The organism is Streptomyces sp. NPDC031670, from assembly GCF_055580545.1.
Window position 1 is genome coordinate 412,943 of record NZ_JBVILC010000004.1, and the last position, 46,518, is coordinate 459,460.

The window sequence follows — 46,518 nt, forward strand, 5'->3', positions numbered from 1 at the left end:
CCCGGCGGCCCGGTCGTCAGTGTCGCGGTCGCCCGCATCCGGGCCACCGACACCGCCCACCGGATCGGCGCCCTCGTCGTCAACGAGGGCGGCCCCGCCGACCCGGTCGTCGACTATCTGCCGGACCGCCGGGCGGCTCTGGGACGGCTCGCCGCCCGGTACGACCTGGTGGGCGTCGACCCCCGCTTCACCGGCCGCAACGCGCCCCTCGACTGCCACTGGCCGACCAGCACCTACTTCCGCTCGGCGGGCGAGGACCGGGCGGGCTTCGACCGGATGACGGCCTTCGAGCGCGACCTCGCCGCCAAGTGCCGCCGCAACGCAGCCGCCCTGCTTCCCTACGCCTCCACCCGCAACGCCGCCCGCGACCTCGACGTGGTGCGCGCGGCGCTCGGCGAGCGGCGGATCTCCTATCTGGGGATCTCCTACGGCACCTATCTGGGCGAGGTCTACACGGCGATGTTCCCGGGCCGCACCGACCGGATCGTCCTCGACGGCGTGCACGAGCCGCGCCACCTCGCCCCCTGGGCCGAGTACGGAACGGAGCGGGTGAACGAGAACGCCCTGGAGAACTGGGCCCGGTGGGCCGCGCGGCGCGACGCCGCCTACGGCCTGGGCACCACACCCCGAGCGGTCCTCGCCACCGTGGACCGCATCCGGGTCACCGCCGCCCGCCACCCGTTCACGGTCGGTACCCACCGCATCGACACCCACCTCCTGCCGGTGCTCCTGTACGGAGTCCTCGGCGACGACCGGGAGGAGAGCGACGCGGGCATCGCCGTGATGGTCGGCACACTGAAGCAGGCCGCCGAGACGGGTCACGCCGAGCCCGACCCCGGTCTCGCGGAGCTGCTGCCGGGCCTGTTCACCGGCGAGTACTCCGCGTACGGCAGCACCCAGACGGCGTATCTGTGCGCCGACACCCCCGGCCCGCGCGACCCGGAGGTCTACCGGCGGGCCGTCGAGCGCAGCCGCGCCGCGCACCCGCTGTTCGGGCCGGTCCTCAACGACGTCACCCCGTGCCCGTTCTGGCCCGCGCCGCGCGAGCGGCCGACCGTGGTGGACAACGACATCCCGGCGCTCATGGCCAACGCCACCGGCGATCCGCGCGTCCCGTACACGGAAGCACGGGCCATGCACGCCAAGTGGCCGAGTTCCCGGCTGGTCACGGTGAAGGGCTCCTACCGGCACGCCGTGTACGGAATCGCCTACGGCAGTGCCTGCGTCAACAGCGCGGTCAACGCCTACCTGGCGGACGGACGGCTGCCGCGCGCCGACCTCGACTGCCCGGCGGCGCGCGGCGAGGGCCTGTCCGCCGGGCCGGGGCGTCAGGTGCCGTAGACCTCCAGCTCGTATATCCGGGCGGCCTGGTCCGCGCTCTGCGTCGGGGTGAGGACCGAGAGCCGCACATAGCGGGCGGAGGTGGTCACCGGGTTGGTGGTGGCGTCGGCGCTGTTGCCGCGCACCTGGGCCACCGTGGTCCAGGTCGCCGCGTCGGCCGAGACGCTCAGGTCGAAGTCCCTGGTGTCCAGGGCGGCACTCTCACCACCGGCCCCCGCGTGCCGTATGACGATGGAGTCCAGCGGGTGGGAGGAGCCCAGGTCGACCTGGAGGTTCTTGGTGCCGGCGGCCAGTGAGCACCACTTGTCGCCGGTGCCGCCGCCGACACTCCCGTTGACCGCCTTGTCGGGCGTCTCCGACGCGTTGCACGAGGCGGAGCCCGTCGCCGGCCGGCCGAGGGCGAGGTTGCCGCGTCCGCCCCCGTACACCTCCAGTTCGTAGATCCGGGCCGCGCTGCTGGACGTGTTGGCCGGGCTGGTGACCAGCAGCCGGACGTACCGGGCGGTGCGGGGGGATACGGGATGGTAGGTCCGGCTGGAGCGGGAGCCGGTGACGGTGGCCGCCGTGGTCCACGAGGAGCCGTCGGTGCTGGTCTGGATCTGGAAGCCGCCGGTGTTCCAGCCGGTGTTCTCGCCGCCGAGACCGGCGTGCTCGACGACGAACGACGACACGGTCCGGGCGGAGCCCAGATCGACCTGGAGCGAGGGACCGCTCGCGGACGAGCACCACTTGCTGTTGTTCCGCAGCGCGCCGTCCACCGCCTTGTCGGCCGACTCGGCGGCGGCGCAGACGGCCGATCCGGTCGCCGTCGCCCCCCGGGCGAGGTTGGCGCCGAGCTCGGGCGCGGCCGGGACCGGAGTGGCGCCGTCCTGGAAGGAGGGCGGCACATCCGATGCCCCGGTGCCCCAGGTGGCGCCGGGGGCCGCACCCATGGTGTACGTGAGGGTGGCGCCGGAGGCGAGGTCCGGATAGCGCAGATAGCTGTGGCTGGTGGGGGTGGCGTTGACGGCGAGGCCCTGCACATAGGCGCCGGAGCCGGAGGAGTCGATGGTGATGTTCCCGGCCGCGCGCTGGATGAGGACGGACGGGAACTGCGGTCCGTGCAGCGCGAGCGTGTCCGCGCCGGGCGTCGCCGGATACATCCCGAGAGCGGCCCAGACGTACCAGGCGGAGGTCGCGCCGAGGTCGTCGTTGCCGGGCAGACCGCCGGCGCCGGTGGTGAAGGACTCGGTCATCACCTTGCGCACCGCGTCCGAGGCGCCGGAGGGGTGGCGGGCGTAGTTGTAGGCCCACGGCACACCGTGCTCGGGCTCGTTGCCGATGTAGTAGTACGGCCTGCTCTGACCGGCGTTGACCTCGGTGAAGTGGTGGTCCAGACGCTGGACGGCGGTCTGCCGGCCGCCCATGAGGTTGATCAGGTCGGCGAAGTCGTACGGGACCATCCAGGTGTACTGGGAGGCGTTGCCCTCGGTGAAGGTGGACTGGCTCGCGGGGTCCAGCGGCCAGGTCCAGGAGCCGTCGCTCCGGTGCTGCTGGACGTAGGACGACTCGGAGCTGAAGGTGTTGCGCCACCACTGGGCGCGGCTCATGTGCGTGGTGTAGCCGGAGGTGTCGCCGAGCGCCTTGGCGAACTGGGCCACCGCGAAGTCGGAGGCGGAGTACTCCAGCGAGTCGGAGGGGTCGTCGAGGTAGTGCAGGCTGGTGTACGCCGACTGGCGGCCCCGGATGGCGCTGCCCTGGGCGGTGCCGCCGTTGGAGGCCTTCTTCATCAGGGCGAGCGCCGCGCTCGTGTCGAAGTCGCGCGCCCCGAACGCGTACAGGCTGCTCACGATGATCGGGCCCGGGTCGCCCGTCATCACGAAGTCCTCGTTGGTCTGCTGCGACCACTTGGGCAGCAGTCCGCCCTGCTGTCCGTCCAGCACCATCGACTTGGCGATGTCACTGGCCTCGGTGGGCGCGATCAGCCCTATCAGCGCGGCCCACGAGCGGTAGATGTCCCAGCCGGAGTAGTTCTGGTAGACCGGCCGGGCCGAGCGGTGCACGGCGTTGTCGAAGCCCCGGTAGTCGCCGTTGACGTCGCTGGAGATGTTGGGGCTCTGCAGCACGTGGTAGAGCGAAGTGTAGAACTTCTGGCGCTCGGCGGTGCTGCCGCCTCCGACCTGGACCCGGTTGAGCATCTGGTTCCAGGAGTCGTCGGCCGAGTCGCGCACCGCGCCGAAGTCCCAGCCGCCGTTCTCCGCGGCCAGGTTGGCCTGGGCGCCCGCGACACTGACGTACGACAGGCCCACCTTGAACTGGACGGTGGGGTTCGCCGTGGTGTCGAAGGTGACGTAGGCGCCGGTGTTGGTCCCGGACGCGTCGGTGGAGCCATCGGTGACGCCGGCGCCCGACCAGGTGCCGAAGCCGGTGGGGGTGCGGTCGAAGCGGATGTCGAAGTAGATCTGGTACGTCTTGGACGAGCCGCAGAACCCTCCGGCGGTCACGCTGCCGGTCAGCTCGCCGCCGTTGACGTGCACGGCTCCGGCGCGGCTGCCGGTGGCGCTGCGGCCGGTGGCGACCAGCAGCCGGGAGGTGGCGGAGGCGGGGTAGGTCAGCCTGCCCATGCCGGTGCGGGTGGTGGCGGACAGCTCGACGCCGGTGGCGTAGCGGTCCAGGCGCGTCTTGTAGTAGCCGGGCCGGGCGACCTCGTTCGCCTTGGTGTGGCCGGACGCGTACCCGGTCCAGTTGGAGCCCGGTGAGGTGGTGAGCGCGCCGGTGACGGGCAGCAGCGGCAGGTCCTCGTTGTTGGGGCAGCCGGCGCCGTCGAAGTGGGTGAGGCTGAAGTCCTCGACGGTGGCGTCCTTGTAGCGGTAGCCGGACGGCGAGGCGGTGGGGGTGTCGGGGCTGAACTGCACGCCGCCGAAGGGCACTACGGCGCCGGGGTAGGTGCTGCCCCCGGCGCCGCCCGGCACGGGGTTGGGGGCGTTGCTGTCGTCGGTGCCGATGAACGGATCGACGTACTGGGTCAGCGGCAGCACCGCCGCGTGGGCGGGCGCCGCCGTGGCGAGGCCGACGAGACCGGAGGCGGCCAGGGCGAGGGCGCTCAACGCCCCCGCGTACCGGGAGCGCGGACGGGATCTGGAGGGGTGCACGGATCGGAGCACGAGGGGGGACCACCTTCTCGCGGAGGCCCGCTCGCCGTCCGGCGGGCGGCCTCGGGACGGGGGATGCTCGGAGTGCGGGTGCGTGGTGGGCGTGTGAACGTTACCAATCAACTCAGGATTGTTGAGGTGTCCCTGACGACACGTCAAGGGCCCGGCACGTAACAAGCCGGGGAAACGGACGTCGGGGATGGGAACGTTACCAAGTCCGGGCCCCGTGAAGGCCCAGGCCGCACCAGTGGTCCCAAGGTCGGCTCATTGGGCCTGACATGCGGCTCCGTCTGCAATCATCGACGCATCGCCGTCCGCCGTCCGGGACGGATCCGCCGCTGAGGAGTCCCGTGAAGCGCCCGACGATGAAGGACGTGGCCCGCGCCGCCGGTGTCAGCCCCATGACCGTGTCGCGCGCGGTGTCGGGCGAGCCCGGAGTGTCCCCCGGGACGGCCGCCCGAGTCGAGCAGGCCGTACGGCAGTTGGGCTATCAGCGCAACGACAACGCCCGCAACCTACGCCGCAAGAACCCCGGCACCTCCACGATCGGGCTCGTCGTGGACGACCTGGCCAACCCCTTCTACGCGCTGATGGCCCGCTCGGTGGAGGACGAGGCGCACCGCCGCGGCTGTCTCGTCCTCGTCGGCAGCACCAATGACGAGCCGCGCCGCGAACGCGAGGTCATAGCGGCCTTCACCGCGCGCCAGGTGGACGGCCTCCTCCTGGTCCCCACCATCGGGGGGCACGGCTTCCTCAAGCAGCCGATGGCGGGCGGCACCCGGGTGGTCTGCGTGGACCGGCCCGCCAAGGGGCTGGCCGTCGACACCGTCACGGTCGACAACCGGGCGGGCGCGGAGCGGGCCGTACGCCATCTGCTCGCCCAGGGCCATACCCGGATCGCCTACCTCGGCGACCGGTTCGACATCTGGACCCAGCGCGAGCGCCACGCCGGCTACCTCGACGCGCTGGCCGCGCACGGCATACCCGAGGACCCCGCTCTCGTACGGCACGAACTGCGCAGCCGGCCGGACGCGGCGGCGGCCCTGGCCGCGCTGCGGGGTTTGGACCGGCCGCCCACCGCCCTGTTCACCACCAACGACGTCATCACCATGGGGGTGATGGGCGCGCTCGGGGACGCCGACCGCGTCGCCGTCGTCGGCTTCGACGACTTCCCCCTCGCCGACCGCCTCAGCCCGCCGCTCAGTGTCGTCAGCCAGGACCCGGTCGCGCTCGGCGCCACCGCCGCCCAGTTGCTGTTCTCCCGGATCGACGGCGACCGCTCGGCGCCCAGGTCGGTCGTCCTGCTCACCCGGCTGATCGTCCGCGGCGGCCCGGGACAGCAGGACTCCTGACGCCTTGGCGGACGACTGACGCCTCGACGGACGACGGCCGGGATCAGGGGGTGTCCCCCGCCCAGTCCCAGTGGTGCGGATCGCCCGGCCGCGGTCCGTACCACGCGCGGCCACCCGGTCCGTGCGCACCGATCTCCGTGGCGAGGGCCGCGCCTTCGCCCAGCCGGCGCTCGGTCCAGCCGGTCACGTCGAGCAGCAGTCCGTCGAGCGGGCCCGCCACCAGCTCGCGGTAGACACGCCCCGGCCGCGGCCCGGGGTCCGGATCGTCGTGGTCGGCCCCGTAGACCCGGCGCCGTATCAGCTCGTCCATACCCGCCAGCGTGCCATCCACCACTGACAACGCCGGGTCCGGGCACGGTGACCCGGGTGCGCCGCCCGGGGTGCGGCCCCGCGCCCGATCGCGAACCGTGGTGTCCCGATGGCATTCGGACCCGCAGCCCGGTCCCCGGGCACGGCGGTCGAACGGCTCGACCTGCCCGGCACCGCCGCGTCCGGCGCCGCGCCGCCGAACTCGCCGCTGCCGCGGCCCGGTGGATCTGCGGGGACCGGCGGGTCTGCTGGGCCCGGCGGGTCTGCGGGGTCCGGTGGGTCTGCTGGGCCCGGCGGGTCTGCGGGGTCCGGTGGGTCTGCTGGGCCCGGTGGGTCTGCCCGGGCGGCTGAGCCGCCGTACTCGTTCGAACTGGGCTGTTCCTTGCCGCAGTTGGCGGCCCTGTTCCTGTGCGCCGCCGTGCTCGTCGGGGTGGTGGCCCGGCTCGGGGAGCAGAAGACCAGCTCGACGATCGCCCAGGGGGCGGGGGACTTCGTCTCCCCCGCGGTCGTCATCATGCTGGCCCGCGGAGTCACCGTGATCATGAACAACTCGCGGATCATGGACACGGTCCTGCACTCCATCGAGGGCGTGGTGAAGGGCGCCTCGTCGGGCGTGTTCGCCGTCATCGTCTTCGGGGTGAACCTGCCGCTGGCCTTCCTGATCCCGTCCACGTCCGGCCACGCCACCCTCGCCATGCCGATCCTCGCCCCGCTGGCCGACTTCGCGGGCGTCTCGCGCGCGGTGGTCGTCACCGCCTGGCAGGCGGCGAGCGGCTGGATGAACCTGTGGGTGCCGACGACGGCGGTGACGATCGGCGGGGTCGCCCTCGCCAAGGTCGGCTACGACAAGTACCTGCGGTTCGTCTGGCCCCTGCTGCTCATTCTGGCCGTGCTGATCTGCGGATTCGTGGCGCTGGGCGCGGCCGTGACCTGAGCGGCGGGGCCGGGGCCTACATCCTGCGGTGGGCCGGGTGGTCGCCCATCAGGGCGTCCGTGACCAGGCGCACCCCGCGCGCGAGCCGGCCCAGCTGGTCCAGCTCCGTCGCGTACATGCGGATGGTGTTCTCGATGACCGCCTCCGCCACGCCCAGGGTGGGCAGTTCGGCGCGGCTGGTCTGGAGCGCGACCCGGACCGCGCGCATCTCGTGCTGGAGCTGGAGCTGCGCGTGCCGGGCCAGGATGACGTGGTGGCGTGTCAGCGGCGAGTAGCCGGCGTAGCGGGCCGGCAGCAGGTCGCGCAGCCAGCGGGTCGCGGTGCGTTCCCAGTCGCGCGTGCCGGGTTCCTTGACCTGACAGGGCCAGTCCGGGCTGAGCGCGATGGTGGGGGCCGTGTGGGGCATTCTCGTCGCTTCCGAAGTTGTCGAACTCTGATCGAGAGGTGGGGAGGGGCGGCCCCGGCCTAGGGGTTGGCCGAGGCCGCCCGTGGGCGTCCGCCCGGATCCGAAAGCCTGGATCGGACCTCCGGCTGACGCGAGGAGGGGGGCGTCACGTCGGCTGTCCGCTCTGGGAGGGCGTGGGGAAGCGCCTTCCTTGGCATCTGGGGGATCGGGGGGATCGCCTCCGCCTCAGTAAACATATATACCGTTGAGTAAACAAGGGTATGAAAAAATTCATGCGCCCGTAAGGTGTGAAGATCCCGAGGAGCCCGACGGGAGAATCGGGCGCCAATCGGGTCCTACAGGAAGAAACCGTGCTGGTCGGCGGCCTGCTCGTACTCTTCGAGCCGTGCCTGTGTCCGCTCCGGATCGGCGTCCGCCATCGCCTGGAGCAGAGCCGCGGCGAGCACGCCCGGCGCCGCGTACGAGTCGAACACCAGCCGCGAGCCGGTGCCCGCGGTGAAGGCCACGTCGGCCTCGTCGACCAGCGGGCCCAGGGTGGTGTCGGTGATCAGCGCGATGCGCAGCCCCGCGCTGCGGGCGGCCCGCAGCGCGGCCAGGGTCTCCTTGGCGTGCCGGGGCATGGCGAAGGCCAGCACCCAGGTGCCGCCCGCCGAGCGGGACTGCAGGAGCGCGTCGTAGGCGACGCTGCCGCCCCGCGTCACCAGCCGCACATCGGGGTGGATGCGCCGGGCCGCGTACGCGAAGTACTCAGCGAGGGACACGGAGATCCGCAGCCCGAGGACGGTGAGCGGGACCGAACCGGCCAGCTCGCGGCCGATCTCCAGGACCTGGTTGGTGTCGGCCAGCAGTCTGCGGACGTTCTCCAGGTTCTCGATCTCGGCGTCCACCGCCGCCTGGAGCTCGTTGTGACGGATCTCCTCACGGGTCTCCGGCGACCCCGCGACCGCGCTCAGCGCGATCGGCTGGAGCACGTCCCGCAGCGCCGGATAGCCGCTGTAGCCGAGGGAGACGGCGAAGCGGGTCACGGACGGCTGGCTCACCCCGGCCCGCTCGGCGAGCTCGGTGATGGAGAGGAACACGGCCTCGGTGAGGTGGTCGATCAGGTACTGGGCGATGCGCCGCTGCCCCGGCGAGAGGCGGTGGCCGTCGAAGAGGGCCCGGACCCGGTCCGCCGCGGGGCGCTCGTGGTCCGACGACTGCCCGCTCGGCGTGATCGCAGCCGCCTGGGCGCGCGCCTTCTGCCCCGATGACACCGGCGGGCCTCCTTCTCGTGCCGTGTGTGCTCAAAACATAGCTCACCGCCGCAATGGGCAGGCGCCCGTTCCACCCGTTGGTCACCTGCGCATATACGAGACACCGAGCGTCCCGTCGCACCGGCCGGGGCGGCGCGGGTCTCGTCGCCACCGGTGCGGCCGGCGGACGGATCCTCAAGTACGAGGCCGTCCCCGGCTCGTGAACCTCCATCGGCCGGACGCGCCTCACGCGCGCGCCCGCGAACGACTCCGTCCGCCGCGTCCGCGCCGAGGGGCGGCCGTCTCCCGGTGCACGGACCCGGCTCCGGGCGGGCCCCTCGGCCACCGCGGCGGGCGCGACGGCGGCGCGATCGCGGCCAGGAACGGACCCGCCGTGCCCGACCGCCCTCGCGCACCGCCTAAAATCGTGCCGCCGGCGGGACGCGCCGGCGGCCAGGAGGGACAGCGCGCGGTGAACAGCGACAGTGACGTACCGATCTACGCCCAGCTCATACGGGAACGGGGTGACGTCCCTGGCGACGTGCGCCGGGAGGCCGAGCAGATCCAGCGGCACCTGGAGCAGGTGATCATGCCGTTCCGGCCGGGCCTGCCGACGCCGGGCTTCTTCCGCTGACCACCCGCCCCGCCGCGTCGGCGGAAACCGGTCAGGACCCCGCCTTCGGGCACAGCAGCCTCGGCCCGCCGTCGCCCTTCAGCTTCGCGCTGACGCATCCGGCGGGGACTCCGTGGGAGGCGGTGGCGCCGAAGTTGGCGGTCACCGTCAGCACACCGGCGCCGAAGACGGTGCGCTGTACGGCGCGGTCGGCGGTCAGCCAGCGGAAGGACGTCAGCCGCTCGGTGCCCGCCTTCTGGTGCAGTGGGGCGAAGTACCGTTGCAGCGCGGCCAGTTCGGGCCCGTCCTTCTTCAGGGCCGGGCCGTCGAGGACGTAGTTCAGCGGGATGTTGTAGAGCATCGCCAGCATCGCCCGGGTCGCCTTCTGACGCGGCAGCTTCCCGTAGGACAGCTCCCAGCGCTCGACGTTGACGAGCGAACCGTGCAGGGCGGTCTCGTACAGCGGGACGCGGTACTTGGGGTCGTACATCTCGCGGGCGAGGTCGGCGGGCAGGTCGACCGGCTTGAAGAACGTTTTGGGTGCCTTCTCCGGGGCGTACCCGCCCCACACCTCCTTGTCGCGCTGGAGCGCCCACAGGCCGTCGCCGACAGGGGTGGCAGACCCGTGGTCGAAGGCGAGGACCTGGTTGGCCCAGGCCCCGGCGGACTCGGAGCCGAGGACGAGCCCGCCGTCGCTGAGGCGCTTCATCCGGGCGAGGCGGTTGGCCCGGTCCCGCGCCTTGGTCATCGGGTGGCCGGGGCTGTGGTCCCGGAAGAGGTCCCCGGCCGCGTCGACGTCGAGGAAGTAGCTGTCGGCGCCGTTGGCCACCATGTGGCGGGTGCGGTCCGCGAGGAGGTGCCCGCCCGGCTCGGCCCGCTCGAACGCCTGCGAGCTCAGATAGCAGCCCCGGTTGCCGAACCCCGTCTCCGGCTTGCCCTTGGCGTCGGTCACGCAGTAGTCGGGGTAGACCCGGCCGGGCCACGCCGAGCTCGGTGAGTCGGCGGTGGCGGGGTCCTGCCCATTGGCGAAGGAGTCGTACGGGCCGACGAGGTAGCCGTTCTTCTCGGCGGTGCTCACGGCCCGGGCGCTCATCGGGTCGTTCCCCGCGTCGTAGCCCAGCCACATCCGGCTCACGCCCAGCTTGCGCAGCTCCTCGACGCCCTGCGGGGTGCGCGCGTCGCCCCACAGATAGGCGTGGAAGGCGCCGAGCAGCCTGCCGTCGGCGGGGTTGGTCCTGATCTTGTCGCGGAGACTGCCCAGTCGGCCGTGCTCGGAGAGCCAGTCGCGGTAGTCGACGGCCGGGGCCACCGGGTTCCCGTCGGTGAGGGCGAAGGTGACGGTGTACGAGCGGGTGTCGTCGCCGCGGTCGAAGGTGTGGGTGGCCGTGCCGCGCAGCCGGCCCCGTTCGGCGGCGAACCGCAGCGAGGTGCCGATGTCGGTGGGGACGAGGTAGCTGGCGCCGCGCCCGCCGTAGGTGTAGCCCCACATCGGCATGGTGAGGGCCCCGGAGCCCAGGTCGATCGGCTCCCCGGTGAGCCCGCGCTCGGGGGCGCTCCAGAACGTGTCGCCCACCGGGATGTTCAGGCCCTCGCCGCGCGGCAGCTGGAGGTCGGAGGCGGACGCGTCGGTGCCGGTGACCGGCCAGCGCACCTCCCCGTCGCGCCCGGCGGCCATGTCGACGCGCAGCCGCCCGCGCTCGGCGACGGCCGTGACCGTCAGGCCCTGCGCGGGGTACGTCCAGCGGGCTCCCCCGCGGACCTGTGTGACCGGGCCGGGCCGGCCGAGGCCGGTCGCGGCCGGGCCGGACAGCTCCAGGTCTCCCCCGGCCGCCGGGTGCGCCCGTACGGCCAGTGACGTGGTGTCGATGACGGCGGTGCCGCCCCGGACGGGGACGGTCACCTTGCCGTCGGCGGTACCGGCTGCGGAAACCTCGGCGCCGTTCGCCGTGGTGCATCCGGCGAGCGCGGCGAGGACGAGGGTGGATGCGAGGCCGTGGACCGCGGCACGGCGGGACGTGCGGCGGCGGGCCGGGAGGATTGATCTCATGGGTCGTGAATAGTCGTGCCCCATAAGAGGGTTCTAAGAGATCCGGCTGCCGCCCGGCGCGGGCCGAGCCGTACGAACCACCGGCCAGCTGCCCGCGGCGGGCTCGTGGGGCGCTAGGGAAGGGTGACTTCGGCGCGGAGCGGCAGGTGGTCGGAGGCCTGGCTGTCGAGGACCCGCGCCTGCCGGGCGGTGATGGTGGCGGAGGCGAGTACGTAGTCGATGCGCTTGCGCGGGTTGCGGACGTCGAAGGTGTACCCGGCGCCGTCTCCCGCCTTGGGCCATACATCGCCGAGGATCCTGGTCAGCGTACCGACCTCACCGGCCGCCGGAGGGGCGTTGAGGTCGCCCATCAGCACGGTGGGTCGGCTGGAGCCCTTGATGACGTTGCCCACGGCGTCGGCCTGGGCGAGCCGCTCGGTCTGCGAGGTGTGCTCCAGATGGGTGTTCAGGACGCGCACCGCCGTGCCGTTCACGTTGATGTCCGCCTCGAGCAGGCCGCGCTGCTCGCCCTGGCGCGGCCGGGGCAGCGGGGTGTTGTGCGACTCGACGACGGGGAACCGGGACAGGATCGCGGTCCCGTACTCCCGTCGCGGGGCCCCGGCCTGCGGCGGGTCGAGGCTGAGGTTGGCGCCGTAGACCACCTGCATCCCGAGGCGCTCCGCGAGCCAGCTCGCCTGGTCCACGAAGTCGCTGCGCGCGTCGTAGTGGCGGTCCACCTCCTGGAGGCCGACCACGTCGGCGCCGCTGTCCTTCACGGTGGCCGCGATCCGGTCGAGGTCGAGGGCGTCGTCGGAGTCCGCGCCGTGGTGGATGTTGTAGGTCAGCACGGTCAGGGTCTGAGGTGCCGCCGCCGCGGACGTCGGTGTGACGGCCAGCGGGATGAGCATCAGGACGAGAGCCAGCGCGGGCCTGGCGCACACACGGATCACGGAACACCTCTGTCTTCTTCGAGAATTCAGCGGACAGCGCCGGACGGGCCGAGCACGACCCGGGGCATGCCGACACACCCTGACGGTGTGGGTGCTGCTTCGGACCGGCAGGGCGACAGGGCATGGGCGTGGACGGGGGCGTGGACGGAGAACGGGACGGGGACGAGGGACGGGTTCGATACCTTGCCCTCTAACTCCCCACCAACCGAGCAAGGTTGACAAAAACCATCCGATTGGATGGAAATTCGCCCTCTTTCAAGATCCACCTTGACCGTGAACAGACAACACTATGATTCGTGCGCGCGTTTCCGGCCGCCCGCCCTGGACCCGGAGACCCGGGCCTGACCGCTGCGGTGAAGCTCACGACGCCCGGGCGTCCGCTCCCCCGAGGGAAGGGACGCCCGGGCTCTGCCGTCGGCAGGCCGGGCTCAGCGGCCTCAGAACGTCAGGTTCCAGCTGTCGATCCGGCCGGTGTCACCGCCCGCGTTGTCGTTGACGCGCAGCTTCCAGGTGCCGTTGGCCACCCGCGCTGAGGCGTCGACGGTGTACGTCTGGTGGATGTCGTCCGCGCTGCCGCCGGTGTGGTTGTGCAGGGTGTACACGGTGCCGTCGGGGGCGACGAGGTCGACCTTCAGGTCACCGATGTAGGTGTGCACGATGTTCACGCCCACCTTGAGCGCGGCCGGGGCGTTGCCGCTCACCCCGGTGACGGTGAGGGGGCTCTCCACGGTGGTGTTGTCGCCGACGGCGACATCGGCCGTGTTCTCGAAGTACTTCCCCGGCGGGACGGTGGCGCCGACCGCCTTGAGCGCGTCGACCTGGCCCTCGCCGAAGAACGCGTTCTTCGCGGTGGTGCCGGTGCACCGGCTGTCCGACGGGCAGGGGACGTCGTTGGCCTGGACGGCCAGCTTGTCGCGGAGCTGGGCCGGGGTGATGCCCGGGTTGGCGCCGGCCAGGAGCGCGGCCACCCCCACGACGTGCGGCGAGGCCATCGAAGTGCCGCTCTTCGTGCCGTACTTGCCGCCCGGCAGGGTGGAGTAGACGCCGCTGGAGCCGTCACCGCCCGGGGCCGCGACGTCGATCACGCCGTTGCCGAAGTTGGAGTAGGACGCCTTCACGTTGCCGCTGCCCATCGCCGAGACGGTGACGACGCCCGGCAGCTCGGTCGGGATGTCGAGGCAGGCGTTGGTGATACGGCGGGTGGTGGGCGTCGAGTCGTTGGGGCTCTCGGTGTCGGTCGTCTTGTTCGCCAGGTCGTACGTGGAGTTGCCCGCGGCGGCGACCTGGAGGGAGCCCTTGTTCTCGGCGTACTCCTGGGCGCGGCGCACCCCTTCGATGATGGCGGCCTGGTCGGCGTTGTCCGGGCAGTTGAACTGCCACGGGTCGGTGTAGTAGCTGTTGTTGGTGACCTTGAAGCCGTGGTCGCCCGCCCACACCAGACCGCAGACGGTGTTCTCGGCGTAGAAGAGCGTGGAGCCCGGCTCCGCGAGACGGACCGAGGCGATCTTCACCCCCGGGGCGACACCTACGACGCCCTTGCCGTTCCTGGCGGCGGCGACCGTACCGGCGACGTGCGTGCCGTGGCTGTCGACGTCACGCCAGGCGCCGGTCCGGGTGTCCGGCTTGCCGTAGGCGCAGGAGACCGAGTCGGCGGCGTCGAAGTTGGCGGCGAGGTCCTGGTGCTGGTCGTCCACACCGGTGTCGAGGATGCCCACCTTCACCGAGGACGATCCGGTGGAGACGGCCCAGGCCTGGTCGGCCTTGATCTGGCTCATGTCCCAGCGCACCGGCTCACCGGCCGGGGTGCTGGACTGCGCCGGGTTGGCGGGCAGCGCCGGGTCATAGGCGTCGGCCGGGACGTCCGCGGTGCGGGTGGCGCCGACCTGCTGGACCCCGCCGACGCCCCGCATCGCGGTGGCGAAGGTGCCGGAGGCGGAGTGGGCAACGATGACGCCGATCGCGTCGAAGGACGAGAAGACGGTGCCGCCGTTGGCGGTGACGGCCGAGCGCACCGCCGAGGTGTCACCGGGGGCGGTGATGACCAGATAGGCGCGGGTGCCCGCGGCCCAGGCCGCCGCGCTCCGGGCCGTGACCGGCGCGGTCGCGCGGGCCGGTGCGGCACCGGCGGAGGGTGGGACGGGTTGGGTGCTCGCGAGGGCGGGGGCCGCGAAGGCCAGCGCGGCGCCGAGGGCGGCGGCCCCGGCCAGAAGGCGTCGGGGGCGTCCGGATATGGGGGGTGTCAATGCGTCCTCCGATGACCCGACAGGCACGGATGGCACCTACCGGGTCCTACGAAACGAATGGTGGACGCAAGATGTCAGATCATCAGCCGGGGAGGGAAGTGTCTTTCCCGGTACGGGTGTTCATCTGCGGCACCCGCACCGTGCCCGCGACGGGATCGTCGTCCCCACCGCCCCGCGTCCGCGCGGACGCGGGGCGGTCAGAGCGCGTGCCCGGTCGTCGCGTCGACGTGGGCGGGCACCTCCTCGTGGCGGTCTCCCACCGACAGCGTGCCGCCGGGCTCGAACATGAGGATCGAGGCACCGGACGGCGCGGAGGGTTTGTGCTCGGTGCCGCGCGGCACGGTGAAGACCGAGCCGGCCGGCAGGGTCACGGTCCGCTCACCGCCGTCCTCGCGCAGTGCGATGTGCAACTCCCCGTCGACCACCAGGAAGAACTCGTCGGTGTGGTCGTGGACGTGCCAGAGGTGCTCACCCTCGACCTTGGCGACGCGTACGTCGTAGTCGTTGACGCGGGTGACGATGCGGGGGCTCCACAGGGCGTTGAAGGAGGCGAGGGCCCGGTCGAGGGCGATCGGCAGGTCGGCGGGGGTGTCGTCGGTGACGGGGTGGTTGCTCATGGCCCCATCCTCAGCCGTGGCGCCGCCCCGCCGTGAGTGCTAGAAATCGCATATGCCGCAAGATTCCTCGCACGGGACGCACGGGTCGCGCACCCACCGGGTCGTCGTGATCGTCGACGAGAACTCCAACCCCTTCGAGCTGGGCTGCGTCACCGAGGTGTTCGGACTGCGCAGGCCCGAACTCGGCCGGGAACTCTACGACTTCACCCTGTGCGCCCCGGAGCCGGACACCCTGATGCGGGACGGGTTCTTCACGCTCACCGGAGTCGCGGGGCTGGACGCGGCCGACAGCGCGGACACCCTGATCGTGCCCAACCGGCCCGACACCGACGTGCCCCGGCGTCCCGCCGTCCTCGACGCCGTCCGGCGGGCGCACGCGCGCGGAGCGCGGCTGGTCGGGATGTGCAGCGGCGCCTTCACCCTGGCCGAGGCCGGCGTCCTCGACGGGCGCCGGGCCACCGCGCACTGGCAGTGGGCCGACACGTTCCGGGCCCGCTTCCCCTCGGTCGACCTGCGGCCGGACGTACTGTTCGTGGACGACGGTGACATCCTCACCTCGGCGGGGAGCGCCGCCGCCCTGGACCTGGGGCTGCACCTGGTCCGCCGGGACCACGGGGCCGAGGTGGCCAACTCGGTGAGCCGGCGGCTGGTGTTCGCCGCCCACCGGGACGGCGGGCAGCGGCAGTTCGTGGAGCGGCCGGTGCCGGACACCCCGGACGAGTCGCTGGCGCCGGTGCTCGCCTGGGCGCAGGAGCGGCTCGGCGCACCCCTCACGGTGGCCGATCTCGCGGGCCGCGCGGCCGTCAGCCCCGCCACCCTGCACCGCCGCTTCCGTGTCCAGCTCGGCACCACCCCGCTGGCCTGGCTGACCGGCGAGCGGATCGCCCTCGCCTGCCGTCTCATCGAACGGGGCGAGCAGCGGCTCGACGTGGTGGCCCGGCGCAGCGGCCTGGGCACCGCCGCCAACCTCCGGTCCCGGCTGCGCCGCGAGACGGGCCTGAGCCCCTCGGCGTACCGGCGGCGCTTCGGACCGGAACCGGCGCCCGTACCGGGCTGAGCGCGGGCCGGGGACCGGACGGCGTCCGGCCGCGTACGGAGGAGTCACCCGCGCGCGTGCACCGGTCTCTCCGGGACCCGGGTCAGCTCGCGCAGTACGTGTCCTTCTCCGGACGCTCCCCCGTGGTGAGGTACGTGGTGACCGCGCGGTCGCCGCACGCGTTGCCGTTGTCCAGGTACATCCCGTGGCCGCCGTGGTCGACCGTGACCAGCCGGGCGCGGTCGCCCCAGGCCTGACGCATCTTCAGGGCGCCGAAGTAGGGGGTCGAGGGGTCCCGCAGGCCCTGGATCATCAGCACGTTGGACGGGCCGTCACCGGTGATCCGGACCGGCTTCTCGGCGGGCGCGTCCTTGAAGAAGGCGCAGGGCACGATGTTGACCGGGCTACCCGCCGTGAGGGGGTGGCGGACCCGGTCGGCCGCGACGGCCCGCTCGTAGGAGCCGGGCACCGGCTTGGGCCAGCTCACGTCGTTGCAGATCACCGCGACGGTGGCCGCCGCGTCCTGGTCGCTCAGGGGCCGGGCGAGCGCCGCGGGCAGGACCGGGATCGCCGTGGGGTCCTGGGCCTGCTGGATGAGCCGCGCCAGCATGGGGAAGGACGCGTCCGAGTAGAGGGCCATCTGGAGCGCCTGGCGCAGTTGGTTGCCGGTGAGTGCGACACCGTTCGTGGTCGTCCTCCTCGGTCGCGCGTCGAGCTTCGCCGCGAGATCGAGGACCAACGGCCGCACCCCGGAGGCGTGTTGGGCCAGCCGCAGCCCTTCGGCCTCCCGGGCCGGGGCCGCTGCCCAGGCCGCGAAGTCCGGGAAGCGGATGTCGGCCGCCGGTGCCATGTTGGCCAGCCAGCCGCGCTCGACGCGGCGCGGGTCGGGGTCGCCGCTGCTGTCGAGCACCCAGCGGTCGGTGTGCTGCGGGTACGTCTGCGCGTACACCGCACCCACATAGGTCCCGTACGAGACGCCGTACGCCGACAGCTTGCGCGCGCCGAGAGCCTGGCGGAAGCGGTCGATGTCGCGCACCTCGTTGCGGGAGGTGAAGCTCCGCAGCACCGCGCCCCCGTTGCGCTCGCAGGCCTCGGCGACGCGGCGGGACCTGGCGACGTTCTCGCGGATGTCGCCGCCCGGCCCCGGCCAGGACCGCAGGTTCACCAGCATGCGGTCGGCGGCGGAGAGCCCGCAGCTCGCCGTGGTGCTGGCGCCCACACCGCGCGGGTCGAGGCTGACGAGGTCGTAGGCGCCGCCGGTCTCGGTGCGCAGCGCGGCTCCCTGCTCCGCCAGTTGCCGCAGCCCGGAGCCGCCCGGTCCGCCGGGGATCACCAGCAGTGCTCCGCGCCGCTTGTCCGGGTTCTGGCCGCGCAGCCGGGACACGGCGACGGTGACGCTCGGGCCCCGCGGGTGGGCGTAGTCGAGCGGCACGGGCAGCGAGGCGCACTCCTGCCCGCTCACCGCGCCGTCGAAGGCGCAGGGTTTCCAGTCGAGCGCGGGCGCCCCGGTACCGGCGGAGCGGGCCTGGGCCGCCGGGACGGCGGTGGCGGTGAGGGCCGTGGTGGCGGCGGCGAGGGAGAGGGCGATCGCGAGGCCTCTGTGGCGGTAAGTCGTCATGGGACAAGGGTGGTTGAGCGGTTCCCGCGATCCCATCCGGCAGGCAGGCCGCCCGCGGTGGGGTTATCCCCCGGGCCCCCTCCAGCCCCCCTGCGGGCAGCCGGAGGGGTGGGCGGGGTCAGCGCACGATCTGGTCGCCGTCCGGCACGTCCTCGACCGTCACGACGGCGCGCGGCTGCCCCCGGCCAGTCCGCCGGTGCGCAGCCGTACCGTCACGGTCAGACAGCTGGTGACGGAGGGGTAGGTGAGCACACCGCCCCGGGCCACCTCCCGGACCTGACCCCGTCACGGTGGCGGTGGCGGGCGCCGGGCGGACATGGGCGAGGGAGACGACCGGGGCTGTCCGCGGCTGTGCCCGGACCGGAGCGGTGGTCACGGCCGCGAGGAGGGGCAGGGCCAGGGCGAGCACCACGGCACGTGCTCCGGTACGGGTCCGGGAGGTGTGCCGGGGCGGCTGGTGGGAAGGCAAGAGGACTCCTGTTCAGGGATGAGGGCGACGGGCGTCCGTACGGTCGCACCGACCGCCCGCTTCCTATCATCCGAGGTCAGGGCGGCTCCCGACAGAGCGGCCACGTGCGGCGCGGGCCGAGGCGCGGGCCCGGGCCGACATGGCCCGTACGGCCCGGCCCCCACGCCCCCGCTCCAGGGCCCCGCCCGCTCGGCCGCGGCGAAGGCGAAGATCCATGGGTATCGACAGAAGACACACGGGTCGTACACAGTGGCCTCCCGTTGTCGTGACCGAGCCAGCAGCGCCGAGGAGCCACCGTGACCAAGTGGGCAGGCCGGACCGCCGTCGAGATAGCCGAGGCCGTCCGGCAGGGGGTGGTCACCCCGCGCGAGGTGGCCGCCGACCACCTGGCGGCGATCGCCGCGCGGAACGGGCGCGTCGGCGCGTTCCGGGTGGTGCGCGCCGCCGCCGCGCTCGCGGAGGCGGACGCGGTCGGTGCCCGTACCGATCTGGCCCGGCTGCCGCTGGCCGGTGTCCCCGTGGCCGTCAAGGACAACCTTCCGGTACGCGGTGAGTCGACCCGCAACGGCTCCGCGGCCACCCCGGCGGCACCCGCGGCCGAGGACCACGTCACCGTCGCGCGGCTGCGGGCGGCGGGCGCGGTGGTGGTGGGGCTGACGCACGTACCGGAGCTGTGTGTCTTCGGGACCACCGACGGCGTCCACGGCATCGCCCGCAACCCCTGGGACCCCTCGCGTACGGCAGGTGGTTCGTCCGGGGGCGGCGCGGCGGCGGTCGCGGCGGGGCTGGTGCCGCTCGCGCTCGGCAACGACGGTATGGGGTCCCTGCGGATACCGGCCGCGCACTGCGGTCTGGTCGGCCTCAAGCCCGGCACCGGGCGCGTCCCCGCCGAACTCGGCGGTGGCTGGTTCGGGATGTCGGAGAACGGTCCGCTGGCGACGACGGCGGCCGACGCGCGGCTGATGTTCTCGGTGCTGGCGGGTGAGACACCGCCCACCGGCGACGAGCCGGCGAGCCCGCCGCGTCCGCTCAGGATCGCCGTCTCCACCCGCAGCCCGATCGCCGGGGTGCGGGTGACCGGCGCCTACACCGCGCTCACCCGCCGGGCGGCCCGGGCGCTCGCGGGGGCCGGGCACCGGGTGTCCGTCGCCCACCCGCCCTACCCGCTGACCTTCGGCACGGTCGTCCTGGCCCGCTGGACGGGCGGCACCGCGCAGGACGCCGAGGGGCTCGACCCACGTCTGCTGACCCCGCGCACCCGGCGCCACGCGGCGATCGGGCGGGCCGCCGAACGGCTCGGGATGCTGCGCGCGGACCACCGGGGGGCCCTGAACCGGCGGCTCGCGCCCTTTTTCGGGGAGTACGACGTTCTGCTCACCCCCGCGCTGGCCCGCCGCGGCCCGGCGGCCGAGGCGTGGCACGAGCGCGGCTGGCTGGCCAACGTCCTGGTGAACACCGCCTGTTCGCCGATGACCCCACCGTGGAACCTCTCGGGTCACCCTGCCCTCGCGATGCCGTTCGGCTCGCTGCCCACCGGCCTGCCCGGTTCGGTCCAGCTCGTCGGCCGGCCGGGCTCGGAACACCAGCTCCTCGACCTGGTGGCTCAGTTGGAGGGCTCCGACCCCTGGACGCGCACCGCGCCGGTCACCGGTCGGGGCGGGGCTTGACTGAGAGCGCACTCCAATTCGTAGCGTCGGCGGCATGACAGCACATCCCGCATCCCGCACGACCCGTACGACCCGTACGACCGACGCGACCGACGCGACCGCCACGACGACACCGCAGCGCGGGATCGGATCCGGCTTCGGACAGCGCAGTACGGCGCGGGAGGTGCTGCGCGGCATCGACCTCACGGGCAGACTCGCCCTCGTCACCGGCGGCTACTCCGGGCTCGGCCTGGAGACCACGCGGGCGCTCGTGGGGGCCGGGGCCCGGGTGGTGGTACCCGCCCGGCGGCCCGCCGCCGCGCGGGAGGCACTGGCCGGACTTCTCTGCGCCGACGGCGGGCCCGGCGCCGAGGTCGACACCCTGGACCTGTCCGACCTCGACAGCGTCCGCGCCTTCGCCGACCGTTTCCTGGCGTCCGGCCGGGCCATCGACATCATGATCGGCAACGCGGGTGTCATGGCCTGCCCCGAGACCCGGGTCGGGCCCGGCTGGGAGGCACAGTTCGCGACCAACCACCTGGGCCACTTCGCCCTGGTCAACCGCCTCTGGCCGGCGCTGACGGCGGGCCGGGCGCGGGTGGTGGCGGTCTCCTCGCGCGGCCACCAGCTCGCCGGAATCCGCTGGGACGACGTCCACTTCACGCGCGGCTACGACAAGTGGCTGGCCTACGGGCAGGCCAAGACGGCCAATGTGCTCTTCGCGGTCCACCTGGACGCGCTGGGACGGGACGCGGGGGTACGGGCGTTCGCGCTGCACCCCGGCGAGATCCTCACGCCCCTGACGCGGCACGTCTCGCGCGAGGAGATGCTCGACGCGGGGTGGGTCGACGAGGAGGGGAACGTGGCCGACTCGTTCAAGACACCGCGGCAGGGCGCGGCGACCCAGGTGTGGGCGGCGACCTCGCCGCGGCTGGCGGGTCTGGGCGGCGTCTACTGCGAGGACTGCGACGTGGCGGAGCCCGCGGTCCCGGGCGGTGGCCCGACGGACGGAGAGGTGGGACGCGACGCACTCACCACCGGCGTCAGTGCCCACGCGACCGATCCGGTCCAGGCCGCACGGCTGTGGCGGCTCTCCGCCGAACTGACCGGGGTGGACGCGTTCGCGCCGAGCGCCTGACGAGGGAGGGAGCGGTTCGGGCGTCGCGCTCCGGCGGCCCCGAACCGCATCCATCCCCGTCGCCGCCCGTGCGTTGCCCCCGCCCCGCCCCCGGCCCTCACCCCGCCCTCGCGGGTGGGGCTTCCCCCGCCTACGTAAGTGAAGCTTCAACCGTCCTGCCCCGCCCGCGAGTTGGCGTGAAGTCAAGATGACTGGCACCGGGCGCACGTGGCATGATCACCTTCGCGTTACTCCCGAGTAACGACCCCCCTCCTCCCATCCGAAGGTCACATTCTCCGTGCGCACGTTCACCACCCGCCTTCTGGTGCCCGGTCTGGCCACCCTGGCCCTCGCCGCCACCGGCTGCTCCTCCTCCGGGCACAGCGACGCGGCACAGCCCGGCAGCACCTCGACCATCGCGGTGGCCGCCGACGACACGCGGCAGCTCGACGTGGCCGCCGCGCCGCAGGAGGCGTCCGCGCCGACGGCGGTGGCCCGCCCCGGTACCGGCAAGGGCCGCCCGCAGAAGTCCTCGCTGAAGGTCGCCTCCTACGACCGGACGAGCCGACGGGCCGTCATATCCACGCCGGTGCAGCGCCCCACCGGCGCGCCCGGCGACTCGCCCGCGCCCGACAAGCCCGTGGCCGTCGGCGACGTCATCGCCAGCGCGCCGGCCCCGGGCGCCCCCGACGGACTGCTCGCCAAGGTCACCGAGGTCGTCGGGAAGACCGGCCACGGCACCGAGGTGAAGACCGCCCCCACCACGCTCGCCTCGGTCCTCAAGGACGACAGGGCCGACGGCAAGGTCCCGGTCGACCCGTCCTCGGTGAAGGTCGAGCCCCTGATGAAGGGCGTCACCTTCTCCTGGGCCAAGGGCAAGGGCCTCACCTTCGGCCCCAAGGGCGCCAAGCTCCCCCTCGGCAACCTGCGCCTGGACGTGAACGCCGCCGTCGACACCGCCAAGGACGCCCCGGCCTCCGCCGGCGCCTCGGTCTCCGGCTTCGTCCAGCTCGCCCCCGAGGTGGAGTTCGCGTACGACGGCGGCTCGCACGGCACCGGTCCGCGCACCGCGTTCCTCGGCATGAGCGGCGACTGGTCCTCGCAGTGGGCGCTCAAGGGCCGCGCCGCCGCCGGCACGGGCGCACCCAAGCGCATCCCGTTCGCCAAGCTGCACAGCGCGCCCGTCATCCAGGTCGGCCCGGTCCCGGTCGTCGTCAACCTCGACCTGACCTGCTACGTCCAGGTCGAGGCGGACGGGCACGTCACGCTCGATGTGGCGCAGGACGTCAAGGGCGACTTCCGTGTCGGCGGCAGCTACGCCTCCGGCAAGGGCTGGACGCCGGTCAGCACCTCCGCCGTGCACAGCTCGCCGGTGACGGCCACCGTGACCGCGGCCGGACGCGTCAAGGGAGCCATGGGTGCCGAGGCCTCCGTCGGCCTGTACGGAGCCGTCGGCGTCAGCGCCGACTTCGCGCCCTATCTGCGCGGCGAGGCCGATGTGAAGGCGACCGCGTCGAGCGACGGCAAGGCGTCCGTGTCGGGTGCCTGGGCCGTGTACGGCGGGTTCGACCTCAGCGGACAGCTCCACTTCCAGCTGTCGCTGTTCGGCACTCCGGTCTTCGAGCGCCGCGTTCCGCTCGGCGCGCTGCACCGCGAGTGGCCGCTCGCCGAGGGCCACGCGGCGCGCTAGGACTCGGCCGCGAGCACTCGTCCGGCGGGGGGCCCACGAGGTGCGGGCCCCCCGCCCCGTAGCGCATTCTTGCTGTATCACCTACCGCGCGGCGCGCGGACGAGGGCAGACAAGATGACTGAAAGCGCCGAGGGCCGGCGCTGGGCGCCGGGAAAGCTGACCGCACTGCTCACCGGGGCCGTGGCGGAGGGCATGCGCGCCGTCGGCGGCCATGTGGGCGGAGTGTACCTGCGCTCCAGCACACCCGGGCTGCTGCGGCTGGCCGTGCTCGCCGGGCTGCCCGGGCCGCTGTTCCGCCCCTGGTGGCGCATGCACGTGGACCGGCCCTTCCCGGTCGCCGACTCCCACCGGCTCGGCGTGGAGATCCAGCTCGCCGACCCCACCGAGACCATGCGCCGCTACCCCCAGCTCGCCGCCGGGCTGCCGTTCCGCTTCGGCTCGGTGTACGTACCGGTCGTGGGGGCGTCGACGGCGTACGGCGTCCTGACCGTGCTGTGCCCCGCCGCGCCGGACGCCACCTCCGCACCCCGGGACCGCGACCGCCTCACCGAGGCCGCTCAGAGCCTGGGCGCCGCCCTGCTCGAACTGGACCAGGAGGGTCCGGAGGTCGTCTGGGACGGCGAGCCGCTGTGCGTGGCGCCCCAGGCCGACGGGGTACCGGCCGACCGGGCGGCCGGGGAGCACGCCGCCGACCTGCTCCCCGAAGGTGTCTTCACCCTGGACCGGCTGGGCCTGATCAGCTACGTCAACACGAGTGCCGTCCAGCTCCTCGGCCGCCCCCGCAGCGAACTGCTCGGGCAGCCCCTCGGACACGCCGTGCCCTGGCTGGAGGAACCCACCTGCCAGGACCATCTGCGCGGCGCACTCCTGTCCAGGGACCCGGTGCACTTCCAGGTCCGGCGTCCGCAGCCGGCCGGCGCGGACCCCCTGGCCGGGGAGCGGTACGGCGACCGGCTCTCGCTGTCCGTCTACCCCGGCCCCGACGGACTGACGTTCACGGCGGTCCCCGTGGGCCGGGAGGCCGACACCGCGGGGGCCGCCTCCCGGACCGGCGCCGGTGCCCGCGACGGCCGGGAGCCCGGTGGTCCGCCGTTCGGCCCCCCGCCGGCCCCGGCGGCGCCCGACGCCGCCCCGGCCGCGTCCGCGAGCCGGGCGGGCGGGGCGGAATCCCTCTACCCGCCGGTATTCCTCGCCCTGGCCCTGAGCGAGGCGGTCACCGCCCGCCAGGTCTCCGCCGTGGTGATGCAGGAGCTGCTCCCCGCCTTCGGCGGCCGTCGCCTCGCCATCTACCTGCTCCAGGACCGGCACCTCTACCTGGCCTGGGAGAGCGGCTTCCCCAAGGGCTTCCTCGACCCCTTCGACGGAGTGGCGCTGGATGTGCGGCTGCCCGGCGTCGACACGCTCACCCACGGCCGCCCGCTCTTCTTCGAGTCGATGGAGCAGCTCGCCGCGGCCTATCCCGGCATCCCGCTCGACGCCGAGGAGGGCGCCCGCGCCTTTCTGCCGCTGATCGCCTCGGGCCGCCCGGTCGGCTCCTGCATCCTCGGCTTCGACCGGCCGCGCGGCTTCAGCCCGCAGGAGCGCACGGTCCTCACCGCGCTCGCCGGTCTGATCGCCCAGGCCCTGGAGCGGGCCCAGCGCTACGACACCGAGGCCGCCCTCGCCCGCGGCCTCCAGGCGGCCCTGCTCCCCCACCGCCTCCCCGTCCACCCCGGGGTGGAGACGGCGGCACGGTATCTGCCCGGCACCCAGGGCATGGACGTGGGCGGCGACTGGTACGACGTGGTCGAGGCCGGGGACGGTCTGGCCCTGGTCATCGGCGACGTCCAGGGACACGGGGTGCAGGCCGCCGCCACCATGGGCCAACTGCGCAGCGCGGTGCGAGCGTTCGCGCTCGGCGGGCATCCGCCCGAGGAGGTCATGAGCGGCACCAACCGGCTGCTCATCGACCTCGACCCGGGCCAGTTCGCCAGCTGCTGCTACATCTGGCTCGACCCGCTCACCGGCGAGGCGCGGGCGGCCCGCGCCGGGCATCCGCAGCCGCTGCTGCGCCACCCCGACGGCCGGGCCGAGGTCCTGGACCTGCCCGGCGGTGTGGTGCTCGGGGTGGCGCCGGACGCGGTCTACCCGGTGGCGGACCTGCGGCTGGAGCCGGGCGCGGTGCTCGCCCTGTACACCGACGGGCTGGTGGAGCGGCCGGGTACCGACATCGACGAGGGCGTCGAGCGGCTGCGCGCCTCCCTGTCCCGCGCCGCCACCCCCACCCGGCGCACCGGCCCGTCCCTGGGCGGCACCGCCGACCTGCTCATCGAGGAGGCCCGGCTGGTCACCGACCGCCCGGACGACATCGCGCTCCTGCTGACCACCCGCCGCGCCCCGCGCTCCCCCGCGCCGCCCGGCGGACCGTGACGTTCGCCGCAAACCGTGTCCGGCCGTTGTGGACCGGCCCGGGGAGCTGATCAAGTACGTACGGCAGCACGTACGAGCGCGCCGGGCGACCGCCGGCCGAGCGGGAGACCAGGAGAACGCCCCATGACGACCGGGTACTTCACGTCCGTGGACGATGTCCGCGCGCGCCTGGCCGAGGCCGGCTATCTGGCGTCCACGGCCGTCGCCACCACCGTCTTCCTCGCCGACCGGCTCGGCAAGCCGCTGCTCGTCGAGGGCCCGGCGGGCGTCGGCAAGACCGAGCTCGCCAAGGCGGTCTCCCGGGTCGCGGACGCGGAACTCATCCGGCTCCAGTGCTACGAGGGCGTCGACGAGTCCCGGGCGCTGTACGAGTGGAACCACGCCAAGCAACTGCTGCGCATCACCGCGGGCCGCGAGGAGTCCTGGGACGAGACCCGCACGGACATCTTCGGCGAGGAGTTCCTGCTCCCCCGCCCGCTGCTCACGGCCATCCGCGGCAGCGATCCCAAGGTCCTCCTGATCGACGAGATCGACAAGGCGGACGTGGAGGTCAAGGGACTGCTCCTCGAAGTCCTCAGCGACTTCCAGGTCACCGTGCCCGAGCTCGGCACGATCACGGCGACGCGCCGCCCCTTCGTGGTGCTCACCTCCAACGCGAGCCGGGAGCTCTCCGAGGCCCTGCGCCGCCGCTGCCTCTTCCTGCACATCGGCTTCCCCGAGGAGGAGCTGGAGCGCCGCATCGTACGGATGCGGGTGCCCGGCCTCGACCAGGCGCTGGCCACCTCCGTGGTGCGGGTGGTGGGGGCGCTGCGGGCGATGGACCTGCGCAAGGCGCCCTCGGTCGCGGAGACCGTGGACTGGGCCCGTACGCTGCTCGCGCTCGGCGCCGGCACCCTCGACGAGACCGTCGTGCGCGACAGCCTCGGCGTCCTCCTCAAGCACCAGGACGACCTGCTCAAGGCCGCCGCCAAACTCGATCTGGACGCCGTGTGACCGCGCTGCCCGACCGGCTCACGGGGCTGGTCCGCACGCTGCGCACGCACGGGCTGCGGATCGGGCCGGGCGAGACCGTCGACGCGGCGGCGGCCCTGGAGGTGCTGGGCTTCGACGACCGCGAGCGGATGCGGGAGGGGCTGGCGGCGGCGCTGCTGCACCACGAGGGCCAGCGGGCGGTCTTCGACCCCGTCTTCGATCTGTACTTCCCGCTCCGCGTCGGCGCCCCGCCCGCCACCGGCGGTGACACGGCGGACCTGCGCGAGCGGCTGGCCGCCGCGCTCGCCGCCGACGACCGGGCGGCGCTGGGGCGGTTGGCCGCCGAGGCGGTGGACGCGCTCGGCGGATACGGCGCCTCGCCCGGCTCGGACGGCTTCTCCGCGCACCAGACCCTCGACCGGCTGCGCCCGCAGACCCTGCTCGCGCGGGTACGGGCCACCCTCGCCCAGGGGGCCGGGGGCGCCGACTTCACCGACCGACTGACCGACGACGAGATCAGGCGCCGCGTCCAGGGGTTCCGCGAGCAGGTCGCCACCGAGGCGCGCCGCCGGGTGGCGCAGCGCCGCGGCACCGACGAGATCGCGCGCCGGGCCGTGCGGCCGACCGCCGACCGGGTCGACTTCCTGGTGGCGGGCCGCGCCGAGCTCGACGAGCTGCGCCGTTCGGTGCAGCCGCTGGCGCGCAGACTGGCCACCCGTCTCGCGGTCCGCCGGCGCCGCGCGGCCCGCGGCCGGATCGATCTGCGCCGCACCCTGCGCGGTTCGCTGTCGACCGGCGGTGTTCCCATGCGCCCGGTCCTGCGCCGCCGCCGTCCCGTACGCCCGGAACTCGTCCTGCTCTGCGACGTGTCCGGCTCGGTCGCCGGGTTCGCGAACTTCACCATGCTCCTGGTGCAGGCGCTCCACGACCAGTTCAGCCGGGTACGGGTGTTCGCCTTCGTCAACCGCGTCGACGAGGTCACCGGCCTGCTGCACAAGGGCGCGGCGGACCCGGCGGGCCTGGCCGAGCGCATCGCCGGTGAGGCGGCGGTGACGGGATGGCACGACAGCAGCGACTACGGCACCTCGCTCGGGGAGTTCGCCGAGCGCCACCTCGACGCGGTCGGCCCGCGCACCGCCGTCTTCGTCCTGGGGGACGCCCGGACGAACATGAGGGACCCCAACGTCCCGGCGCTGCGCCGTATCGCGGAGCGCGCCCGCCGGGTCTACTGGCTCAACCCCGAACCGCACTCCCTGTGGTCGACCGGGGACTCCGCCGCGCTCGCCTACGCCGAGGTGGTCGAGATGCACGTGTGCCGCAACGCCCGGCAGCTCGGCGGCCTCGTCGCCCGGCTCCTGCCGGTGTGACCCGGTAGGCCCCGGGCCGACGGACGTCAGCCGCGCGCCGGTTCGATGTTCTGGTTGGCGTGGAAGAGGTTGTGCGGGTCGTAGGCGCGTTTGACCGCGGCCAGCCGGTCGTACTGCTCGCCGTAGGTGGCCCTGACCCGTTCCTGGCCCTCGCCCGCGCCGATGAAGTTCACATAACCGCCGCCCATGGAGTGCGGGTGCAGTTCCTCCCAGTAGTCCACGCACCACTGCCGGACGGTCTCGGCGTTGGCCGGGTCGGGGTCGATGCCGCCGATGACCCCGGACCAGACGGCGTCCCGGTAGCCCCAGGCGGTGTCGCCCGGCTTGACGCGGTGGGCGGCCCCGTCGACCGGGTACAGGTGCATGGTCGACAGATCGGTGGGGATGCCCTCGGCGTACTTGGCGTGGACGTCGACGGCCCCGTCGGTGATCCGGTCGAAGAACGCGCCGCGCCAGTACCACTGCAGGCCCGCGGGGATCAGCTCGTCGAACATGCTCTGCATCATCGGGTACGGCATCGGGGCGGTGAAGTGGAAGGCGGGCGGGCCCGGTTCGGCCACCGGCGCGAAGACCTGGTCGGCCTGGTCCGGGTCGCCGGTCCAGCACCACACCACCGCGCACATCTTCTGTCCGTGGATCTCCTCCGGGAACGGTGGCCCCGGCGGGACGACGAGCACGGCGAAGAACCCGTTGAGGTCCTCGGGCGCCTGCGGCAGGAACTCGCGGTACCACCGCAGTACGTCGCCGATGCGGTCCGGTGTCCACAGGGTCACGCCGAGCACCACGGTGTGCACCGGGTGCAGCGAGAAGGTGAAGGCGGTGACGACGCCGAAGTTGCCGCCGCCGCCGCGCAGCGCCCAGAACAGGTCGGGGTGGTCGCGCTCGTTCGCCGTGACGAAGCTGCCGTCCGCGAGCACCACGTCGGCGGCCAGCAGATTGTCGATGGTCAGGCCGTACTTGCGGGTCAGATGACCGTGGCCACCGCCCAGCGTCAGTCCGGCGACGCCCGTCGTCGACATGATGCCGCCCGGTGTGGCCAGCCCGAACGCGTGGGCGGCGTGGTCCAGGTCGGCCATCAGGGAGCCGCCGCCGACCTGGGCGATCTCCGCCGAGGGGTCGACGCGCACCCAGCGCATCGGCGACAGGTCGAGGGTGACCCCGTCGTCCACCAGGCACAGCCCCGCCCCGCTGTGCCCGCCTCCGCGGACGGCCAGTTCGAGGCCGTGGTCGCGGACGAAGTCGACCGCGTCGATGACGTCGCCGGCGTCCGCGCACCGCACGAACGCGGCCGGCCGCCGGTCGATCATCGCGTTGTAGATCGTGCGCGCCTCGGTGTACTCCGGGTCCTGCGGGCCGATCACCGGACCGCGCAGCACGGTCCGCATCGCTTCCAGCGTCGTCCCGTCCATGACGCTCTCCTTGCCGCGCACGGCAGGTCCGGGGACCCGCCCGGCCCTTCCCCTGCTGGGGCCGCCGGTGGTTCTCGCGCGCCGGTGCCCCGGCGCCCCCACGGGTCTCGGCCGCTGACGGGCGCCACAGGGCTGACACCTCAAGCGTCTCCCCGCGGCCGGGGACTCGCAATCCCCCGGCCCGGGGCCCCGTCCCTGGAGATGACCGGGCCCGGCCGCGGGCGCACGATGGGGGCATGGACGCCCGTTTCGGTGACATCAGCACCCCGGGCCGGACCGCCGGCCCGGCCGAGGGCATCAGCCCCGAGGAGCTCGCCCTCGCCGCCCGCAACCACGCGCTGCCCCTGGAGGCCCTGCGCTACGACGTCACCCCGCCCGGGCTGCACTACGTCCTGGTCCACTACGACATCCCGTACACCGACGCCGACACCTGGGAACTCACCGTGGACGGGCGGGTGCGCACCGCGCTCACCCTGGACCTGGCCGCTCTGCGCTCCTTCCCGGCGGTCACCCACCGGGTGACCATGGAGTGCGCGGGCAACGGCCGGGCCCTGCTCTCCCCGCGTCCCGTCAGTCAGCCGTGGCTGATGGAGGCGGTGGGAACCGCGGAGTGGACGGGGGTGCCGCTGCGCACACTGCTGCTCGCCGAGGCCGGGGTGGAGCCGGACGCGGTGGAGGCGGTCTTCACCGGCGCGGACCACGGCGTCGAGCGCGGTGTGGAGCAGGACTACCAGCGCAGCCTGCCGCTGGGGGAGGCCCTCGGCCGGGACCCCGAGGTGCTGGTGGCGTACGAGATGAACGGCGCCCCGCTGCCGCCCCAGCACGGCCGTCCGCTGCGGCTGGTGGTCCCGGGGTGGTACGGCATGGCCCATGTGAAGTGGCTGCGCGCCATCACGCTGACCGCGACCCCGTTCACCGGCTTCCAGCAGCAAGTGGCGTACCGCTACCGGCAGTCGGCGGGGGAGACGGGCGAGCCGGTGACCAGGATCGCTCCGCGCGCGCTGATGATCCCGCCCGGCTTCCCGGACTTCATGTCCCGCACCCGTGTGGTGCGCCCCGGCCGCGTCCTGCTGGAGGGCCGGGCCTGGTCGGGGCGGGCGCCGGTCACCCGGGTGGAGGTGAGCACGGACGACGGGCGCGAATGGTCCGAGGCGGAGCTCGCCCCGGCGGTCGGCCACGGCTGGGCGTGGCGCCGCTGGCGGGCCCTGTGGACGGCCACCCCCGGCCGCCACGTCCTGAGCCCCCGCGCCACCGACGCCGGGGGCGCCACCCAGCCGCTCACCCAGCCCTGGAACCGCGGCGGTTTCGCCAACAACGTGGTCCAGCGGGTCGAGGTGTTCTGCCCCGAGGACGGCTGAGCGGACCGGGCCGCGGGCTCAGGAGGGCTTGGTGGTGGAGAGCGCGGTGACCTTCACCTTGTTGTCGCACTCGGCGAACACCCCGTCGTCCAGGGCCGTCTGGTATCGCCCGGCACCCGGCACCCCGAGGACGACGGTCGGGTACGAGGAGGGCTCGGCCCCCGACACGCAGTATCCGTCGGCCTCGCCCTGGACCTGCACGAACGTGAGCTTGGTCCAGGCGTGGGCGCCCGGGGTGAGCAGGACCGTGGCGGCGGTGCCGGTGGGGGTGACGGCCAGGGGGACGTTCTTGTCGGGTGCGCCGTTGCCCGCCCCGGCCACCGTGATGAACCCCTTCACCGAGCAGGGGTGCGCGGAGGTGTTGGTGAAGCCGACGACGGCCGCGCCGAGGCCGGTGCCCTGGGGGCGGTTGGCGGCCTGGTGGGCCGGGGTGACCTTGAGGTCGCTGAGTGCGCACTTGGGGGCCGCGTGCTTGGGCTTGGTGCTGCCCGCGGTTCCCGGCTCGGCGGGGGGCTTCGCGGTGGGCGCGGTGGTGTGCGGTGTGGCCTTGGCGGTGGGGATCACGGGGGACGCGGCGGCCCCCGGAGCGGATCCGCCGCCACTGCCCGGCTCACAGCCGACCACCAGGACACCGGCCACCGCGGCCGTCGCCGCCACCGTGATCGCACGACGCATATGTGAGTAGTCCATGACTCCCCCGAGGATAGGCCGGTACACCCCGGCGCTCGCCGTACAACACACCGTGGCGGCGGGAACGGTTCGCGCGGGTGAGGAGGTGTGGCACGACGGTGACAATTGCGCCACGCCCCGGACGGGGGGCGGGCTCGCCCGGGCGGCCCGCCGTTTGACACGTCCTCGTCACCGACCCCATGATTCCACTAGTCAACTAGTGGAATCATGGAAAGGGGGGAGGCGTGCGCGACATGACCGCTCCTGGCACGGCCGACACCCGCTGGGCCCTGGAAGCGCGTGGGCTGGGGAGGAAATACCGCCGGGGCTGGGCCCTGCGGGACTGCACCTTCCGGATTCCGGCCGGGCGCATCTGCGGACTGGTGGGACCCAACGGCGCCGGAAAGAGCACCCTGCTCAACCTGGCGACCCGGCTCGTCGAGCCGAGCACCGGTGAGCTGCGGATCTTCGGCATCCCCGCGGGCTCCCCCGCCGCGCTGCCCCGGTTCGCGTATCTCGCCCAGGACAAACCGATGTTCAAGCGGTTCACCGTGGCCGAGTCGCTGCGGCTGGGCCAGGAGCTCAACCCGAGCTGGGACCAGGACGCGGCCGAGCGCATCGTGCGCGGCGGGGCCGTCCCGATGAACGCCAGGATCGGCAGCCTCTCGGGCGGCCAGCGCACCCGCGTGGCCTTCGCGCTCGCCTTCGGCAAGCGGCCCGACCTGCTGCTCCTGGACGAGCCGATGGCCGATCTCGACCCGGTCGCCCGCGACGAGCTGAGCTCGCTGCTGATGGCCGAGGCCGTGGAGCGCGGCACCACGGTCCTGATGTCCTCCCACATCCTGGGTGACCTCGAGCACATGTGCGACTACCTCCTCGTCCTCGCCGACGGCCGGGTCCGGATGGCGGGCGAGACGGACGAGCTGGTGCCGATGCACACCCTGGTCACCGGGGTCACCACCGACCAGGTCCTGCCCGCCGCCCTGAACACCCACACGGTGATCGAATCCCGCACCGCCGGACGGCAGTTCACGGCCATGGTGCGCACCGAGGGGCCGCTCACCGGCGACTGGCAGCTCGCCGAGCCCAGCATGGAAGAAGTCCTGCTCGCCTACCTCCGCAACCCCCAGGCGCCCGCGCTGCTGTCCCCGGCCGCCGCTCCCGGCCACCAAGAGGAGTACGCCGTATGAGCACCGTCACCCGTCCCTCCGCCACCGAGGAGCCGACCCGTGCCAGGCCCGGGCGGCTGCGCGGACTGCTCTGGCTGATGGTGCGCCAGCACCGGGCCGTCCTGATCGCCTGCGCGGCGGCGGTCCTGATCGGCGGCGCCCTGATCATCCACCAGCGCGGCGCCATGCTGGACGAGGCGCACGCCGCCGGCTGGCCCACCGCCCGCGTGGACGACCTCGACGGCGCCCGGCGCATGCGGCTGTCGGACACCTTCAACAGCTACGCCTCCTATGTGGGGTATCTCCCGCTGCTGTTCGGTGTCTTCCTCGGCGCCCCGCTGCTCGCCGCGGACCAGGAGAACGGCACGGCACGGCTGGTCACCACGCAGTCGGTGCCCCGCTGGCGCTGGCTGCTGTGGAAGGTGGGCTTCGCGCTGGGTCTCGTCGTGGTGACCACCGCGATCCTCGGAGCGCTGCTCACCTGGTACTGGCACGCGGCGCGGCCGTTCGTCTCCGGCGACTGGCTGGAGGGGACGATCTTCAACAACACCGGGCCCGTGCTGCTCACGACCGCGCTGTTCACGACCTCGCTGGGCATCGTCATCGGCGCGCTGGTGCGCCGTGCGGTGACCGCGATGACGCTCACCTTCTTCGGCGCCTACGCGTTCTCGGTGGTCTTCGACTACCTCAAGCCGCACCTCGCCACGCCCCGCCGGGTCGCCTTCCCCCTGGAGAGCTCACAGCCGGCGGTGCTCGACGGCGCGTCCCAGGTGGATCAGTGGATCGGCACCGCGTCCGGCAAGCTCTACGGGTGGGGCACCTGCGTCGACGACGCGAGCCCCGAGCGCTGCCGCGCCCAGAAGGGCATCGTCAACACGGTGTGGGACTACTTCGGTTACGACCAGATGGCCACCCTGCAGTGGACCGCGGCGGCCCTGCTGACCGTGGGGAGCGCGGTCCTGCTCGCGCTGGCCCTGTGGCGCACCCGCCGCCAGGCGTTCTAGGGCCGCCCGGCCCGGCTCGGCCCAACCCCGGGCATAGGCTGTACGCCATCGTGCGCAAGGTGCCGCGCCCTGGAGTCCCGGGACTTCCGGGGCGCGGCCCGACAGAGATTTCCAGCGAAGGAGGCAGGTGCGATGGTCGCGTTCCGTGTGGACCGCCGCAACGGCCTGCCCGCCTACCTCCAGATCGTCCACCAGGTGGAACAGGCCCTGCGCATGGGCGCTCTGGCCGAGGGCGACAAACTGCCGACCGCGGCCCAGGTGGCCGCCACCACCAAGGTCAACCCCAACACCACCCTCAAGGCGTACCGGGAGCTGGAGCGCGCCGGTCTGGTCGAGGTGCGCCAGGGGGCGGGGACGTTCATCACCCGCTCGCTCGCCACTCCGCAGACCGCCCCGGAGTCGCCGCTGCGCGCCCGGCTCGGGGAGTGGCTGCGCGAAGCACGGGCGGAGGGTCTGACCGAGCACGATGTGACGACGCTGTTCGACGCGCTGCTCGCCGAGACCTTTCCGGCGAGCACGCCCGTCCACACCCCCGCCCGCTGAGCGCCGCCCGGCCGCGCCGGGCGGCGTCCCCGTACCGTCCCCGCTAAGCCGAGCGGCGTACGCGGGCCGCCTTGCGGGCCTCGGCGAGCTGCTGGGCCTCGGTGGTCCGCCGGCTTCCGCCGGAGCGGCCGGGACGGCCCGGGGTGGTGCCGATGCCCCGGAAGGGTGCCCCGCCGCGCTTGGGGCGCTCGGCCGCCGGCGCGTTGCCGATCGGGACGCCCGACGGTGCCTGGGCGCCGGTGATCCGGTTCAGCTCGGCCTCGCCGGAGCGGACCTGGGTGATCTGCGGCCGGATGCCGGCGTCCGCCATCAGCCGGGTCATGTCGCGGCGCTGGTTGGGCGTGACCAGGGTGACGACGCTGCCGGACTCACCGGCGCGGGCGGTACGGCCGCCCCGGTGGAGGTAGTCCTTGTGGTCGGCGGGCGGATCGACGTTGACGACCAGGTCGAGGTCGTCGACGTGGATGCCCCGGGCCGCCACGTTCGTCGCCACCAACGTGGTGACCTGCCCGTCCTTGAACTGGGCCAGGGTGCGGGTGCGCTGCGGCTGCGACTTGCCGCCGTGCAGCGCCGCGGCCCGTACACCACTGCTCATGAGGTGCTTGGTGAACTGGTCGACCGCGTGCTTGGTGTCCAGGAACATGATCACCCGGCCCTCGCGGGCGGCGATCTCCGTGGCGGTGGCGTACTTGTCGGCGCCGTGCACATGCAGCAGGTGGTGTTCCATCGTGGTGACCGTCGCCGCCGAGGGGTCGACGGAGTGGACCACCGGGTCGCTCAGATAGCGGCGCACCAGCAGGTCCACGTTGCGGTCCAGGGTGGCGGAGAACAGCATCCGCTGCCCGTCCGCGCGCACCAGGTCGAGCAGCTCGGTGACCTGCGGCATGAAGCCCATGTCGGCCATCTGGTCGGCCTCGTCCAGCACGGTGATGTCCACCCGGTCCAGACGGCAGTCGCGGCGCTCGACGAGGTCCTTCAGGCGCCCGGGGGTCGCCACGACGACCTCGGCGCCGGAGCGCAGTGCCCCGGCCTGGCGTCCGATCGACATTCCGCCGACGACGGTGGCCAGGCGCAGCCTGAGCGACCTGGCGTAGGGGGTGAGCGCGTCGGTGACCTGCTGGGCCAGCTCACGGGTGGGGACGAGGATCAGGGCCAGCGGCTGCTTGGAGTCGGCGCGCTTGCCCGCGGTACGGGCCAGGAGCGCGAGGCCGAAGGCGAGGGTCTTGCCGGAGCCGGTGCGGCCACGGCCGAGGACGTCGCGGCCCGCGAGGGAGTTCGGCAGGGTGGCGGCCTGGATGGGGAACGGCTCCGTCACGCCCTGCTCGGTGAGCGCGGCCAGCAGCGGGGCGGGCATGTCCAGGTCGGCGAACGCCTCGGCCGCGGGAAGCGCCGGGGTGACGGTGGCGGGCAGGGCGAATTCGCCCTGCGGAGCGGCGGGGCGCCTGGTGCGGCCGGCGGAGCGGCTCTGCGCCTGGGCGCGGTAGCGCGCGCCACCGCGTTCGGCGCCGCCGGATCCGGATCCCTTGCGGTCGCCGTAGGAGCGGTCATTCGTACGTGTTGATCGGTTCATGCAGAACCTTCCTCGATATGGCACGTATCGAGGAATTCGCGGCGGAGACGACTGCCGGGGAATCGCAAGAACGAGCCGAAAGAAAAGACGAGAACGAGCCCGGTCCGGCCGCGTCGTCGCGGGCCGCCGGGCCTCGGAATACCTGCCGTGCGCCGGTCCGCGGCGATGGTCCCGGCGGAGCGGTGGCGCGTACGGCGGTACCCGGTGTCCCGCGTGTCGTGGAGTGCCGTCCACGGCGCGGTGGACACGGGCCGTACGGCCGCGCGTCCTGGAGACAGCAACGAGCTGGGGCCCGTACACAAGGTGCGGGCCCCAGCTGCGTCATACCTGCGCTTCAGTGGCGTCAGGCGGGGGTGATGTTCTCCGCCTGCGGGCCCTTCTGGCCCTGCGTGACGTCGAAGTTCACCTTCTGGCCTTCCTGAAGCTCACGGAAGCCCTGGGTGGCGATGTTCGAGTAGTGGGCGAACACGTCCGGGCCGCCACCCTCCTGCTCGATGAAGCCGAAGCCCTTTTCCGAGTTGAACCACTTCACGGTGCCAGTAGCCATGTCATATCTCCTTCGGGGCATTGCCCTTGGAGTCCACACTGTGTGAACCCCGGCGTCGCCGCGATGATTACCCCGTCCGGAAAGCACCGGAAATACAAAAGTGCCCGGCGGAAGATTGCCCGCCCAGGCACTTGAAGTCTTTGGGAACCACAACTGCAACTGAGATCAACAGTAGCACGGGTCGGCCGCCGCGTACAGCAAATGCCGAAGTTTTCAGCCGTACGCCGCAGAATCCCCGATCTCCCGGGGAAAACGCCCCGAACGCACCACCCCGGCCCTTTGCTTACGTAAAGCATACTTTCGGGGTACGGGGAGGAGACGCCCGGCAACGTCCCGGAAGCGGCCCGGTGCGCTCCGTGGCTGTGCCAGAGTGTTGGCCGTGCTCCCCGAGGCCCCGCGCTCGCCCGTCCTCACCGCCGACTTCACCTCCCCCGCGCAGTGGGTGGCGGGCCGCTCCTGGGCGTATCCGGACGGCGGCCCCGTCAATCCCGGCGACGACAAGCTCGACCATCTGGTCCCCGACGCCGAGTACGGCCGCACCGGCACGTTCCGGGCGCGGCGCCGCCCCGACGGCATGTGGAACACGGGGCTGCTGACCACCGAGGGCAGCGACGAGGACTTCATGGTGCGCGCGGGGGACGTCCTGGAGGCCCGGGTCCGGTTGCCCCGCGAGACGGGAGCCTGGCCGGCGATCTGGACCTGGCGGGACGGCGGCCAGGAGATCGACGTGTTCGAGTACCACCCCGACAACCCCGACCTCCTGGAACTGACCAACCACGTCCGGGACGCCCACCACTACCACCGCGACCCGTCCATCGCCCCCGGCGCCCTCCTGGACCTGCGGGTCGAGTTCGGCGCCCGTTCGGTGACGTGGTGGGTGAACGGCGCCCCGGTCTTCGCCGACCACAAGGGGGTGGGCCGCCGCTGGCACGCCCATCTCATCGTCAACCTCTCGGTCAGCGCGGGCCGTTACCACCCCCGGCCCGCTCCCGAGGTGTCGGAGATGTCGTTCGAGGTGCCCGCGCTGCGGGTGTACCGGGAACCGGCGAACGCCGTATGACACCGACCCCGTGACGCCCCAACTGTGTGACGCCTCGTCACATGGCTTGGGCCTACGGGTACTTCAGGCGCGGGCTCTTCAGGCGCGGGCGTCGGTGCGGAAGGTGACGTCCTTGCCGGAGAGCGTCGCGGTGAGTCCCTCCGGCGTCGTGGTGACGGAGGTCAGGGCCAGGCCGTCCGGAATGCCGTCGAGCTTCACCTCGCGCTCCAGCATGCCGGTGACGATCGAGCGCATCGCCTTGGGCAGGCCGTCCCCGACCTTCACGGAACGCAGTTTCAGCGCGCGCTCCCCCGCCATCTCCACGCGCGCGCTGGCACCGACCCTGCCGAAGAGGGGCACCGAGGCGGTGGCCGCGACGCGCGGTTCGGACCCGGTACTGTCCGGGCTGAAGCCGAGGTCGAAGCCGAGCGCGTGGGACAGGTCCCGGTAGGACACGAAGGCGGTGGCCCTGGCGGAGGCGGCGTGGGCCTCGGAGGCGTCGGAGGAGCGGCGCAGTCGGTCGAGCTCGACGGTCAGCGTGGTGATCGGGAGCCGGCCGCCGTCGCGGCCCGCGGGTATGCCGGAGGCCTCGATGTCGACGCGGTCGAGCGTGCCTCCGGCCAGCTGGGTCAGTACGGGGAAACCGTGCACCTCCACATGGGGTGCGGTCGTGAGCCCCTGGGCCTTCTGGAACGCGTCGGCCGTACGGTGTTCCGTCCAGGCGGCTGCGGCCCGGTCCCCCGCCACGCCCAGCCCGGCCAGCACCACCACGGCGACGGCGTACTTGCGCCACCCCCGCAGCGCCCGGCCCGCCACGGCACGCGCCCTCAGCACGCGGCCCCCTCACCGGTCACGGGGTCCGCGCAGATCCCGCACGCGGCACGGAAGGCGCTCAGCAGCGGGGCGCGCAGCAGCTCGTCCGGTATGTCCTGGCGGGCGGCGACGGTGCTGACCAGGCCGGTCACGGCCAGCTGCGCCCGGATCGTGCCCGCCAGGTCGTCCGCGTCGGCGAAGGCGGCCAGCGTCTCGGTGCGGTGGTCGCCGAGATCTCCCATGCCCGCCACCCCGGCGAGCGCGCCGGGCAGTACCGGCAGCCCGGAGTTGAAGAGCAGGGCGAGCCGGGAGCGGTGGCGCAGCGCCAGGTCGACGAGATCGGCCGAGGCCCGCAGATGGCGCTCGGGCCCCTGCGGCAGGGCGCCCCAGGTGGCCCGCAACGCGGCGAACTCGGTCAGCGGACCGATGAGGGTCGCCGCGAGCAGTCGTTCCTTGGAGGGGAAACGGTGCAGCAGCCCGGTCTTGGAGTAGCCGACCCGGTCCGCGATCTCCTGCACCGAGGTGCCGAGGTAGCCCTGGGCGGTGAAGAGCTCGGCGGCGGCCTCGATGATCTCGGCGTCGAGTTCGGCGCGCGTCGGGCGTGGCATGCGGTCCTCCCCTGAGCCTGGTCACGCCACCGTAACAGACCATCTGGTCCCTGATGGACCAGATGGTCTGAGGGTCGCGCGCGAAAGGGAGGGAGCGGGAGGCCTTCGGTCAGTAGGCGCCGTTCACGTTGTCGATGGAGCCGTACGTCTTCGCCGCGTAGTTGCAGGCGGCGACGATGTTGGCGACGGGGTCGTAGCTGTCCGTCGAGGTACCGGGCACGTGGAAGGCCTGGAAGGTGGGGTCGATGACCTGGAGCAGACCCTTGGAGGGGGTGCCGGCGACGGCGTTGGAGTCCCAGTTGTTGATGGCGAAGGGGTTGCCCGACGACTCGCGCATGACATTGCGGTAGATGCCGTCGTAGGAGCCGGGGATGCCGTGCTGGGCCATGATGTCCAGCGACTGCCGGATCCAGCCGTCCAGATCGTTGCCGTACGCCTTCGTCACGGTGGCGCTCGCCTGCTGGAGCGGCGCGCTCGTCCGCGCCGAACGGTCGGCCCGGGCCGGGGTGGCGGCGCGGCCGGCGGAGGCGGCCTTGGCCTTCTGACCCACCGTCAGTGCGAGGCCGGGATGGATCAGCGCCGGGTTGCCGCCGATGGCCTGGCGGTTGTCCTGGTACAGCTTCTTCCAGCCGCCGCTCACATCGAGGTCCTGGGCGATCTTGGAGAGGGTGTCCCCCGCGACGACGGAGTAGGTCGTCGGGGCAGCCTTCGCCGCGGTGGCCCTGGCCGCGACGATCGGCTTGGCGGACACCGCGCCCTTGACGGCCGCGACGGCGGAGGCGGCCCTCACGGCGCCGGCGTGGGGGGCAGCCGAGGGTGCGGCACCGGCGCTCGTCGCGCCGATCACCGGAATGATGAGCGCGGCGCCGCCCGTGCCCGCGGCGGCGATACCGCGGGTCAGGCTGCTGGACTTGGGGCGGCGGTGCTTACCCTTTGCAGGCATGGCGAATTCCTCTCCTTCGCCTGCGAGGTGAGCTGTCGGGTTCGGGCGAGAGCTGCCCGGCCGCGCTGCACGCGGCTTCACCCCGAGCCGTTCCGTCATCCGGATCCGGCGACTACCTGGGTCCCCCGCTCCTGCCTTTTCGTGTGTGGGAGGTTTCCGGACAGCGGCAGGATTCGGCGGTCCATCCGGATTTGAGCGAGACCGTAATCGAATAGGACCGGCCGAAACAAGAGCGTGAATTCATTCCGCGGCCGGATAGAAAGATCCACCGCGGACGGGGATACGGGCGCACTTCTCCCCGTATCCCCAACTCGCCTTCCACGGAACGGAATACGCGCGTCACCGGGGCGCGCCCACGCACACCCCGAGTGACCCACTTCACTTTTCCTGGCGGCTTCACGCGGACTTCTCCGCACACCCACGGGGGAAAGAACAGCCCCTCGCGGCACCCAAAAGAAAAGCTAAGCCCCTTTATCATTCCCAATGAATAGATTGACGACATAGGAACGAAAAAGGCTGTACGTGGCTCATTCCGGACATCTAGGCGTCCGGCGACTCCAGCAGTGCCATCTCCTCGTCCGTGAGCCGCAGCGCGCCCGCGGCCACGTTCTCCACCAGATGGTCCGGGTTGCCGGTCCCCGGGATGGCCAGCACGTGCGCGCCCTGCTGAAGCGTCCAGGCGAGGCGGATCTGGGCGGGCGTCGCCCCGTGCGCGCGGGCGACCGCGAGGACCGCCTCGCCGTCCCCGCCACCGTGCCCCGCCCCGCTCTCGCGCCCCTCGCCGGCGATGGCGAAGAAGGGGACGAACGCGATGCCCTGTTCACCGCAGAGGCGCAGCACCTCGTCGGAGCCCGTACGCCTGCTGTCCAGCCCGTACCGGTTCTGCACACAGACCACCGGCGCGATCGCCTGGGCCTCCGCCAGGTGCTCGGGCCCGATGTTGGAGATGCCCAGGTGGCGGATGAGGCCCGCCTCGCGCAGCTCGGCCAGTGCGCCGAAGTGCTCGGCGAGCGAACCGGGCCCGTTGAGGCGCAGGTTGACCACGTCGAGGTGGTCGCGGCCGAGCTGGCGCAGGTTCTCCTCCACCTGGCCGCGCAGTTGCTCCGGGGTCGCCCAGGGGAGCCATGCGCCGGACGCGTCGCGCGCCGGGCCGACCTTGGTGACGATGACCAGATCGTCCCGGTAGGGCGCCAGCGCCCGGTTGATCAGTTCGTTGGCGGAACGGACCCGGGAGAAGTAGAAAGCGGCGGTGTCGATGTGGTTGACGCCGAGTTCGACCGCGCGCCGCAGTACACCGAGGGACCGCTCGCGGTCGCTCGGTGTACCGAGGTCGAATGCGGCGCTCCCGGTCAGGCGCATCGCGCCGAATCCCAGGCGGTTGACCGACAGGTCACCGAGTTTCCAGGCGCCCGCTGCCGCCGCGTCGATCGTCTCCGTAGTCATGATCGCAGTCTGCCATCCATGACCGCGTGAGGGGAATGCCCGAACTCCACGGTCTGCACGGGCCCAACCGCATCATCGGTCGCAACGACCCAATCAACTCGACGGGATCAATGGGACGCTTTCCCCTTCGGCCATTCCTCCTTCCGCCTTCGGCATAAGCACGGACGAGTCTGCTCGATATCGCGCGGATTCAGGGCCGCACCGGTGGAATGGGCGCCAAGGAAACGACTCACTCCGTCCGCCACAGCGCGGGTACATTCGGCGGCTCCCAGCCCGGTTGTGCGGTGTGTGCCTGGAGGCAGACGTAGCCGCGACCGCCGTAGGCGACGCGGTCGCCCGAGCGGTAGGCGGTGCCGACGGCCCAGGTGGTTCCGGGCGGCGGGCCGGTGGGTGTGGGGGTCGGCGACGGTGACTGGGCCACGTCCAGTACGAAGTCGAACGCCGCCTCCTTCGCGCCGCCCGCGTCCCGAACGGTCATCAGCAGCCGGGCGTCGAAGAGCGAGTCGGTGGTGTTGCGCGGCTCGCCGGGGAAGTACAGCTGGGTGGTGAGCACCGGCCGTCCGGGCGCCTGCGCCTTCACATGGATGTGGCGGGTGCGGCCGGGGTAGAGGCCCGGCACGATCGTGGTAAGCGTGAACGCGCCTCGCGCGTCCGTGTACTGGTGGCCACGGAGGCGGAAGCCGGTGTTGTCGTAGGCGCCATTGGTGTCGGCCTGCCAGAAGTCGAGCAGGACGCGTGACAGCGGTAGGCAGGCCCGGCCGAAGACGTATCCCGTGACGGTGAGGCGGGTGCCGGGGGTGCCCGGGTCGAGGAGCGAGGTGCGTTCGGGAGAGTTCGGTTTGAAGTACGGGCCCTCTATCTGTTCCGGGGTGGGGTGGTCGCCGTCGTCGCACGGCGGGGTGAGTTCGGGGGCGGTGGCGCTGCCGGTGGCGCCACGGGCCAGGGCCGGCACCCCGGCCAGGGACACGGGCACGGCCACTCCCGCCGCGAGCGCGGCCCGCAGCACGGTCTTGCGGCTGGGCCGGGGCCGCCCGTCGGCGTCCACGTGCCGGTTCTCGTCACGCCTCGTCGCGTCGCTCTCGCCATCCATGTCTGCTCCTTGGGGGGGGAGGTTGGGGACGGCTACGACGCTAGGGGGACGGTCGTGTCCGGGCTATGGACGCGATGCGGTGGTCGTGGTGATAATCGCCGCCGCCGCGCCGGAAGTCGCCGGGACTGGTGCCGGTCTCCCGGCGGAAGAAGCGGCAGAAGTAGGCGGGGTCGGCGAATCCGACCCGCCCGGCTACCTGACGTACCGTCAACTCGGTGTGCAGCAGCAGCCGTTTGGCCTCGTGGGTGCGGGCCTGGCGGATGAGCTCACCGGGCGTCCGGCCGGTGGCCTCCTTCACGGCCTCGGTCAGATACCCCACGGACACCCCGATCCGTTCCGCACACGCCCGTACGGACGAGGGCAGGTCGTCGGCGCGCGTCACCAGGGCGGTGAACCGCCCCGCGACGCCGCTCGCGCGGGCGACGTCCTGGACGACGGGGGGTGCGGGCAGTCGCGCCGTCCGTACGAGCAGGACGTGCAGCAGCGCGCGCAGCACTCCGTGGAAGCCCTCGGCCCCCGTCCGGTACTCCTCGTACATCTCCCCCACGAGCGAGGAGGTCCAGCTCTCGGCCTCGCGGTCCAGCTCCAGCCAGGGGCGGGGGCCGAGGGTGCGCAGCAGGGCGCGGTCGTCGGGGTGGTCGAGCAGGAAGTCCTCGGTGAAGAGGATCACCCACCCCTCCGGCCCGTCCGCGCACTCCCACTGGTGGACCTGCCCGGGGGAGATGACACACAGGTGGGGTGGCCGCAGCGCGAACCGGGCGAGGTCGAGCACATGGGCGCCGGTGCCGCCGGTGATGTGCACGATCTCGTAGAAGGTGTGCCGGTGGGGGAAGTCGGCGCGGGACATCGCGCCGATGGTGTCGAAGGTGCCCATGGCGAACGGCAGCGAGTTGGGCATCGGCACCTCCAGCCGATGCAACGGCGGCACCCCACCCCCGTCCCCACACCCGTTCCACCCGGCTCCCGACACCGCCGCCGCCCCACGCATCCACGACTCCCACCGCGCATGTACCCACCACCGATGACCAGGTCTGGTCCAGACCACTGGTCCTGGGTTTCACGATGGCACGGTGCCGGGGGATACGGAACAGCGCCGCGTACCGCCGGGAACGGCCCCCTCGCTCGCTGGCACCATCACTCTCCACCACAATCAAACAAAAACTTCCAACAAAAGTGTTCAGTTTCTCGCCGCTGAGGCGTAGGTTCCGTTCCGATCAGTTCGCTCGACGAAGCGGGTACGTATGCAATCTCTGGCCGCAGGGCTCCGGCTCCCCACCAACGGGCTCGACTACACCATTCTGGCGATCTACTTCGTCGTCGTTCTGGGCATCGGCTTCGCCGCCCGGGCGAGTGTGAAGACCAGCCTCGACTTCTTCCTCTCCGGGCGGTCGCTGCCCGCCTGGGTGACCGGGCTCGCCTTCGTCGCCGCCAACCTCGGCGCGACCGAGATCCTCGGGATGGCCGCGACCGGCGCCCAGTACGGGGTGGCGGTCGTGCACTGGTACTGGATCGGCGCCATCCCCGCCATGGTCTTCCTCGGCCTGGTGATGATGCCGTTCTACTACCGCTCCAAGGTCCGCTCCGTGCCGGAGTTCCTGCTCCAGCGCTTCGACGCCTCCGCGCACCTGCTCAGCTCGGCCCTCTTCGCCTTCGCCGCGATCCTCATCGCGGGCGTGAACCTCTACGCCCTGTCGATCGTCGTGGAGGCACTGCTCGGCTGGCCGCAGTGGGTGGCCATCGTCGTCGCCGGGCTCTTCGTCCTCGCGTACATCACCGTCGGCGGACTCTCCTCCGCCATCTACAACGAAGTGCTCCAGTTCTTCGTGATCCTCGCCGCGCTCATCCCGCTCGTCGTCCTCGGCCTCAAGCGCGTCGGCGGCTGGGGCGCGCTCAGCGACGACCTGGAGTCCGCGCACGGCCACAACTACCTCACCGCCTGGGGCGGCACCGGTATCGGGCAGAGCAACCCGCTCGGCGCCAACTGGCTGACGATCATCCTCGGGCTCGGCTTCGTGCTCTCCTTCGGCTACTGGACCACCAACTTCGCCGAGGTCCAGCGCGCCCTGTCCGCGAAGAACCTCAGCGCCGCCCGGCGCACCCCGCTGATCGCCGCCTTCCCCAAGATGTTCATCGTCTTCCTGGTGATGATCCCGGGCCTGGTCGCCGCCGCCCTGGTGCCGAAGATCGGCACCCCGGGTTCCGACCTGACGTACAACGACGCCATCCCGTATCTGATGCAGGAGCTGCTGCCCAACGGCGTGCTCGGGATCGCCGTCACCGGTCTGCTCGCCGCCTTCATGGCGGGCATGGCGGCCAACGTGTCGTCGTTCAACACCGTCTTCACCTACGACATCTGGTCCAAGTACGTGAAGAAGGACCGGCCCGACGCGTACTACCTGCGCTTCGGTCGGCTGATCACCGCCATCGGTGTGCTGGCCTCGATCGGCACCGCGTTCATCGCGTCCAGCTTCTCCAACATCATGGGATACCTCCAGACGCTGTTCTCCTTCTTCAACGTGCCGATGTTCGTGGTCTTCGTCATCGGGATGTTCTGGAAGCGCGCGTCCATGAAGTCCGGTGTCTGGGGGCTCCTCGCCGGCACCACCGCCGCGATGGTCAACTACTTCTGGATCTACAAGCAGGGCGTCGTCTCCATCCCCACCGACCAGGGAGCCAACTTCGTCTCCGCGATCGTCGGCTTCGCCGCCGGAGCGATCACCATGGTCGTGGTGACGCTCTTCACCGCCCCCAAGCCCGAGGCCGAGCTCGCCGGGCTGGTGTACGGGACGGCCTCGCCCGGTCTGGAGGAGGCGCCCGGCGAGGGCGACGGCGCCTGGTACCGCAGGCCCGCGCTGCTCGGCTGGGGAGCGGTCGTCCTCGCCGCGCTCTGCTACGTGCCCTACTCGCTCTGATCGGAGGCCAGGACCATGTCTGAACTGCAACGCGAAGTCTCCGAGCTGGAGAAGAAGTCCGCCACGGCGGCCCGGCTCTTCGACATCCGCCGGATCATCGGCGGGCTCTTCACCCTGTACGGAGTGATCGTCACCATAGCCGGGCTGACGGCCTCCGACGCCGACCTGGACAAGGCCCAGGGCGTCAACATCAACCTCTGGACCGGGCTGGGCATGCTGGCCCTCGGCCTGTTCTTCCTGGGCTGGCTCTGGCTGCGGCCCCTCGCCCCGCCCGTCCCGCAGGACGACGAGGACGGGCCGGAAGCGGTCTAGGGCGTATGGCGAAAGTCCCGCCCGCGCCGGTGTGCGGGGCCCTCCCGCAGGGCCCCGCACACCGCTGACCCCTCCCCCGCTCCTCCCGCTCCCCCTCTCCCACCCCCGCCCCGTCACATTTCCCCGTTCGATTCCGTCAGGGAAGTGATCGCGAAAGCCGGCCGGGGCGGTTCCGGGGGCACACGCGGAACGAGGAAGTAGGGAAAGAACCATGACGACGAGCGCTCTCGCCGAACTGCGGTCACAGGTGCGCGGCCGTGTCCTGCTGACCGGTGACGACGACTTCGACCAGGCACGACAGCCGTGGAACCGGTCGGTCCAGCAGCCGGTCTCGGCGGTCGTCGAGGCGGCCGACGCCGACGACGTCTCGGCCGTGGTGCGGTACGCGGCGGCAGCGGGGCTCGTCGTCGCGCCCCAGCCCGGCGGCCGGGGCGCCAGCGGTGATGTGGAGGGCGTGATCCTGCTCCGCACCGGCCAACTCGACGAGCTCCAGGTCGACGGCGCCACCCGCACCGCGCGGGTGGGCGCGGGCGTCCTGGGCGGACAGGTCCAGGCCGTGGCCGGCCCGCTCGGTCTGACCGGGCTGCCCGGCAGCTCCCCGCTGGTCAGCGTGGTCGGCTACACCCTCGGCGGCGGGCTCAGCTGGTTCGGGCGCAAGTACGGCTGGGCCGCCGACAGCGTCACCGCCTTCGACGTGGTCACCGCCGACGGCGACCGGGCCCGGGTGACCGCCGACTCCGACGCGGAGCTCTTCTGGGCGCTGCGCGGCGGTGGCGGCGACTACGCCCTGGTCACGGCGATCGAGTACGACCTGCACCCCGCGCCCGCCCTCTTCGGCGGCCGGGTGGTCTGGCACGGCAGCCAGGCGCCCCGGGTCCTGGACGCCTTCCGCAAGATCACCGCGAACGCGCCGGACGAGCTGACCGCGTGGATCAACATCCTCCAGATCCCCAACGGTCCCTCACTGGTCACCGTGGACAGCACGTTCCTGGGCGAGGAGGCCGAGGGCCGGGCGCTGCTCCGCGCGCTCGACGGGATCGAGGGCGCCAACACCGACACGCGGGGCATGCTGCCGGTGGCCCAGCTGGGCGAGATCACCGGCGAGCCGACCGAGCCCGGCCCCAGCGCGACCCGCGCCGAGCTGCTGACCGACCTGGACGACAAGGTGGCGGCGGCTCTCCTCGCGGAGCCGATCGATCCGCTCGTCGGTGTGCACATCCGCCACCTGGGCGGCGCCTTCGCCGCACCGACGGAGAACCCGCAGGGCCCGCTGACCGAGCCGTACACGCTCTCCATGTTCGGTGTGCCGTTCACGCCGGAGCGCGGGGCCGAGATCGCCGCCCGCCAGGAGGCGCTGGTGCAGTCGGTCGCCCCGTACGTCAGCGGACGCAAGCCCTACACCTACCTCTCCCCCGGCGACACCGCCGCGACGGCCTTCAGGCCGGCGGCGCTGGCCAGGCTCCAGCAGGTCAAGCGCGACCGGGACCCGCGCGGAGTCTTCCGCAGCAACTTCCCGGTCCTGGGCTGACACCTACGGCCGCGGGGGGGGGGGGGGGGGAGGGGGGGGGGGGGGGGGGGGAGACGGGGGGGGGGGGGGGGGAGAGGGGGTGG

General features: G+C 72.7%; 37 protein-coding genes, 1 pseudogene and 1 riboswitch (1 of these 39 running past the window's edge). Of the genes and pseudogenes, 19 read left to right on the forward strand and 19 right to left on the reverse strand.

All coding sequences use genetic code 11. From position 1 onward, the window contains the following. On the forward strand, window positions 1-1,341 hold the 3' portion of the coding sequence (locus tag ACZ5ID_RS11365) for an alpha/beta hydrolase (RefSeq protein ID WP_468896060.1). 219 nt of this gene lie to the left of the window's left edge; only the last 1,341 of its 1,560 coding nucleotides appear in the window; the start codon falls outside the window, past its left edge; its stop codon occupies window positions 1,339-1,341. On the opposite strand, the gene ACZ5ID_RS11370 is transcribed toward ACZ5ID_RS11365, so the two are convergent. Further along, window positions 1,329-4,427 (reverse strand): GH92 family glycosyl hydrolase, encoded by a 3,099-nt coding sequence (locus ACZ5ID_RS11370; RefSeq protein ID WP_468896063.1) that lies wholly within the window; start codon window positions 4,425-4,427, stop codon window positions 1,329-1,331. The two genes, ACZ5ID_RS11365 and ACZ5ID_RS11370, sit on opposite strands and share 13 nt — an antisense overlap. A gap of 395 nt (window positions 4,428-4,822) precedes the next feature. On the opposite strand from ACZ5ID_RS11370, the gene ACZ5ID_RS11375 reads away from it, so the two are divergent. Next, a complete protein-coding gene (locus ACZ5ID_RS11375; protein ID WP_468896066.1) occupies window positions 4,823-5,824 on the forward strand; it encodes a LacI family DNA-binding transcriptional regulator in 1,002 nt (333 codons plus the stop codon). Window positions 5,825-5,867: 43 nt separating this feature from the next. Here ACZ5ID_RS11375 and ACZ5ID_RS11380 read toward each other — a convergent pair whose 3' ends face one another. Continuing rightward, window positions 5,868-6,134, reverse strand: coding sequence for a hypothetical protein (locus ACZ5ID_RS11380; protein ID WP_406555392.1), 267 nt, complete (start codon window positions 6,132-6,134; stop codon window positions 5,868-5,870). Window positions 6,135-6,488: 354 nt separating this feature from the next. Here ACZ5ID_RS11380 and ACZ5ID_RS11385 point away from each other — a divergent pair. Next, window positions 6,489-7,067, forward strand: a pseudogene (locus tag ACZ5ID_RS11385) (Na+/H+ antiporter NhaC family protein); the annotation flags it as partial. 16 nt (window positions 7,068-7,083) lie between these two features. Here ACZ5ID_RS11385 and ACZ5ID_RS11390 read toward each other — a convergent pair. Together ACZ5ID_RS11390 and ACZ5ID_RS11395 are read right to left on the reverse strand one after the other, a co-directional pair. Then, window positions 7,084-7,473 carry a hypothetical protein gene (locus ACZ5ID_RS11390; protein WP_406555362.1) on the reverse strand — a complete coding sequence of 130 codons (390 nt, stop codon included), beginning with the start codon at window positions 7,471-7,473 and terminating at the stop codon, window positions 7,084-7,086. Between the two features lie 335 nt (window positions 7,474-7,808). Next, on the reverse strand, window positions 7,809-8,726 hold the full coding sequence (locus ACZ5ID_RS11395) for a MurR/RpiR family transcriptional regulator (protein ID WP_468896071.1): 918 nt from the start codon (window positions 8,724-8,726) through the stop codon (window positions 7,809-7,811). 451 nt (window positions 8,727-9,177) lie between these two features. Between ACZ5ID_RS11395 and ACZ5ID_RS11400 the strand changes: the two genes are divergently transcribed. Further along, window positions 9,178-9,339, forward strand: coding sequence for a hypothetical protein (locus ACZ5ID_RS11400; protein ID WP_358835241.1), 162 nt, complete (start codon window positions 9,178-9,180; stop codon window positions 9,337-9,339). Between the two features lie 31 nt (window positions 9,340-9,370). Here the strand turns inward: ACZ5ID_RS11400 and ACZ5ID_RS11405 are convergent, their stop codons facing one another. The 4 genes from ACZ5ID_RS11405 to ACZ5ID_RS11420 all read right to left on the reverse strand — a co-directional run bounded on the left by ACZ5ID_RS11405 (window position 9,371) and on the right by ACZ5ID_RS11420 (window position 15,154). Beyond that, window positions 9,371-11,365: a glycoside hydrolase gene (locus ACZ5ID_RS11405; protein ID WP_468896074.1), complete on the reverse strand. Its 1,995-nt coding sequence runs from the start codon at window positions 11,363-11,365 to the stop codon at window positions 9,371-9,373. A gap of 113 nt (window positions 11,366-11,478) precedes the next feature. Next, window positions 11,479-12,294 carry an endonuclease/exonuclease/phosphatase family protein gene (locus ACZ5ID_RS11410; protein ID WP_406555359.1) on the reverse strand — a complete coding sequence of 272 codons (816 nt, stop codon included), beginning with the start codon at window positions 12,292-12,294 and terminating at the stop codon, window positions 11,479-11,481. A gap of 437 nt (window positions 12,295-12,731) precedes the next feature. After that, window positions 12,732-14,537: a S8 family peptidase gene (locus ACZ5ID_RS11415; protein WP_468896079.1), complete on the reverse strand. Its 1,806-nt coding sequence runs from the start codon at window positions 14,535-14,537 to the stop codon at window positions 12,732-12,734. Between the two features lie 197 nt (window positions 14,538-14,734). Then, complete coding sequence (locus ACZ5ID_RS11420) at window positions 14,735-15,154, reverse strand: cupin domain-containing protein (protein ID WP_468896082.1); 420 nt, start codon at window positions 15,152-15,154, stop codon at window positions 14,735-14,737. A 52-nt stretch (window positions 15,155-15,206) separates the two neighbouring features. On the opposite strand from ACZ5ID_RS11420, the gene ACZ5ID_RS11425 reads away from it, so the two are divergent. After that, complete coding sequence (locus ACZ5ID_RS11425) at window positions 15,207-16,211, forward strand: helix-turn-helix domain-containing protein (RefSeq protein ID WP_468896085.1); 1,005 nt, start codon at window positions 15,207-15,209, stop codon at window positions 16,209-16,211. 82 nt (window positions 16,212-16,293) lie between these two features. Here the strand turns inward: ACZ5ID_RS11425 and ACZ5ID_RS11430 are convergent, their stop codons facing one another. After that, window positions 16,294-17,808, reverse strand: coding sequence for an alpha/beta hydrolase (locus ACZ5ID_RS11430; RefSeq protein WP_468896088.1), 1,515 nt, complete (start codon window positions 17,806-17,808; stop codon window positions 16,294-16,296). 765 nt (window positions 17,809-18,573) lie between these two features. On the opposite strand from ACZ5ID_RS11430, the gene ACZ5ID_RS11435 reads away from it, so the two are divergent. From ACZ5ID_RS11435 to ACZ5ID_RS11460, 6 genes are all read left to right on the forward strand, one after another. Next, window positions 18,574-19,944, forward strand: coding sequence for an amidase (locus ACZ5ID_RS11435; RefSeq protein WP_468896091.1), 1,371 nt, complete (start codon window positions 18,574-18,576; stop codon window positions 19,942-19,944). A gap of 34 nt (window positions 19,945-19,978) precedes the next feature. After that, window positions 19,979-21,061 (forward strand): SDR family NAD(P)-dependent oxidoreductase, encoded by a 1,083-nt coding sequence (locus ACZ5ID_RS11440; RefSeq protein WP_468896094.1) that lies wholly within the window; start codon window positions 19,979-19,981, stop codon window positions 21,059-21,061. A gap of 277 nt (window positions 21,062-21,338) precedes the next feature. After that, complete coding sequence (locus tag ACZ5ID_RS11445; protein WP_468896097.1) at window positions 21,339-22,730, forward strand: hypothetical protein; 1,392 nt, start codon at window positions 21,339-21,341, stop codon at window positions 22,728-22,730. Window positions 22,731-22,844: 114 nt separating this feature from the next. Continuing rightward, window positions 22,845-25,139 (forward strand): SpoIIE family protein phosphatase, encoded by a 2,295-nt coding sequence (locus ACZ5ID_RS11450; protein WP_468896100.1) that lies wholly within the window; start codon window positions 22,845-22,847, stop codon window positions 25,137-25,139. Window positions 25,140-25,262: 123 nt separating this feature from the next. After that, on the forward strand, window positions 25,263-26,132 hold the full coding sequence (locus ACZ5ID_RS11455) for an AAA family ATPase (protein WP_468896103.1): 870 nt from the start codon (window positions 25,263-25,265) through the stop codon (window positions 26,130-26,132). Then, window positions 26,129-27,478: a VWA domain-containing protein gene (locus ACZ5ID_RS11460; protein ID WP_468896106.1), complete on the forward strand. Its 1,350-nt coding sequence runs from the start codon at window positions 26,129-26,131 to the stop codon at window positions 27,476-27,478. The genes ACZ5ID_RS11455 and ACZ5ID_RS11460 overlap by 4 nt, the downstream gene beginning before the upstream one ends. Before the next feature lie 26 nt (window positions 27,479-27,504). On the opposite strand, the gene ACZ5ID_RS11465 is transcribed toward ACZ5ID_RS11460, so the two are convergent. Further along, entirely contained in the window at window positions 27,505-28,887 is a 1,383-nt protein-coding gene (locus ACZ5ID_RS11465) for an FAD-binding oxidoreductase (RefSeq protein ID WP_468896109.1), read from the reverse strand. Between the two features lie 236 nt (window positions 28,888-29,123). Here ACZ5ID_RS11465 and ACZ5ID_RS11470 point away from each other — a divergent pair, with 236 nt between their 5' ends. Next, window positions 29,124-30,245, forward strand: a complete 1,122-nt coding sequence (locus ACZ5ID_RS11470) for a sulfite oxidase (RefSeq protein ID WP_468896112.1) — start codon at window positions 29,124-29,126, stop codon at window positions 30,243-30,245. Window positions 30,246-30,263: 18 nt separating this feature from the next. On the opposite strand, the gene ACZ5ID_RS11475 is transcribed toward ACZ5ID_RS11470, so the two are convergent. After that, a complete protein-coding gene (locus tag ACZ5ID_RS11475; RefSeq protein ID WP_468896115.1) occupies window positions 30,264-30,935 on the reverse strand; it encodes a DUF4232 domain-containing protein in 672 nt (223 codons plus the stop codon). Window positions 30,936-31,159: 224 nt separating this feature from the next. On the opposite strand from ACZ5ID_RS11475, the gene ACZ5ID_RS11480 reads away from it, so the two are divergent. The 3 genes from ACZ5ID_RS11480 (at window position 31,160) to ACZ5ID_RS11490 (ending at window position 33,630) form a co-directional block, all read left to right on the forward strand. Then, on the forward strand, window positions 31,160-32,104 hold the full coding sequence (locus ACZ5ID_RS11480) for an ABC transporter ATP-binding protein (protein ID WP_468896118.1): 945 nt from the start codon (window positions 31,160-31,162) through the stop codon (window positions 32,102-32,104). Then, window positions 32,101-33,087, forward strand: a complete 987-nt coding sequence (locus ACZ5ID_RS11485; RefSeq protein WP_468896121.1) for an ABC transporter permease — start codon at window positions 32,101-32,103, stop codon at window positions 33,085-33,087. Before ACZ5ID_RS11480 ends, ACZ5ID_RS11485 begins: the two co-directional genes overlap by 4 nt. Window positions 33,088-33,219: 132 nt before the next feature. Then, window positions 33,220-33,630: a GntR family transcriptional regulator gene (locus tag ACZ5ID_RS11490; protein WP_468896124.1), complete on the forward strand. Its 411-nt coding sequence runs from the start codon at window positions 33,220-33,222 to the stop codon at window positions 33,628-33,630. 43 nt (window positions 33,631-33,673) lie between these two features. Here the strand turns inward: ACZ5ID_RS11490 and ACZ5ID_RS11495 are convergent, their stop codons facing one another. Next, window positions 33,674-35,200 carry a DEAD/DEAH box helicase gene (locus ACZ5ID_RS11495; protein ID WP_468896127.1) on the reverse strand — a complete coding sequence of 509 codons (1,527 nt, stop codon included), beginning with the start codon at window positions 35,198-35,200 and terminating at the stop codon, window positions 33,674-33,676. Between the two features lie 343 nt (window positions 35,201-35,543). After that, a complete protein-coding gene (locus ACZ5ID_RS11500) occupies window positions 35,544-35,747 on the reverse strand; it encodes a cold-shock protein (protein ID WP_067161837.1) in 204 nt (67 codons plus the stop codon). Window positions 35,748-36,126: 379 nt separating this feature from the next. Between ACZ5ID_RS11500 and ACZ5ID_RS11505 the strand changes: the two genes are divergently transcribed. Next, the gene (locus tag ACZ5ID_RS11505; RefSeq protein WP_468896131.1) at window positions 36,127-36,807 is read left to right on the forward strand and encodes a LamG domain-containing protein; all 681 of its coding nucleotides are present in this window, start codon (window positions 36,127-36,129) and stop codon (window positions 36,805-36,807) included. A gap of 78 nt (window positions 36,808-36,885) precedes the next feature. Here ACZ5ID_RS11505 and ACZ5ID_RS11510 read toward each other — a convergent pair whose 3' ends face one another. The 6 genes from ACZ5ID_RS11510 to ACZ5ID_RS11535 all read right to left on the reverse strand — a co-directional run bounded on the left by ACZ5ID_RS11510 (window position 36,886) and on the right by ACZ5ID_RS11535 (window position 42,581). Continuing rightward, a complete protein-coding gene (locus ACZ5ID_RS11510; RefSeq protein ID WP_468896134.1) occupies window positions 36,886-37,620 on the reverse strand; it encodes an LmeA family phospholipid-binding protein in 735 nt (244 codons plus the stop codon). Next, window positions 37,614-38,207, reverse strand: coding sequence for a TetR/AcrR family transcriptional regulator (locus ACZ5ID_RS11515; protein ID WP_468896137.1), 594 nt, complete (start codon window positions 38,205-38,207; stop codon window positions 37,614-37,616). Before ACZ5ID_RS11515 ends, ACZ5ID_RS11510 begins: the two co-directional genes overlap by 7 nt. Before the next feature lie 109 nt (window positions 38,208-38,316). Beyond that, window positions 38,317-39,150, reverse strand: a complete 834-nt coding sequence (locus tag ACZ5ID_RS11520; RefSeq protein WP_468896140.1) for a transglycosylase SLT domain-containing protein — start codon at window positions 39,148-39,150, stop codon at window positions 38,317-38,319. 4 nt (window positions 39,151-39,154) lie between these two features. Beyond that, window positions 39,155-39,339: riboswitch (cyclic di-AMP (ydaO/yuaA leader) on the reverse strand. Between the two features lie 351 nt (window positions 39,340-39,690). Next, entirely contained in the window at window positions 39,691-40,593 is a 903-nt protein-coding gene (locus tag ACZ5ID_RS11525) for an oxidoreductase (protein WP_468896143.1), read from the reverse strand. Between the two features lie 229 nt (window positions 40,594-40,822). Continuing rightward, entirely contained in the window at window positions 40,823-41,683 is an 861-nt protein-coding gene (locus ACZ5ID_RS11530) for a dioxygenase family protein (protein ID WP_468896146.1), read from the reverse strand. Between the two features lie 40 nt (window positions 41,684-41,723). Continuing rightward, window positions 41,724-42,581: an AraC family transcriptional regulator gene (locus ACZ5ID_RS11535; RefSeq protein WP_468896149.1), complete on the reverse strand. Its 858-nt coding sequence runs from the start codon at window positions 42,579-42,581 to the stop codon at window positions 41,724-41,726. 343 nt (window positions 42,582-42,924) lie between these two features. On the opposite strand from ACZ5ID_RS11535, the gene ACZ5ID_RS11540 reads away from it, so the two are divergent. The 3 genes from ACZ5ID_RS11540 to ACZ5ID_RS11550 all read left to right on the forward strand — a co-directional run bounded on the left by ACZ5ID_RS11540 (window position 42,925) and on the right by ACZ5ID_RS11550 (window position 46,435). Next, window positions 42,925-44,595: a sodium:solute symporter family protein gene (locus tag ACZ5ID_RS11540; RefSeq protein WP_468896152.1), complete on the forward strand. Its 1,671-nt coding sequence runs from the start codon at window positions 42,925-42,927 to the stop codon at window positions 44,593-44,595. 15 nt (window positions 44,596-44,610) lie between these two features. Further along, window positions 44,611-44,907: a hypothetical protein gene (locus ACZ5ID_RS11545; protein ID WP_468896155.1), complete on the forward strand. Its 297-nt coding sequence runs from the start codon at window positions 44,611-44,613 to the stop codon at window positions 44,905-44,907. A gap of 211 nt (window positions 44,908-45,118) precedes the next feature. Beyond that, complete coding sequence (locus ACZ5ID_RS11550; RefSeq protein WP_468896158.1) at window positions 45,119-46,435, forward strand: FAD-binding oxidoreductase; 1,317 nt, start codon at window positions 45,119-45,121, stop codon at window positions 46,433-46,435. Window positions 46,436-46,518: the final 83 nt, after the last annotated feature.

Bases quoted from the DNA above. Each gene is read 5' to 3' on its own strand.
- ACZ5ID_RS11380 (WP_406555392.1), bottom strand. From the start codon at position 6,134: ATGGACGAGCTGATACGGCGCCGGGTCTACGGGGCCGACCACGACGAT.
- ACZ5ID_RS11390 (WP_406555362.1), bottom strand. From the start codon at position 7,473: ATGCCCCACACGGCCCCCACCATCGCGCTCAGCCCGGACTGGCCCTGT.
- ACZ5ID_RS11405 (WP_468896074.1), bottom strand. From the start codon at position 11,365: ATGAGATCAATCCTCCCGGCCCGCCGCCGCACGTCCCGCCGTGCCGCG.
- ACZ5ID_RS11420 (WP_468896082.1), bottom strand. From the start codon at position 15,154: ATGAGCAACCACCCCGTCACCGACGACACCCCCGCCGACCTGCCGATC.
- ACZ5ID_RS11425 (WP_468896085.1), top strand. From the start codon at position 15,207: ATGCCGCAAGATTCCTCGCACGGGACGCACGGGTCGCGCACCCACCGG.
- ACZ5ID_RS11430 (WP_468896088.1), bottom strand. From the start codon at position 17,808: ATGACGACTTACCGCCACAGAGGCCTCGCGATCGCCCTCTCCCTCGCC.
- ACZ5ID_RS11440 (WP_468896094.1), top strand. From the start codon at position 19,979: ATGACAGCACATCCCGCATCCCGCACGACCCGTACGACCCGTACGACC.
- ACZ5ID_RS11450 (WP_468896100.1), top strand. From the start codon at position 22,845: ATGACTGAAAGCGCCGAGGGCCGGCGCTGGGCGCCGGGAAAGCTGACC.
- ACZ5ID_RS11455 (WP_468896103.1), top strand. From the start codon at position 25,263: ATGACGACCGGGTACTTCACGTCCGTGGACGATGTCCGCGCGCGCCTG.
- ACZ5ID_RS11465 (WP_468896109.1), bottom strand. From the start codon at position 28,887: ATGGACGGGACGACGCTGGAAGCGATGCGGACCGTGCTGCGCGGTCCG.
- ACZ5ID_RS11470 (WP_468896112.1), top strand. From the start codon at position 29,124: ATGGACGCCCGTTTCGGTGACATCAGCACCCCGGGCCGGACCGCCGGC.
- ACZ5ID_RS11475 (WP_468896115.1), bottom strand. From the start codon at position 30,935: ATGGACTACTCACATATGCGTCGTGCGATCACGGTGGCGGCGACGGCC.
- ACZ5ID_RS11485 (WP_468896121.1), top strand. From the start codon at position 32,101: ATGAGCACCGTCACCCGTCCCTCCGCCACCGAGGAGCCGACCCGTGCC.
- ACZ5ID_RS11490 (WP_468896124.1), top strand. From the start codon at position 33,220: ATGGTCGCGTTCCGTGTGGACCGCCGCAACGGCCTGCCCGCCTACCTC.
- ACZ5ID_RS11495 (WP_468896127.1), bottom strand. From the start codon at position 35,200: ATGAACCGATCAACACGTACGAATGACCGCTCCTACGGCGACCGCAAG.
- ACZ5ID_RS11500 (WP_067161837.1), bottom strand. From the start codon at position 35,747: ATGGCTACTGGCACCGTGAAGTGGTTCAACTCGGAAAAGGGCTTCGGC.
- ACZ5ID_RS11515 (WP_468896137.1), bottom strand. From the start codon at position 38,207: ATGCCACGCCCGACGCGCGCCGAACTCGACGCCGAGATCATCGAGGCC.
- ACZ5ID_RS11520 (WP_468896140.1), bottom strand. From the start codon at position 39,150: ATGCCTGCAAAGGGTAAGCACCGCCGCCCCAAGTCCAGCAGCCTGACC.
- ACZ5ID_RS11525 (WP_468896143.1), bottom strand. From the start codon at position 40,593: ATGACTACGGAGACGATCGACGCGGCGGCAGCGGGCGCCTGGAAACTC.
- ACZ5ID_RS11530 (WP_468896146.1), bottom strand. From the start codon at position 41,683: ATGGATGGCGAGAGCGACGCGACGAGGCGTGACGAGAACCGGCACGTG.
- ACZ5ID_RS11535 (WP_468896149.1), bottom strand. From the start codon at position 42,581: ATGCCCAACTCGCTGCCGTTCGCCATGGGCACCTTCGACACCATCGGC.
- ACZ5ID_RS11540 (WP_468896152.1), top strand. From the start codon at position 42,925: ATGCAATCTCTGGCCGCAGGGCTCCGGCTCCCCACCAACGGGCTCGAC.
- ACZ5ID_RS11545 (WP_468896155.1), top strand. From the start codon at position 44,611: ATGTCTGAACTGCAACGCGAAGTCTCCGAGCTGGAGAAGAAGTCCGCC.
- ACZ5ID_RS11550 (WP_468896158.1), top strand. From the start codon at position 45,119: ATGACGACGAGCGCTCTCGCCGAACTGCGGTCACAGGTGCGCGGCCGT.